This window comes from Pseudoalteromonas sp. OANN1, assembly GCF_024124685.1.
In the GTDB taxonomy this organism is placed as follows: Bacteria; Pseudomonadota; Gammaproteobacteria; order Enterobacterales; family Alteromonadaceae; genus Pseudoalteromonas; species Pseudoalteromonas piscicida.
In genome coordinates this window covers 1-57,671 of the sequence record NZ_JAMXSE010000010.1, presented here as the reverse complement: position 1 = coordinate 57,671, position 57,671 = coordinate 1, and the positions used below count along the sequence as shown (strand labels likewise).

The 57,671-nt window shown below is 42.6% G+C and carries 45 protein-coding genes, 1 tRNA gene and 1 rRNA gene (1 of these 47 running past the window's edge); 32 read left to right on the top strand and 15 right to left on the bottom strand.

What is annotated here, in order from left to right:
- The 16 genes from NH462_RS10615 to NH462_RS10540 all read left to right on the top strand — a co-directional run.
- Positions 1 to 1,102: the 3' portion of an efflux RND transporter periplasmic adaptor subunit gene (locus tag NH462_RS10615; RefSeq protein ID WP_253105654.1), read on the top strand. Its footprint begins 8 nt before the window's first position; only the last 1,102 of its 1,110 coding nucleotides appear in the window; its start codon lies beyond the left edge, outside the window; its stop codon occupies positions 1,100 to 1,102.
- 13 nt (positions 1,103 to 1,115) lie between these two features.
- Positions 1,116 to 4,241: a CusA/CzcA family heavy metal efflux RND transporter gene (locus tag NH462_RS10610; protein WP_253105653.1), complete on the top strand. Its 3,126-nt coding sequence runs from the start codon at positions 1,116 to 1,118 to the stop codon at positions 4,239 to 4,241.
- Positions 4,242 to 4,301: 60 nt separating this feature from the next.
- Positions 4,302 to 5,183: a cation diffusion facilitator family transporter gene (locus tag NH462_RS10605; protein WP_253105652.1), complete on the top strand. Its 882-nt coding sequence runs from the start codon at positions 4,302 to 4,304 to the stop codon at positions 5,181 to 5,183.
- 107 nt (positions 5,184 to 5,290) lie between these two features.
- A complete protein-coding gene (locus tag NH462_RS10600) occupies positions 5,291 to 5,809 on the top strand; it encodes a hypothetical protein (protein ID WP_253105651.1) in 519 nt (172 codons plus the stop codon).
- 14 nt (positions 5,810 to 5,823) lie between these two features.
- Positions 5,824 to 6,435, top strand: a complete 612-nt coding sequence (locus tag NH462_RS10595) for a superoxide dismutase (protein ID WP_253105650.1) — start codon at positions 5,824 to 5,826, stop codon at positions 6,433 to 6,435.
- 142 nt (positions 6,436 to 6,577) lie between these two features.
- Positions 6,578 to 7,936, top strand: a complete 1,359-nt coding sequence (locus NH462_RS10590) for an AlkA N-terminal domain-containing protein (protein ID WP_253105649.1) — start codon at positions 6,578 to 6,580, stop codon at positions 7,934 to 7,936.
- Entirely contained in the window at positions 7,933 to 8,394 is a 462-nt protein-coding gene (locus NH462_RS10585; RefSeq protein ID WP_253105648.1) for a methylated-DNA--[protein]-cysteine S-methyltransferase, read from the top strand. Before NH462_RS10590 ends, NH462_RS10585 begins: the two co-directional genes overlap by 4 nt.
- A 104-nt stretch (positions 8,395 to 8,498) precedes the next feature.
- A complete protein-coding gene (locus tag NH462_RS10580; protein ID WP_253105647.1) occupies positions 8,499 to 9,224 on the top strand; it encodes an amino acid ABC transporter substrate-binding protein in 726 nt (241 codons plus the stop codon).
- 56 nt (positions 9,225 to 9,280) lie between these two features.
- Positions 9,281 to 9,859 (top strand): thymidine kinase, encoded by a 579-nt coding sequence (locus NH462_RS10575; protein ID WP_010374832.1) that lies wholly within the window; start codon positions 9,281 to 9,283, stop codon positions 9,857 to 9,859.
- A gap of 181 nt (positions 9,860 to 10,040) precedes the next feature.
- Positions 10,041 to 11,438, top strand: a complete 1,398-nt coding sequence (locus tag NH462_RS10570; protein ID WP_069023152.1) for an ATP-binding protein — start codon at positions 10,041 to 10,043, stop codon at positions 11,436 to 11,438.
- A 400-nt stretch (positions 11,439 to 11,838) separates the two neighbouring features.
- Complete coding sequence (locus tag NH462_RS10565; protein ID WP_253105646.1) at positions 11,839 to 13,095, top strand: HlyD family efflux transporter periplasmic adaptor subunit; 1,257 nt, start codon at positions 11,839 to 11,841, stop codon at positions 13,093 to 13,095.
- Positions 13,096 to 13,109: 14 nt separating this feature from the next.
- The gene (locus tag NH462_RS10560) at positions 13,110 to 13,832 is read left to right on the top strand and encodes an ABC transporter ATP-binding protein (protein WP_099030642.1); all 723 of its coding nucleotides are present in this window, start codon (positions 13,110 to 13,112) and stop codon (positions 13,830 to 13,832) included.
- Between the two features lie 3 nt (positions 13,833 to 13,835).
- Entirely contained in the window at positions 13,836 to 15,149 is a 1,314-nt protein-coding gene (locus NH462_RS10555; protein ID WP_253105645.1) for an ABC transporter permease, read from the top strand.
- Positions 15,150 to 15,167: 18 nt separating this feature from the next.
- Positions 15,168 to 16,370 (top strand): FtsX-like permease family protein, encoded by a 1,203-nt coding sequence (locus NH462_RS10550; protein ID WP_253105644.1) that lies wholly within the window; start codon positions 15,168 to 15,170, stop codon positions 16,368 to 16,370.
- 106 nt (positions 16,371 to 16,476) lie between these two features.
- Entirely contained in the window at positions 16,477 to 17,817 is a 1,341-nt protein-coding gene (locus tag NH462_RS10545) for a sigma-54 dependent transcriptional regulator (protein ID WP_253105643.1), read from the top strand.
- 8 nt (positions 17,818 to 17,825) lie between these two features.
- Complete coding sequence (locus NH462_RS10540; RefSeq protein WP_253105642.1) at positions 17,826 to 19,115, top strand: ATP-binding protein; 1,290 nt, start codon at positions 17,826 to 17,828, stop codon at positions 19,113 to 19,115.
- A 39-nt stretch (positions 19,116 to 19,154) separates the two neighbouring features.
- Here the strand turns inward: NH462_RS10540 and NH462_RS10535 are convergent, their stop codons facing one another.
- The 5 genes from NH462_RS10535 to NH462_RS10515 form a co-directional block, all read right to left on the bottom strand.
- Complete coding sequence (locus tag NH462_RS10535; RefSeq protein WP_253105641.1) at positions 19,155 to 19,799, bottom strand: 2OG-Fe(II) oxygenase; 645 nt, start codon at positions 19,797 to 19,799, stop codon at positions 19,155 to 19,157.
- A 63-nt stretch (positions 19,800 to 19,862) separates the two neighbouring features.
- Complete coding sequence (locus NH462_RS10530; protein WP_253105640.1) at positions 19,863 to 20,336, bottom strand: low molecular weight protein-tyrosine-phosphatase; 474 nt, start codon at positions 20,334 to 20,336, stop codon at positions 19,863 to 19,865.
- 192 nt (positions 20,337 to 20,528) lie between these two features.
- On the bottom strand, positions 20,529 to 21,698 hold the full coding sequence (hmpA, locus tag NH462_RS10525; protein ID WP_253105639.1) for an NO-inducible flavohemoprotein: 1,170 nt from the start codon (positions 21,696 to 21,698) through the stop codon (positions 20,529 to 20,531).
- A gap of 25 nt (positions 21,699 to 21,723) precedes the next feature.
- A complete protein-coding gene (locus NH462_RS10520) occupies positions 21,724 to 22,941 on the bottom strand; it encodes an NnrS family protein (RefSeq protein ID WP_253105638.1) in 1,218 nt (405 codons plus the stop codon).
- The gene (locus NH462_RS10515) at positions 22,942 to 23,166 is read right to left on the bottom strand and encodes a hypothetical protein (RefSeq protein ID WP_010374807.1); all 225 of its coding nucleotides are present in this window, start codon (positions 23,164 to 23,166) and stop codon (positions 22,942 to 22,944) included.
- 161 nt (positions 23,167 to 23,327) lie between these two features.
- Here NH462_RS10515 and norR point away from each other — a divergent pair, with 161 nt between their 5' ends.
- The 8 genes from norR to NH462_RS10475 all read left to right on the top strand — a co-directional run bounded on the left by norR (position 23,328) and on the right by NH462_RS10475 (position 33,983).
- Positions 23,328 to 24,890, top strand: coding sequence for a nitric oxide reductase transcriptional regulator NorR (gene norR / locus NH462_RS10510; RefSeq protein ID WP_366033689.1), 1,563 nt, complete (start codon positions 23,328 to 23,330; stop codon positions 24,888 to 24,890).
- Positions 24,891 to 25,131: 241 nt separating this feature from the next.
- The gene (bfr, locus tag NH462_RS10505) at positions 25,132 to 25,602 is read left to right on the top strand and encodes a bacterioferritin (protein ID WP_010374801.1); all 471 of its coding nucleotides are present in this window, start codon (positions 25,132 to 25,134) and stop codon (positions 25,600 to 25,602) included.
- 3 nt (positions 25,603 to 25,605) lie between these two features.
- Positions 25,606 to 26,088: a bacterioferritin gene (bfr, locus tag NH462_RS10500; RefSeq protein WP_010374799.1), complete on the top strand. Its 483-nt coding sequence runs from the start codon at positions 25,606 to 25,608 to the stop codon at positions 26,086 to 26,088.
- Between the two features lie 152 nt (positions 26,089 to 26,240).
- The gene (locus NH462_RS10495) at positions 26,241 to 27,470 is read left to right on the top strand and encodes an ABC transporter substrate-binding protein (RefSeq protein ID WP_253105636.1); all 1,230 of its coding nucleotides are present in this window, start codon (positions 26,241 to 26,243) and stop codon (positions 27,468 to 27,470) included.
- On the top strand, positions 27,467 to 30,778 hold the full coding sequence (locus tag NH462_RS10490) for a response regulator (RefSeq protein ID WP_253105635.1): 3,312 nt from the start codon (positions 27,467 to 27,469) through the stop codon (positions 30,776 to 30,778). The genes NH462_RS10495 and NH462_RS10490 overlap by 4 nt, the downstream gene beginning before the upstream one ends.
- 78 nt (positions 30,779 to 30,856) lie before the next feature.
- A complete protein-coding gene (locus NH462_RS10485; protein ID WP_253105634.1) occupies positions 30,857 to 33,010 on the top strand; it encodes an exonuclease domain-containing protein in 2,154 nt (717 codons plus the stop codon).
- Position 33,011: 1 nt separating this feature from the next.
- Positions 33,012 to 33,380, top strand: coding sequence for a DUF1294 domain-containing protein (locus NH462_RS10480; RefSeq protein WP_253105633.1), 369 nt, complete (start codon positions 33,012 to 33,014; stop codon positions 33,378 to 33,380).
- A gap of 90 nt (positions 33,381 to 33,470) precedes the next feature.
- Entirely contained in the window at positions 33,471 to 33,983 is a 513-nt protein-coding gene (locus tag NH462_RS10475; protein WP_017218140.1) for an Mpo1-like protein, read from the top strand.
- A 48-nt stretch (positions 33,984 to 34,031) separates the two neighbouring features.
- Here NH462_RS10475 and NH462_RS10470 read toward each other — a convergent pair whose 3' ends face one another.
- Positions 34,032 to 34,988: an FHA domain-containing protein gene (locus NH462_RS10470; RefSeq protein ID WP_010374789.1), complete on the bottom strand. Its 957-nt coding sequence runs from the start codon at positions 34,986 to 34,988 to the stop codon at positions 34,032 to 34,034.
- A gap of 589 nt (positions 34,989 to 35,577) precedes the next feature.
- Between NH462_RS10470 and NH462_RS10465 the strand changes: the two genes are divergently transcribed.
- A complete protein-coding gene (locus NH462_RS10465) occupies positions 35,578 to 36,165 on the top strand; it encodes a CBS domain-containing protein (RefSeq protein WP_017218139.1) in 588 nt (195 codons plus the stop codon).
- 121 nt (positions 36,166 to 36,286) lie between these two features.
- On the opposite strand, the gene NH462_RS10460 is transcribed toward NH462_RS10465, so the two are convergent.
- Both NH462_RS10460 and NH462_RS10455 read right to left on the bottom strand, forming a co-directional pair.
- Entirely contained in the window at positions 36,287 to 37,204 is a 918-nt protein-coding gene (locus NH462_RS10460; protein WP_010374786.1) for a M14 family metallocarboxypeptidase, read from the bottom strand.
- Between the two features lie 91 nt (positions 37,205 to 37,295).
- Positions 37,296 to 37,703, bottom strand: a complete 408-nt coding sequence (locus NH462_RS10455) for a hypothetical protein (protein ID WP_010374784.1) — start codon at positions 37,701 to 37,703, stop codon at positions 37,296 to 37,298.
- Positions 37,704 to 38,129: 426 nt separating this feature from the next.
- Between NH462_RS10455 and NH462_RS10450 the strand changes: the two genes are divergently transcribed.
- On the top strand, positions 38,130 to 38,522 hold the full coding sequence (locus tag NH462_RS10450; RefSeq protein ID WP_010374783.1) for a hypothetical protein: 393 nt from the start codon (positions 38,130 to 38,132) through the stop codon (positions 38,520 to 38,522).
- A gap of 325 nt (positions 38,523 to 38,847) precedes the next feature.
- Here NH462_RS10450 and NH462_RS10445 read toward each other — a convergent pair whose 3' ends face one another.
- Positions 38,848 to 40,392, bottom strand: coding sequence for a PAS domain-containing methyl-accepting chemotaxis protein (locus NH462_RS10445; protein ID WP_238322973.1), 1,545 nt, complete (start codon positions 40,390 to 40,392; stop codon positions 38,848 to 38,850).
- A 358-nt stretch (positions 40,393 to 40,750) separates the two neighbouring features.
- Here NH462_RS10445 and NH462_RS10440 point away from each other — a divergent pair, with 358 nt between their 5' ends.
- Positions 40,751 to 41,452 carry a MauE/DoxX family redox-associated membrane protein gene (locus NH462_RS10440; RefSeq protein ID WP_253105697.1) on the top strand — a complete coding sequence of 234 codons (702 nt, stop codon included), beginning with the start codon at positions 40,751 to 40,753 and terminating at the stop codon, positions 41,450 to 41,452.
- 91 nt (positions 41,453 to 41,543) lie between these two features.
- Here the strand turns inward: NH462_RS10440 and iadA are convergent, their stop codons facing one another.
- Genes iadA through NH462_RS10425 form a run of 3 tightly spaced genes read right to left on the bottom strand, consistent with a single transcriptional unit; the run spans position 41,544 to position 47,079 of the window.
- A complete protein-coding gene (iadA, locus tag NH462_RS10435; protein ID WP_010374777.1) occupies positions 41,544 to 42,710 on the bottom strand; it encodes a beta-aspartyl-peptidase in 1,167 nt (388 codons plus the stop codon).
- A gap of 4 nt (positions 42,711 to 42,714) precedes the next feature.
- The gene (gene yfcC / locus NH462_RS10430; protein ID WP_253105632.1) at positions 42,715 to 44,100 is read right to left on the bottom strand and encodes a putative basic amino acid antiporter YfcC; all 1,386 of its coding nucleotides are present in this window, start codon (positions 44,098 to 44,100) and stop codon (positions 42,715 to 42,717) included.
- A 54-nt stretch (positions 44,101 to 44,154) separates the two neighbouring features.
- Positions 44,155 to 47,079 (bottom strand): TonB-dependent receptor, encoded by a 2,925-nt coding sequence (locus tag NH462_RS10425; protein WP_253105631.1) that lies wholly within the window; start codon positions 47,077 to 47,079, stop codon positions 44,155 to 44,157.
- A 489-nt stretch (positions 47,080 to 47,568) separates the two neighbouring features.
- Here NH462_RS10425 and NH462_RS10420 point away from each other — a divergent pair, with 489 nt between their 5' ends.
- Positions 47,569 to 49,197: a cyanophycinase gene (locus tag NH462_RS10420; RefSeq protein WP_253105630.1), complete on the top strand. Its 1,629-nt coding sequence runs from the start codon at positions 47,569 to 47,571 to the stop codon at positions 49,195 to 49,197.
- Between the two features lie 98 nt (positions 49,198 to 49,295).
- Here the strand turns inward: NH462_RS10420 and NH462_RS10415 are convergent, their stop codons facing one another.
- Positions 49,296 to 50,063: a DNA/RNA non-specific endonuclease gene (locus NH462_RS10415; protein ID WP_010374770.1), complete on the bottom strand. Its 768-nt coding sequence runs from the start codon at positions 50,061 to 50,063 to the stop codon at positions 49,296 to 49,298.
- A gap of 1,106 nt (positions 50,064 to 51,169) precedes the next feature.
- Between NH462_RS10415 and NH462_RS10410 the strand changes: the two genes are divergently transcribed.
- The 3 genes from NH462_RS10410 (at position 51,170) to NH462_RS10400 (ending at position 54,696) form a co-directional block, all read left to right on the top strand.
- Positions 51,170 to 52,561, top strand: a complete 1,392-nt coding sequence (locus NH462_RS10410; RefSeq protein ID WP_253105629.1) for a PIN domain-containing protein — start codon at positions 51,170 to 51,172, stop codon at positions 52,559 to 52,561.
- Between the two features lie 145 nt (positions 52,562 to 52,706).
- A complete protein-coding gene (locus NH462_RS10405; RefSeq protein ID WP_253105628.1) occupies positions 52,707 to 53,537 on the top strand; it encodes an HNH endonuclease in 831 nt (276 codons plus the stop codon).
- A gap of 100 nt (positions 53,538 to 53,637) precedes the next feature.
- Positions 53,638 to 54,696 carry a 2OG-Fe(II) oxygenase gene (locus tag NH462_RS10400; protein WP_253105627.1) on the top strand — a complete coding sequence of 353 codons (1,059 nt, stop codon included), beginning with the start codon at positions 53,638 to 53,640 and terminating at the stop codon, positions 54,694 to 54,696.
- 612 nt (positions 54,697 to 55,308) lie between these two features.
- Here NH462_RS10400 and NH462_RS10395 read toward each other — a convergent pair.
- Both NH462_RS10395 and NH462_RS10390 read right to left on the bottom strand, forming a co-directional pair.
- Positions 55,309 to 55,385: transfer RNA gene (locus tag NH462_RS10395), tRNA-Pro, on the bottom strand.
- Positions 55,386 to 55,548: 163 nt separating this feature from the next.
- Positions 55,549 to 56,967, bottom strand: coding sequence for a sodium:alanine symporter family protein (locus NH462_RS10390; protein WP_010374768.1), 1,419 nt, complete (start codon positions 56,965 to 56,967; stop codon positions 55,549 to 55,551).
- A 587-nt stretch (positions 56,968 to 57,554) separates the two neighbouring features.
- On the opposite strand from NH462_RS10390, the gene NH462_RS10385 reads away from it, so the two are divergent.
- Positions 57,555 to 57,671, top strand: a 16S ribosomal RNA gene (locus NH462_RS10385); the annotation flags it as partial.

The window sequence follows — 57,671 nt, the reverse complement described above, 5'->3', positions numbered from 1 at the left end:
CTTTAAAATTTTCTCCATCTATTTCGCGGTGAACGCGCTTTTTAGCTCGCTGGCATATGCCGGCGACGGTCATGAAGAACATGAAGAGGAAGAAAATGCCATCGTACTAACGCAACAGCAGATGCGTTTTGCTGGAATTCAGACCAAAGAAATCAAGCTGGAAAGCCATGAGCGTTTTTATTTTGCGCCTGGGGAAGTAAAAGCCAATGGCTATACCAGCTATTTAGTATCGCCAAGAGCCGATTCAATCGTGTTAAAGCGACACACTACACTTGGTTCTATGGTTAATGTTAACGACCCACTTATCACCTTATTCTCAGAAGCAATGGCGCAGGCCCAAGCGCAGTACTTGGTGGCTTCAACAGAGTGGGATAGAGTGAAACGCTTGAGCAAAGAAACCATTAGTGAGCGCGAGCGTGTTCAGGCAAGTGCCGATTTTAGTTCGGCTTATTCAAAGTTGTTGGCACTTGGCGTAACAGAAAAAGAGATTAAAGAAATAGCCACTAAGCCCGCCAGTGAACTTGGCCAATATACGCTCGTTGCTGAGCGCGAGGGGGTGGTAACTCAAGATGCCTTTACTCAGGGCCAGCATGTTGCTTCTGGCACAACTTTAATGGCAATCACTGATGAAAGCGAGCTATGGGTGGAAGCCCGTTTACAACCGAACTCTCAACTTTCGTTAGCGGTTAACTCTAAAGCATTGATTGGCATAGAAGATCAGCAATATGCGGCTCGAGTTATCCAAGAAGCGCATACAATCGACCCCATTACTCGAACCAGACAGATCCGCCTATTGGTTGAAAATAGTGACGACAAGCTACACGCAGGGATGTTTGTTAACGTCAACTTTATCATACCGTCAAAAGAGCCAACCATTGCGTTACCTGCAGACGCGTTAAGTCGTGGGCCTGACGGCGATTGGGTGGTGTACATCGAAGAAGCACCCGGCGAGTTCCATCCCAAAGAAGTGACTTTAGGTGAAGACTTTGGCGCTCAGGTTGAAGTTATCGGTTTGGCTGTGGGTGAGCGCGTGGCCGTAACCGGGGCGTTCTTTATTGCCTCAGAGCAAGCCAAATCAGGCTTCGATCCGCATAACCATTAAGGGGAGCCTCATCATGTTTAATCGAATTATCGATTGGTCTGTAAACAATCGGCTTCTAATTATTCTTTTTTTACTCGTTATCACGGCAACTGCTAGCGTGACTATTCCAAAACTCAACTTAGATGCGTTTCCCGATGTAACGAATGTGCAGGTTGCGGTGAATACTGAGGCGCCGGGACTTGCAGCGGAAGAAGTTGAGCAGTTAATCACCTATCCCATTGAGGCTGTGATGTATGCCTTGCCTGATGTGCAGCAAGTGCGTTCAATTTCTAAAACTGGTCTATCTGGCGTTACGGTAGTATTTAAGGAAGGCACTGATATCTACTTTGCCAGACAGTTGGTATTTGAGCGCCTCCAAGCTGCAAAGGAGTTGATCCCAAGCGGTGTGGGTACGCCAGAAATGGGGCCAAATACATCAGGGCTTGGTCAAGTATTTCAATATATGCTGATGAGCGATCCGAACTCTGAATATGATGCAATGGCCTTACGTAGTCTCAATGACTGGGTGGTCAAGCTGTTAATAATGCCAATTGACGGGGTAACTGATGTATTGGCTTTTGGCGGCGATGTGCGCCAATATCAAGTCAATATTGACCCCAATAAACTCTTGGCTTATGCGCTTACTCAGCAAGATGTGGTGAGTGCCATTGAACGTAATAACCAAAATGTCGGCGGTTGGTATCTCGAGCGCGGTCAAGAGCAGTTGGTGATCCGCGGAACAGGCTGGTTTCAAAGTGGGGAGAAGGGGATCGAGGAGATTGCCAACGTGCCCGTCAAAACCATTGATGGCACGGTCGTGACTGTGGCTCAGGTTGCTACGGTATCGATTGGTGGAGAAATCCGCCAAGGCGCGGTGACGATGTCTAGAAAAAGCGGCTCGGGTGAAGTGGAACAGCTCGGTGAAGTCGTAACAGGCATAGTGCTAAAGCGGATGGGAGCAAACACCAAAGCAACCATTGATAGCATTAACAACCGCGTGGAACTTATTAACAAAGCACTACCTGAAGGGGTAAGGTTTGAGCCTTTTTACGATCAGTCTGATTTGATCAGCAAAGCAGTTCAAACCGTCGTTGAAGCCTTGGCACTGGCATTTATTTTTATTGTTGTTGTGCTTGCGCTGTTTTTAATGAATCTGAGAGCAACTTTTCTGGTGCTCATTTCAATTCCTATTTCAATTGCTATTGCACTTGTGGTCATGGCGTGGCTGGGTGTATCTGCCAACTTGATGTCGCTAGGCGGTATCGCTGTAGCGATAGGGATGTTAGTTGACGGCTCAGTCGTGATGGTAGAAAACATCTTTAAACACCTAACAAAGCAAAAGGAAAGTGATGACTTCTCAGTGGGACTTATTGTTGAGCTTGCAGGAAAGGAAGTGGCAAGACCAATCTTTTTTGCTGCCAGTATTATCTTAGTGGTATTCACTCCGTTATTTAGTTTTGAAGGGGTTGAAGCCAAACTATTTCAACCTATGGCAATCAGTATTATTTTGGCTGTTGTTGCAGCGATATTTGTTGCCCTTATCATCGTCCCAGCACTTGCGACCTACTTATTTAAACATGGCGTTAAAGCGCGAGAGAGCATCATTCTCGTCGCACTGGAAAAAGGCTACCGTTGGACGTTAAGTCGAGTGTTGCATAGGCAAAAGTTGTTGATGGCAATGGTCATTTTATTAATTGCGGCGGCTGGCTTTACGTTCACTAAAATTGGTACCGAGTTTGTCCCAGAACTTGAAGAAGGCACCATCAACCTAAGGGTAACGCTGGCACCTTCCGCCAGTCTTGAAACCGCGCTTAATGTTGCGCCTGAGCTGGAAAAAATGCTGCTCACTTTTCCTGAAGTAAACTACGCGCTGAGCAGAATTGGTCGAGCGGAGATAGGTGGCGATCCTGAACCGGTAAATAACATTGAAATCTATATTGGCCTTGCGCCAGTAGCACAGTGGCAAAGCGCAAACAATCGCTACGAATTACAAGCCTTGATGGAACAAAAGCTATCGACTTATCCTGGCTTACTGTTTAATTTTTCACAGCCTATTGCGACGCGTGTCGATGAATTACTCTCAGGCGTTAAGGCGCAGTTGGCGATTAAGTTATTTGGCCCAGACTTAGCTGTGCTTGCAAAAAAAGGCAAGGAAATTGAAGCGGCCGTAACGCAAGTTGAGGGGACGGAAGGCGTACAACTTGAGCAAATAGCAGGTGAGTCACAGCTGATCATCACCCCAAAACGTCAAGCGTTATCTCGCTACGGTTTGGCAGTTGGAGATGTTATGGCACTAGTACAAGATGGGATTGGTGGCAGTAAAGCAGGGCAGGTTATCAACGGTAACGAACGCTATGATATTTATGTCCGCTTGGCACCTCAATACCGTCAAAGCAAACAGACCATTGAAGAAATACGTTTACAATCGAGTTCAGGAGCGTGGACCCGGTTGGCTGATGTTGCGAATGTTGAATATCAATCTGGTCCACCGCAAGTAAGACGAGATGACGTTCAACGTCGAGTGGTGATCCAAGCTAATGTGCAAGGTCGGGATATGGGCAGTGTAGTAAGTGATATTCGCGCGGCTATTGATAGTAAAGTTGACTTACCAACAGGTTATGGTGTCGAAATAGGTGGTCAATTTGAAAACCAGCAACGAGCACAAAAACGCTTAGCAATCGTGGTGCCGCTATCTTTGGCGCTAATAGCACTCTTGCTTTACTTTGCATTTGGTTCAATGGCTCAGGCTGCGCTTATTTTAGTGAATGTGCCGCTTGCGGTCATTGGTGGGGTATTTTCTTTATATATCTCAGGACAATATCTATCGGTCCCAAGCTCGGTTGGGTTTATCACCTTATTCGGTGTCGCGGTACTCAATGGTGTGGTCATGGTTGAGAGCATAAACCAGCGATTGGCTGAGGGAGAATCGCTTCATTCAGGTGTCTTTGAGGGAGCAATTTCAAGGCTTAGGCCCGTGCTTATGACTGCGATCACCTCTGCACTGGGACTTATTCCCATGCTGTTATCGACAGGAGTGGGCGCTGAAATTCAAAGACCGCTTGCCAGTGTAATTGTTGGTGGATTACTAACGTCAACCTTGCTGACTTTGTTTGTATTGCCAGCACTTTATCCACTATTCTCAAAGCAAATTAAAAATTAGTAATGCCCGTGGGGGCCATTAAGAGTGGTCCCTTCTTCGGATCAATAAATAGGATTGAGTATGTCTCACGCACATCACCATCATGGAAACAAGCTCGGTTGGGCTGTATTTGTTAATATTCTACTGAGTGTCGCGCAGGTCGTTGGTGGCATTCTTTCTGGCAGTCTCTCTTTGGTTGCTGATGCGCTACATAATTTAAGTGACGCCGGTGCGCTTATTATCGCGTTAGTCGCGCAAAAAGTTGCAAGAAAGCCGGCCTCACTTGAACTCACTTATGGCTATCAACGTGCTGAAATAATTGGGGCATTAATTAATAGCGCGACACTCATCGTTGTTGGCGTTTATCTGCTGTTTGAGGCGATTTCTCGATTTCTAAGTCCAGAACCAATTGATGGCTGGATAGTGGTGTGGCTCGCGGCCTTGGCGTTAGTTATTGACGTTATCACAGCGCTTATTACCTATTCTGCAGGTGCAAAAACCAGCCTAAATATTCGTGCGGCATTTATTCATAATGTTTCTGATGCTGCGGCTTCCGTTGCGGTGATCGTGGCTGGAACATTAATCATCTTATATCAATGGTACGTGGTGGATCTTATCGCCACTGTATTGATCTCCGCATACGTAATTTACCATGGCGTTGAACTAAGTAAGAGTAGTATTAGAATCCTCATGCAGGCGACGCCAGATAATATGAAGATTCAAGAGGTTAAGGAATATCTTGAGACTCAAGAGAATGTTAAGACAGTAAGCCATATTCATGTTTGGCAGCTCAATGAGCATGAATATATTTTAGAGGCGCAAGTTGTCATTACATCCTTGAGCGACCAAAGCACGCTAGCACGATTAAAAGGTGGGTTACAGTCGCGGTTTGGATTGTCGCATACCACACTTGAATTAACCGAAGACTCTTTGATAACACATCAGTGTGTAGAAATTAAATAAATACAAATGAAAATAGTTTGCATTAATGTTTATGTGATCGTATAGTGCCCAAATAGCTCATACTGGTTTGCTTGCACAAGTAAGCTAGTTCGGTAATAGGGTAGAATATGAAAAATCGCATGGACCTTAGTGCAAATCGCTTAGCCAGCGGAGCTTGCGCGTTATCTTCAGTGCTGTCACCTTGGCAAGCTAAAATACTCTCAGGTAATCAAGCATATCAAGCGCAAATATTTCTGCGTGCCCGTGACGAATATCAGGTTGCATTGACACTCGCGACAGGTATTTTAGATGAGTTTTTATTATGTCAAAAAGACAATGTCGTGATGAGTGCCATAGCGCATAGTTTGCCAGCTGTCGTCGTATCCGCGCATAATCTAGCTGACACCTTTATTGCGCTTGATCAACCAAATAGAGCGTGCCAGCAACTTATCTCAATCCATCTGAAGATACATGCAACCTACCTTGAATATAACAACGAACTTGCCCCTATTGCCTTGCATCATTTGCATAAAACTCGGCAAGAGTTGATCCATTTTGCAAAACGTTATCCTCATTTACCTGAGCTTATTCATCAAATTAACGAAGCGATGCTGGTAACGCACCTGCATTCTCGCGTTTTACATTAACATTTGGAGGTCGAATGGCTTATACCTTACCTGAGTTACCGTACGCATATGATGCACTGGAACCACACATCGACGCGAAAACGATGGAGATCCATCATACTTTGCATCATCAGACATATATAAATAAAGCAAACGCCGCGTTAGAGGGGACGGAGTTCGCGGGTAAAGACACTGAAACGTTGCTGAGAAATATTAAAACGTTACCTGAAAACTTACAAAAAGCAGTGCAAGAACATGTTGGCGGGCACAATAACCATAGTTTGTTCTGGCAAATTATGACTCCAAATTATGCGCCTCTATGTGACGGGCCGTTAAAACAGGCGATAGAAAGTGAGCTCGGTGGTTTTGATAGCTTTAAAACTGAATTTACAAACGCTGCTGTCAGTCGGTTTGGCAGTGGCTGGGCATGGTTAGTTGTCGATGAAAATGACAAGTTAGCGGTGACGAGTAGTCTCAACCAAGACAGTCCCTACATGGAGCAGCACACCCCAATATTGGGTTTAGATGTGTGGGAACATGCTTATTACCTCAAGTATCAGAATCGTCGACCAGAATACATCGCGGCTTTTTACAACGTCATTAATTGGTCTGAAGTCGAGCGCAGGTATAATCAAGCAATAAGTTAGTACTTTTCTTATTTCCTCAGTTAGTTAAGCCCCTAGCGGGCTTTTTTCATGAATACTCCAAACATGGTTGAGTACCAAAAATGGCTAGTTTGCTATAGTGATAGCTATTAGACTGAGTGAAAACGAAGTACGAGCGAAAGTCATGTATACACCAGAAGTTTGTTCTCAAGCTAGAAATAGTCGCGATGCTAGATTTGATGGGTTGTTTTTTGTTGCGGTCAAGAGCACCGGCATTTATTGTCGGCCAATATGCCCTGCACCTGCTGCAAAAGAAAAAAATGTAGAGTATTTTCAATTTGCCCACAATGCTGCGCAAGCTGGCTTTAGACCTTGTATTCGCTGTCGCCCCGATAGTGCACCGGGTAGTTATGCATGGCTTGGCACGGAAACAACCGCAGTCAGAGCCAAAAAGTTAATCGATGAGGGGGCCTTAATACGCCATTCGACAGAAGACTTAGCCGATAGGTTAGGCATTTCGGTCCGTTATTTAAATAAAGTATTCAATCAATACTTTGGCACCAGCCCCAAACAATATGCACTTTATAAGCAATGTGACTTAGCTAAGCAGCTGTTACAGCAAAGTGACCTTCCTGTTACGCAAGTCGCGTTTGCCGCCGGGTTTAACTCATTGCGACGCTTTAATGATGCATTCCAAAAGCTGTATCAGTTATCACCAAGTCAACTCAGAAAAGACGCAGGTAGTGGCTCTACCATTGCGATTTACTTATCCTATCGACCACCATACAACTGGGACAAAATGCAGCAGTTTTTAGCGATGAGAATTGTGCCAGGTATCGAGTGGTTAACAGAAAACAGTTATGGGCGAACCGTCATGATACAAGGTGAAACAGGGCGTTTCACCGCGACAATCGAGCCTGAAAAACATCGCTTTAAAGTGGCTATCGCGCTCAGCGATTTATCCTTGTTAGTTCAGATGATTGCACAGATCAGGCGTGTGTTAGATTTAGATGCGGACACCTGTTTTATTGAGTCTCACCTTCATGAAGCCGCGCCTGATTTGCCGCTACAAGAGGGACTCAGATTACCCGGGATCTGGAGTGAGTTTGAAGCGGGCATGAGAGCTATTTTGGGTCAACAAATCAGTGTTCAAGCGGCGAGAAACTTACTTGCTTTATTGGTCGAAACGCTCGGTGAGGTGGCTGAAGATGGCATGCGTTATTTCCCTGAGCCTAAGGCTGCATGTGATAGTGATCTTGCCTTTTTCAAAATGCCTGAGCGACGAAAGGCGGCTATTAAAGCTTTTGCTGAGCAATACGTTGGTTCGGAGCATGTTGAACTTGATGACTGGTTAAATATTAAAGGGATAGGCCCTTGGACTGTCGATTATGCAAAAATGCGCGGATTGAGTCACCCAGACATTTATTTGGGTGGTGATTTGGGGGTCAAAAAGGCAATGGAAAAATCCTTAAAAACAATAGATATCGAAAAGTGTGCTCCTTTTCGTTCTTATTTAACTTTTCAACTATGGCAACAATTATGATTGAAACTACATTAACCTCGCCCACTGGAGAGTGGATAATACAAGCGTCTTCTGATGGTTTACGATATGTCGGTTTTTTTCCAAAAACGCGCTATGAGCAAGGGGAAAATCGGCATACAGAAATGGCAAAAAAACAGTTAACAGAATACTTTGCTGGCAAACGCCAACGCTTTGATGTGGTACTTGATGTGGATGGTACGCACTTTCAAAAGCAAGTCTGGCAGGTGTTGGCACAAGTACCATTTGGTGAAACGCATAGCTATGGTTGGATAGCTGAGCGCTTAGGTAACAAAAATGCTGTCCGTGCTGTTGGCGCTGCTAACGGCAAAAATCCAATTAGTATCATCGTGCCTTGTCATCGCATTATTGGTGCAAATGGCAAACTAACAGGATATGCTGGCGGACTTGAAGCGAAAGAGTGGTTGTTACAACATGAGGGAGTGAGCTTCAAAAAATAGAGTATACTAGTGGTTAATCGTTGTTATTTCGATTGACTATATGTTTGGAGTGAATGTTGAGACTGCTATTTATTGTTTTTTGCGTTTTTACTTCGTGGGCCTGTATGGCAACAGAGGTTCGCTTTTGTTATGAAGATAAACATGCTCCACCCTTTATCCATGGTGCAGGACAAACTGTGCCATCGGCAAATCCAGGCGTCACGATCCAGATAGTACAACAGCTTGACGAGCACGTAAAAGAGGTGAGCTTCACTTACACTCGAAAGCCATGGAGCCGTTGCTTGCATGAGCTGGAAAATGGCAAAGTTGATGCTGTAGTGGCGAGCCACCGAGCGTCTAGAGAAGCGCAAATGGCGTATCCAAAGAATCCCGATGGCACGATTGCTCAACAATATGCAATTAATCGGATCAGCACTTGTTTACTCAAAAGCAAAACGAATAAAGCAACATTAAACCTGAGCAAAGAAATAGAACTCGCTGTCCCTCGTGGCTATGCTATTCGAGAAAGTATGCCGAAGCACTTTTCTATATTCGAAACCGACTCGTTGGAGCATGCTATTGCCCTGGTTGAAAATGAATTACTTGATGCGACCATAGGTCTTTGCCAAATCGGTAATATGCCAATCACATTATCACCCCCCTTTAACCACTTAGAAGCGGTTTTTCCACCGTTAGAAACGTCGTTTGGTTTTATGGCATTTTCTGAGCAGTTTTATCAGCAGCACCCTGAGTTAAGCTGGAAAGTGTGGCGTGCAAGTCAGCTTATTAACCTCGACACCTTATATAGTGAGTATTTACGTTCACAAACCACCCAAATGGATAAGCAATAGATCTTTTAATCGTTAGTCAGTAAACTAGCGCGAATTTTTATTTCGAAATATCTATTATGGCTCAGCTTTATTTTTACTATTCGGCAATGAATGCCGGTAAATCTACGACTTTATTGCAGTCGGCATTTAACTACCGAGAGCGAGGCATGCGCCCGTTTATTATCACAGCTGCAATTGATAACCGTGCTGGTGTGGGCAAAGTAGCGTCGCGTATCGGTTTAGAGGCTGAGGCGCAAGTTTTTGAAAGCCAAACAGATGTGAAAGCACTACTGATGTCTGCTCATACCGAGAATAAAATTGACTGTGTATTGGTAGATGAGTGCCAGTTTCTAACAAAAGCTCAAGTCGCAGAGCTGACGGATATCGTCGATGAACTGCGGATCCCGGTATTATGCTATGGTCTTAGGACGGACTTTCGTGGTGAGCTGTTTGAAGGCTCGCAATATTTGCTGGCGTGGGCAGATAAATTGATTGAGCTAAAAACCATCTGTCACTGCGGTCGCAAAGCAAACCGAGTGCTTCGCACCGATGAGCACGGTAAAGCTATTGCGGATGGCGATCAAGTTGTGATTGGTGGTAACGATAGGTATGTTTCTCTTTGTAGAAAACACTATAAGGATGCCCTAAGCGCATAAGTATATTCAAACCTGATGTGCTGTGAAGAGTGGCTTCTTTACAGTACAGATCCCGTTCTATAGTCACTCAGTATTTCTTCCTACCATAGTGCTAAATATATACCATTTTCTGGTTCGAATAATTTGGTAAACCTGCGGATTTGTACCATCCTTAAGAAATAGGAGTAAGGATGTCATTTTAATGAGTCAGCAGCAGCCATTATCTTTCTTAAACGTTTCAGAGCCTGATGAACAAAGCCTAGACGAGTGTGCATCTCCTTGGGTCGTGTTGATCGTCGATGATGAACCTGAAGTGCATGATGTGACTAAACTTGTGTTAACGGCTTACAGGTTTGAATTAAAACCGCTCGAGTTACTTCATGCCTATAGCAAAAAAGAAGCGATTGATATTTTAAGCAATCGAGATGATGTTGCATTGATTTTACTCGATGTCATTATGGAAAGTGAAGAAGCGGGTTTAGAATGTGCGCAATACATACGTGAAGAACTTGGCTATCATAACGTGAGAATAGTACTACGAACCGGTCAGCCCGGCAGTGTGCCGGAACATGAAGTCATGCTGCGTTATGATATCAATGACTATAAAAATAAAACTGACCTCACCAAATCTCGTCTATTCACTATGTTAACCAGCTCGCTGCGCTCTTATCGAGATTTAAATCGACTTGAGTTGTTGACCGATGAACTAACCAAACTTAACGAAGGATTGGAAGAAAAGGTCAAGCAGCGCACCCATGAACTTGAGTCGTCAAATGATGCCTTAAGAGAGGCATATAACCGTATTGCTGAGCAGCAGCAAGCGTTGATCCAATCAGAAAAGCTCGCTTCAGTAGGACAGTTTGCTGCGGGTGTAGCCCATGAAATAAATAATCCGCTTGCGTACTTAAAAAGTAACTTAGAGTTTGTACAAAGTTCGTTGGTTAAGTTGTATCGAGCTTGGCAATTTTTGGCAAATAATTCACAACTCTCGCCTGAATGTGCAAAATCACTGAGTGAATTGGAGAAAGAGTATCAACTAAACTGGGCTTTGAGTGAAAGTGATGATGTGATGGCTGAAATGCACTCGGGACTCGACAGAATTCAACTGATTGTTAAAGAACTGAGTGTGTTTTTTGAGAGTAATCAAACTCAGTTTCAGCAAGTAGAATTCTATTCTCAAATTATGGATTCTGTGATGATTAATTTGGAGTTGGATGGTACAAACTTAAGCCTAATTGAATTTGAAAAAGGAGAGCGGTTTGAGTTGCACTGTGCCCCAGCACTCCTAGAACACAGTATTTACTGCCTCATAAAGAACGCTTTAGAAAGTACGGGTAGAATGCGAAAGGCCATTAAAATAAACACGAAAGTTGAGGATCAAACACTCTCTATCGATATCTTCGATTGTGGTGAGGGGATTGCGGATAAGCTGGTACATCGAGTATTTGATCCGTTTTATACCACTAAAGCCTCAGAAAAGCATGTGGGACTTGGGTTAACTATCGCATCTAATATCATCAAATCTCACGGTGGTGAACTGATCATAAAATCTACTATCGGTAAAGGCACCAGAGCGACTATAAATTTGCCACTAATTTGATTCAACTCTGGTTAATGCACTCTCCAATTATTAAATCTGAACTTAAAGAAATCAGTTAGTTTGCTATCTATCCAATCCTCAAGTTATCTCTTCAGTCGATATATTAAGATGCAGAAATGTGGCGACTGACACCTATAGCGCTATAACTTTAGGTGAAGAAGTGTCCGCTGCGGACACTTTTTCCGTCCGCGGACATATTTTATCCACTTCTTAAATAAAATAAATCAATAAAATCAACGCTTTAAATTTTGGCACAAAGTTCGCCTCTTTTACTGCATACAAACTAATAAAGAAGATACGTTATGTGGTTAAGTACTGCTTTTTTAATTTCACCCTTGATGATGTTGGCTGTAGCAACGGTTGTGGCGGTATTTGACTCGTTAATTCGAGGAGAATCATTATGATTAAAGACACAAGCGGACAAGACGAAGTGCTCCAAACTGGTAAATCTAAAAAGAAGCTTGGTCTTGTAATAGCGGGTGTTGTCATTATTGCAGCGCTTAGCGCACAAGTCGTGTTTGGTGGACCCAAGGCTAGTAGCTCCGTGGCCAAAGATAGAGTACAAATTGCAGCCGTGACTTTCGGTGAGTTTACCCGCGATATTGCCGCCACAGGTTTTGTCGTTGCTGCAAATGCACCACAAATTTACAGTCCGGAGCAGGGTTACGTCTCTTTACGGGTTAAAGCGGGTGATAGCGTGACTCAAGGTGAAGTACTAGCCACGGTCAAAAGCCCAACCTTAACTAACCGGCTCCAACAAGAAGAAGCTGAGCTGCAAAGACTGAGTGGTGAGCTTGAAGGGAAAAAGTTAGATGTTAGACGTCAAAACTTGGCGTTAAATCGCTCCTTAGATCTCGCTCGTGTCGAACTATTAGCGGCAGATAGAGAAGACCGACGTGCTCAGTTGTCTATCCAAAAAAATCTCATCAGCCAAATTGATTTAGAAGAAGCGCAAGACGACCTAGCGCGGGCAAAATTAAACTTCAATCATGCAGAGCAAGAAGTTGCGCTAGGCAAAGATACCTTGGCATTTGAGCTTAAATCTGTTGAGAATCAGCTTGAGCGGCAACGTTTAATTGTTGAAGAATTAAAACGTCAAGTTGCAAGTTTAGATGTGATTGCGCCGGTTTCAGGCATAGTCGGTAATTTATTAGTCGATCAAAATGCGCTAGTTAATGCCAATCAGGGGTTGATGAAACTCGTTGACTTAAGTGCTTATGAAGCAGAGCTGCAGGTTCCTGAAAGTTATGCGGCAGAGCTTGGGCTCGGGATGGCTGTTGAGCTTAGGATTGGCAACCAAAATATTTCTGGCGTGTTATCTGCGATTTCCCCAGAAGTTAATAACCGTGAAGTCACCACTCGAGTGCGCTTTTCGGACGAAAACATTGATGGCATTAGACAAAACCAGCGTTTGTCTGCTCGGATTTTACTAGAGCACAAAGAAAACACCTTAATGGTTAAACGTGGTGCTTTCATGAGTGAAGGTGGGCACATTGCTTACAAGCTAAGTGGTGATATCGCTGAGCGAATTGAGATCACCACTGGTACCTCAAGCATCAGTGAAGTTGAAGTGCTTAACGGCTTAAAGCAAGGCGATCAAATCATCATCAGTAGTTACGACGCATTCGAACGTGCGCCCAGCATCTTATTAAGATAAGAAGGAAAATAATAATGTTAGTTATGAATAATATCGGCAAAGTATACCAAACTGATATGGTGCAAACACACGCACTCAGAGATTTTAACCTGCAAGTAAATGAAGGAGAGTTTATCGCGGTAACGGGCCCTTCTGGCTCAGGTAAAACAACTTTCTTAAATATTGCTGGGATGCTAGAGGGGTACTCTAGTGGCCAATATATGCTAGATGGAATTGATGTTGGTAAGCTGAACGACAATCAAAGAGCTGATCTGCGAAACCAAAAAATCGGTTTTATTTTTCAAGGCTTTAACCTTATCCCTGATTTAAACTTGTACGAAAATGTTGAAGTGCCACTACGCTATCGTGGTATCAAGGCGGCTGAGCGCAAGCGCAGAATTGAAAACTGCCTCGAGCAAGTTGGCCTTGCTGGCCGCGCAAAACATTTGCCACAACAGTTGTCCGGTGGTCAGCAACAGCGTGTAGCTATCGCAAGAGCACTTGCTGGTGAGCCTCGCTTTTTACTCGCCGATGAGCCAACGGGGAATCTAGATAGTTTAATGGCGCGTCAGGTGATGGAATTACTAGAACAAATTAACCGTGACGGCGCAACGATAGTAATGGTTACCCACGACCCGGAACTCGCAAGGCGCACACCAAGAAACATCCAAATTGTAGACGGACAGGTTGCGGATTTTACTTTGTATCAAGGTAAAGGTGCGGCTTCACAAGCGTTGAAATCTCAGGTAGGAGCGTAAGTTATGTTTGTCCATTACCTTGATTTGGCATGGCGTAGCCTCAAAGCCACGCCACTTGCAACTAGCCTAATGGCGCTGGCCATTGCTATTGGTATTGGCGTCACTATGGTGAGTTTGTCTGTGTATCACATGATGTCTGCCGATCCAATTCCAAGTAAAAGCAGCAAACTCTATGCTGTACAACTACAAGTGATGGACGAGGGAGAAACCTATCATTCAGCGGATGATATACCCTTTCAGCTGACATTTTTAGATGCGAAAAACCTCTATCAAACGCTAAATATCGACAAAAAAGTAGCGATGTTTAAATCCGGTTTTGCGGTTCATGTAAACAACCCCGAAGTGAGCCCCATGCTGCAAACGACACGGCTAATAACCCGAGAGTTTTTTGCCATGTTTGAGTTGAATTTTTTGTATGGTGGAGTGTGGAGCCAAAGCCAAGCAAACAATGCTGCACCTGTGGTTGTTATTGACGAAACTATCGCACAAAAGCTATTTGGCCGCAGTGATGTGGTGGGAGAAAGTATTTATTTAGCGCAGCGAAGATATCAAGTCGTAGGGGTAACTAAGGAGTGGCAGCCAAACGTTAAAATGTATGACTTAAACAATGGCGCGTTTGCTGATGCAGAGCGTATCTTCATTCCCTTCAGTCATGCGGCAGCTTATGAGATTGATACTTGGGGAAATACAAATGGTTGGAAGCGCGAAGAGATTAACAACTTCACGGACAAAATGAATTCAGAAATGCTTTGGACTCAGTTTTGGGTTGAATTAGAGAATGAAAAAGAACAACAAGCGTTAGCAACACAACTAGATAACTACATCCAAACCCAACAAGATTTGGGAAGATTTAACCGTAAAACACGAGAATTTTCACTTCGAAATGTCACTGAGTGGCTTGAGTACAATAATGTAGTCAGTGAAGATAACAAAGTCATGATTGGTTTAAGTTTTATGTTCCTTGCTGTTTGCTTAGCCAATATTCTTGGATTGTTACTGGCGAAATTTCTTAAACGTGCCCCTGATGTTGGCGTAAGAAGAGCACTTGGCGCAAGTAAAACGCAGGTGTTTTACCAACACTTGGTTGAAGTGGCGTTGCTTGGTTTTATGGGGGGAGTAATAGGGATAGTTTTTGCTCAGCTTGGCTTATGGGGGATCCGTAAAACTAGCCATGTCTACGAAAGTCTTGCAACGATGGATGTCTCTATGCTGTTAGCAGCGCCGAGCATCGCTATTGTGACTTGTATTCTTGCTGGGCTTTACCCAGCTTGGATAGTGTGTAAAACATCACCTGCTACTTATTTAAAAGTGCAATAAGGCAATAAGGAGAGTCCCATGTTGGAATTAAAACCTATTATCAATGCGTTATTGCGCTCTAAAGTCGGTGCCGTACTTGCGATCCTACAACTTGCCTTGACGTTGGCAATTGTCAGCAATTCACTGTCGATTATTAGTGAGCGCGTCACCTATCTCAATAAGCCAACTGGCTATCCAGAAGAGTCGATAATCACCTTCAGTGTCATGTCGTTTGACGACAAGATAGATGCAAACCAACAGCTTATCGTTGATGAGAGAATACTAAAAAGTATCCCTGGAGTTATAGAAGCCGTGGGAGTGAGCTCGGTTCCGCTTTCAGGAGGAGGTAGCAATTCAGGATTCAGCTTAACCCCTGAAGACGATGGTAAACATACAAACTCGGGGCATTTATACGCCAATGAACAAGTGATCCGTACCTTGGGCGTTAAATTGTTAGAAGGCCGTGATTTCACATCTGGTGATGTCTTGATCTCAAGTGAATACGCTAAGCAACCAGATGTTGTTATTGCCAGTAAGGCTTTTACGGACGAGATATTTGGTGAGGGTAAAGGATTGGGCGAAACGATTTATTATGGTGGTGGCCCGTTAAAAGTCGTGGGGATTGTTGAGCGTATGACTAATGCTTGGCCGCGTTTTAGAAATGCTGATCGCTTAATTATTTTTCCTATGGTGAATGCGAATGGATTTCAAGATTTCTTAGTTCGCACCGATCCGAGTTTGCGTGGCGAAGTAATGAAAAAAATAGAGTCGGCGCTGCTTCAAGAAAATCCTAGTCGTGTGATCACAGGCATTAAAGGGCTTGATGAGGTGAAAGGAAAGTACAATTCTAAAGACTTATTGATGCTAAGAATGTTGCTAGTGCTCATCACCGCATTAGTCGTCGTGACGGCGCTGGGAATATTTGGTCTTACTCAGTTTAATATCAGCAAACGTACTAAACAGATAGGTACTCGCAGAGCTTTGGGGGCGCGCAAGTCTGCAATTGTTCGTTACTTTGTGGTAGAAAACCTCATTGTTTGTGCAATTGGCTTAGTACTTGGCACTGTGGCTACGGTTTTCCTAGGACAAAAGCTAATGTCTTTGTATTCAGTGCCACCGCTAGAAGTAAGCTATATTTTGATAACGGCGCTTGGGCTTATCGTGCTCTGTATCGCGTCAGTTATTTTTCCTGCTAAGAAGGCTGCGAACATTTCACCGAGTATCGCGACAAGAAGTGTATAACCTTTATACCAACTAGGTTGTGTAAGCAGCCTGGTCGGTATTACTTAACTTGCCTTGTATTAGTTGTGCTAGTATAGGTAACACGTAATAACAAGAATAAAATCATATGGATAAAATCTTAATTGTGGATGATAATCCTGCAGTGCTTGATGCACTGTCATTGTTACTAGAGCTGCATGATTATCAAGTGGTTACCGCGTGCTCACCGTTAGAAGCAATTAAAGTGGTGTCGTTTCAGCAAATTGCACTAGTTATCCAAGATATGAACTTTAGTGCAGACACCACCTCAGGAGAGGAGGGGGCTGCGCTATTTCACCAATTGAAAGCATTAAATGCAACACTGCCTATTATCTTATTAACGGCTTGGACTGAGCTCACCACTGCGGTTGAGCTGGTAAAAGCAGGAGCGGCAGACTATTTAGCTAAGCCGTGGGACGATCAAAAGTTACTCACCACAATTGCAAATCTCGTTGCGCTTGGTGAGGCACATAAGCAAGTTGCAAACTTTGAACGTGCTGAACAAGAACGCCAACAGTTTAATCAAGGTGCGGATTTATGCGGGTTTGTGTATAAATCGGTGGCCATGCAGCGAGTCATAGATATGGCGCTGCAAATCGCTAAATCTGATGTGTCAGTGTTAATAACCGGTCCAAATGGTAGCGGTAAAGAAAAAATTGCGGAGATCATTCAAGCGAACTCACCACTAAAAAACCAACCGTTTGTCAAAGTGAATGCAGGCGCGCTCCCAAGTGACTTAATCGAAGCTGAGCTTTTTGGTGCTGAGAGCGGTGCTTATACCGGTGCGAATAAGCAGCGTATTGGTCGCTTTGAAGCTGCTGATAAAGGCACGTTATTTTTGGATGAGATTGGTAATTTACCTCTCCCAGGACAAACAAAATTACTACGTGTTTTGCAAAGTGGCGAGTTTGAGAGGCTAGGATCAGTCGAGACAAAAAAAGTATCGGTTCGTGTCATCTCAGCAACGAACGCGGATCTGCTAGCGGATATTCGAGGGGGGAAATTCCGTGAGGATCTATATTATCGCTTAAATGTCATCGAGCTAAACTTACCCGCGTTGTCACAGCGGGTGGATGATATTTTACCTTTGGTCGCGCATTTTTTACCTGCAAGAGGACTTACTTCGGATGCCCAGCAAGCATTATGTGAACACCCTTGGCCTGGAAACGTACGGGAGCTTGAAAATGCCTGTAAACGTGCGGCGGTATTGAATCCTGATGGCGAGCTCAGTGCCAAAGATTTTGGTCTTGATGTGCAGGCAAATACAGCACAAGTTAGCGTAACGCAAACCATACGAGAACCCAGTAAAGAAGAATTGGAGCAGGCGCTCAAGACTCACCTTGGTGTGATTGCGAAAGTGGCGCGACATTTTAACATGAGTAGACAAGCGCTTTATCGTCGCTTGCAAAAGTTTGGCATTGAATATTAAGGACAATAATGACGACCTCGCAGCAACATGCATTGATCATTGCCATCAGTATTATTATTGGCCTTATTCCTTTATGGTTCTTACTCGATGACCACAGTGGCTTCATTGTAATAGTGCTGGGCTCCGTCAGTGTTGCACTACTGTTGTATAAACTATTAATGCGTGAAAGCAAAGCGGGGTGGGAGGCGTTAGAAGTCGGCTTGATGAACTTTAAGGATGGCGAATTTTCTACGTCCATTACCTATAACGCTAACAATGAGCTCGGTAGACTGTGTCAGTTATTCAATGAAACAGCAAAGCAGCTGAGAGATGAAAAACAATGGATTTATCAGCGTGAGCTGATGCTTGATAAAGTGCTAGAGTCGTCACCTCAGGTACTTGTCCTCGTCGACTCACAGGATGTGGTGGTATTTGCTAACAATAGTGCAAAAACGTTTTTTAACTGTGAGCATCGCCTTGAAGGTGAGCGTTTTAGTAAGTTGTTATCTGAAGTTCCCGATGAACTTCAGCAAGCTGCAAACAAACAACTTGATGGCTTGTTCTCAATACAAAACAGCAGTGGTGAGTCGCAAATGTGGCATCTCGCCAACGGTGAGTTATTACTCAACAACCACTTTCACAAATTATATATTTTTAAGCAATTCACTCGAGAGTTGAGCCGCCAAGAAGTGCAAGTTTGGAAGAAAGTGATCCGCATCATTAGCCATGAGTTAAACAACTCATTAGGGCCAATTTCATCTATGTTGCACAGCGGACAGATCTTGGCTGAACGCGTGGATGAACCTAGACTAAGCCGAGTCTTTGCGACGATAGAAGAGCGCATTGTGCACCTTAGCGAGTTTGTTCAGGGCTATGGTAAGTTCGCCAAACTTCCTTTGCCAAACACTGAATCTGTGGATCTGCAGGTTTTGTGTGAGCGGCTGCAAAGCCATTGGTCATTCCAATATCAGCTTAGTCAAACGCAATTACAGGCAGACACGACACAGTTAGAACAGTTACTTATTAATTTGATAAAGAATGCGACCGAGTCTGGCTCAGAGATAGAGGAAATCTGTGTTCAATCTGAGCAGCGCAGCGACGAGGTTTATATTTGGGTGCTTGATAGAGGTGAAGGCATGAGTGACACCGTGATGGCCAATGCCTTAATTCCATTTTACTCTACCAAAGCGTCGGGAACAGGGCTTGGTTTAGCGCTGTGCAGAGAAATTGTGGAAGCACACAACGGTAAGATCAGCCTCTATAATCGCGATGGTAAAGGCTTGTGCGTCGAAATTCGGTTACCGAACAAATTATCCTGAATTTACTCAGGATAATAAACTTAAGACTGAGCTCATCAATTATTTTGGTGGATCAATCGAATGGTTAATGCTGGTGTTAACCCTAAACCACCCTGCAATTGAATAGCGCTTTTCGTTGGCAACCAGTACTTCATGAGGAAATTCATCACTTAAAAAGGTAACTAGTGTGCCGTAACTTGGCAGCACCGTAGTGAGTATTTCGTCGTGATTATCGGGATTGTAAACCACTAGTTCGCCACCATTGTCTGACGCCCAAGACTGGTTTAAGTACAATACTGTGGTCAAAATTCGGTTGGTCTTTCCCTTAAAGGCGTCCATATGCTTTTTGTAAAACGCCCCAGGAGGATAAATGGCAAAGTGGCTTTCATAACTAAAGAGTCCCATAAACAGCCGTCTGTTCAAATAGGCCTTTAGCTCGCTCATGTAGTTGAGCCAAACAGATTCCAACTCATTGCTGGTGTCTAACCAGTGAATTTTATCTCTGCGAATTTTCTTATTTTGCTCGTGAGAGGCTAAACGACCAATTCCAGCTTGCTTAAAGTCGTCACTGCTGAGCTCTGCTATTCTCAATTCCAACTTGGATAAAATGTCGGGACTGACGAAATTTGGCAAAATACTAATGCCTGTGGTTTGTAAGTCCTGAGCTAATTTCTCGAACGGAAATTCTAAGTCTAAATCTAACAATAGCGGCGCCTCTGAAAAAGGTCTTTTTACCGCTTTGTTTGGTACCGATCCAGCGAGTTAATTTCACCTTGTCGATAAGCGAATTTTGTTAATGATGTTTTCACAGGCTACTTCGATTAAATCAAGCACATGTTCAAAGCCACGTTCACCGCCATAATATGGATCAGGCACTTCATGCTCACTCATGTCACCAAACGCTGAAAACAGCTGAACTTTATGCACTAAGTCGTTAGGACAAATGGAGAGTAGGTCGCGGTAATTAGCGTTGTCTGCACACAAAACTAAGTCGTAATCTTCAAAATCACTGCGTTTTACTTGCTGCGCTGATATGCCTGAAAAGTCATACCCTCTTGCGCTGCCTGCTGCGACACTTCGTGGATCTGGAGGGTTACCTTGATGATAGCCAATGGTGCCAGCGGAATCGATACGGGTTGTTAAGTCTGTTGCTGCGAGTTTATGCTTTAATACCGCCTCCATAGTTGGAGAGCGGCAGATATTACCCATGCAGACGACTAAGATACTAGAAATTGCGCTCATATTGTTGTCCTTCAAGTACGCTTTTATACCAATAGTATTCATTCTCCAAGTCTACCGATTTTTTAATTCAGAGCAAAATATAAGATTCCGGCTAATACCAATAGTATTCATTCACCCAGTCTAGCGATTTTTTTAGGGCAAAATATAAGGCGCCGCTAATACCAATCGTATTAGGACGCCAAATTTAACTCGTTAGTTTGGAAGATTTTCGTGAGGACCAAATACCTCATAGAATATTTGCTCGGCTTGTACACCGGCATTCATCAGTTGGGTTTTGATAAAGCGCATAAAGGCAACCGGACCGCATAGGTAGAACTCTCCGTCTGTGAGCGGCAAAGCATTTTTGATTGCGTTGATATCCATCAGTCCAGAATGCGTACCGTCGGCTTCTGACTCCAACCAAGTAACCACATTAAAATCTCGGATATTGCTACCAAGCTCATTGATTTCTTGATTGAAACCTAAGTCACTGTGAGTTTTATTCGCGTGTAAAAAGTGTGCTTCGACTTCAGGTGAATGTTGGCTATGAACACCAAGCATGCAAAGCATAGGGGTTATTCCAACCCCAGCGCTAATGTATACCTTTGGACTGGCTGTGTGTTGTCTGACAAAGTCTCCAGCTGGTGGAGTGAGCTTGAGGGTGTCGCCCGCCTTAAGTGTATGAAGATATTGCGATACTGCACCGTCGTGTTTAGTAGAGATCCTAAGGTACGAACCATTGGGGGCAACAGACAAAGAGTATTGGCGGATCTGCTGAAACCCTGCCACTTCTTTTGGTACAAAGACAGAAACAAATTGTCCAGCTTGGTAATGAGGTAGGGCCTTACCGTCGACAGGCTTGAGATAAAAGCTTTTAATATTTTCAGTATTACTTATCACCTTTTCAATTGTAAATTCACGAGTTCCTTGCCACCCACCTTGCTGCTCAAGCGCGGTTTGGTACAGGCCATGCTCTGCGGTGATAAATAAATCGGCTAAAAACTGGTAGGCACTAAGCCAAGCTTGCTCTATTTCGTCTGTGAATTGCTCGCTGAACTCGGCTTTGAGTGTTGCAATTAAATGCCGGCCAACAATAGCGTATTGCTCCGGTAAAATCCCAAGGCTAACGTGCTTATGGTTGATACGTAAAATGGCGTCACTGAGTACCTCTGGTTGATCAATGTAATTGGCATAGGCCGCTAATGCGGAAAATAGTGCCAATGGCTGTTTTCCCGAAGCCTGATGGGATTGGTTGAATACCCCTTTTAGCTCTGGGTGTTGATTGAACATCCGATGATAAAACTTGGCGGTGATCTCGGGACCAACCTGGGCCAATAGCGGTGCACTTTGTTTTACCAACTCAATCGTATTGTTTGTAAGCATTAATATCTCCAGTTTGAGAGTAGAGTTAACCTATTCGCCCATCGACGCGTTTTTGTATCAGCATGGGCGCGAAGGTAAAGGAAAAAAGCATAAAACCAAAAACCCAAGCTACGGCACTTAACTGCCATGCATTGTGCGGGTTTATAAAATGAATAAGGAAAGCGCGGATAAGACCTGAGACCGCGATACAGATAAATGCCAGTGTAGTTGTCGTACCTACCTGTAATAGTCGACCTGTGTGGCCCAAGGTAACGCGAGTCATCATGGCTAAAATCATTAATCCCATGCCATTAATTGCCACTAAGTGAAGGTGGCTACGTAAATGCTCTGGCGCAAAGGTATTGTTGTATGCGCTAATTATTAAACCCACTGCGATTGCACAATATGACAGGTACAGTGACCAAAGCAGCGGTACGTTAAATAATTTACCGTTAAACCAATAAATTGCTCTTATCGAGTGCAGTAGCCCAAGGAGCAGTAGTGCAGCACTTAAATAGTGAGTATTTTGTATCGTAAACTGCAGGATATAGGTGAAAACGCAGATGATGGCGAGGTAAAAGATCGCCCTGTCTAACCTTGGAGTATGTGGTTTTTGTGCTTGCTGCAATCCTCGGGCAATAAAAAACGGAATAACGCGGCCACCCACCACACCAATCAACAGCATGTAAGCAATAAGTGTTGCTTGGCTTGCAGCGCTTAGCAATGAGAAGTGCTGGTTGTGAAGTAAAATTAAAAATACGATGTTGCAGCCACACAACATGCTTACAGCAAAAATAAAAACACGATTGTTTTTGGATTTTGCATCAACAATTACGCTCGTTAAGTTGAATAGTATAATGAGCCAAAAACTTAGTTGTAGTAGCAAGGTGATGATGATTGATGGAGTTGCCACAAAAAAGCTCAGCCTAGCGGCACACCAAATAATACAGAGTGACAGCAGTTCGCCACCATGTAATGTCTGTCTTTGCGTCCAATTTTTTGCTGCGGTTAGCAAAAATCCGGCGACGACAGCACCGCCAAAGCCAAACAGCATCTCGTGGGCGTGCCAATAGGTCGCTGGGTAGCCATTACGCCAAACAACATTGCCATTGAGCAATAAAGCCCATACAGAAATGCTCACGACAGCGAATAACCCCGCGAGTAAAAATAGCGCTCTAAAGCCGAGCATTAACACGGGCCAAGTAGATGGTGTATACCAACACACGGCTTTTGGACTGGGCTCTTCTAGCTGGATTAAGCTCATTTATTTAACCTCCAAACCTAGGTGGTATAGACAAACAAGGCGGATGACGTAGGCAAGCTTAATCAAGGCGGCCAATACGATAGTACTAATATGTGCTGCAATTTGTGAGAAGAGGCTGAAGCTTTCAACGCTAAAAAAACTCACTTGCAGTGACAGCATAAACGCTGCGAGTGAAGTGAAAATGGCGATGTTGCTATATCTTAAAAGTTGGTATGCGCGGCTCATCGTTAACTCTGCGAATGTTGATATATAGACTGCACATTGCAGGTGTCACGCCAACTTTAAAATGCTATATAAATCATTGGATTAGTATCATCTTATTGATGTTTGAGTCAAATTGACCTATCTTAAATGGTGTTTATTTGAATAAATTGAGTCTTTTTGACATGAATTCGTTAGCGCTCTCCAAATTGCTTGAGCTTAGTATGTCGTTGTCACGACTTTCGTTGGCGCAAGAGGGTCGTGAGGTTAAGCAATACGCTAAGTCCTTGCTTTCAGCATTGAGTCAATCTGTTACCGCTGATGCCATCGCCATTCTCTATGGCGATCAGCATGCATTAACTATCCTAGCTTGCAATGGGTTGAGTGCGGACGCTGTTGGGCGGCAATTTTTGCTTACAGAGCAACCTAGATTGATGTCCATTTTCGAGTCTGACGAACTAGTTAGTTTTCCTGCCAATAGCGACTTACCGGACCCTTACGATGGTCTGTTGCTCGCCGAAGAAAGTCGCTTACCAGTACATGCCTGCATGGGATTTAAGGTCGCGCTGCAAAGTAGCACCTTATTGATGACGTTCGATTGTCTTAAACCTGATAGCTTTGAGCACTTGTCTGAGGTTTATATGAAAACCCTACAAGCAATTGTCTCAAGTAGTGCATTACGTATGTTTGAAGCTGAACGGCTCTATGAGCAAGCACGTGCATCTACCCTTACTCAATCCCAAAAGTCCGTTAAAAAGCAAATCTTGGTAGGAGAGAGTGCGGTGATGCACTCGCTTAAATCAGAAATTGAACTGGTTGCTGGTTCTGAATTTAATGTGCTTATTCAAGGTGATACAGGAACGGGTAAAGAGTTAGTAGCAAAACACGTACACTTTAACTCCCAACGAAATGACAAACCGTTCGTACAAATTAACTGTGCGGCACTTCCTGACTCGATAGCAGAAAGCGAACTCTTTGGTCACAAAAAAGGCGCGTTTACCGGGGCCGATAAAGACCGATTAGGCAAATTTGCAGCCGCGGACGGCGGCACGCTGTTTTTGGATGAAGTTGGCGAACTGAGTCTGACTTTACAGAGCAAACTATTACGTGTGTTGCAAAGCGGTGAGGTGCAAGCGGTAGGTGCTGACCACATTCATATTGTCGATGTTAGAGTGGTTGCTGCGACTAATCGTGATTTAAAAGAAGAGGTGAGGCGCGGAAAATTTAGGGCTGATCTTTATCATCGCTTGAGTGTGTATCCTTTATTTGTTCCTCCACTGATCGAAAGGCTAGATGACATCCCGCTGCTGGTTGGGTTCTTTTTAGAGCAGCTAAGAGGCACGCTCAACGCAAAACAAGTGGTGATGGATAGGCAAGCACTCAGCCTATTAATGCATTACGACTGGCCGGGCAATGTCAGAGAGCTTGAACATTGTGTCAGTCGTGCAGCGTTAAAAGCTAAGCATCAACAGTGGCAGGCTAATATCATTGAGATCCATGACATAGATATCGCGCCAAAACACAATCAACAAATTCAGCAGGCTGAGTGCCTTACCACGCAAGAGAAAACACCTCCTGTCGCTATGAAATTCGCCGTCGAGCTACTACAAAAAGACATGATCGTTAACGCGATGGAACGTCATGGGTTAAATTGGTCGGCAGCTGCGAGAGAGCTGGAAATGGATAGAGCAAATTTAGTTCGACTGGCAAAGCGTTTAGGGTTGGATGTTAAAAAGCAGATGAGTTAAGCAGCCGGAGCTGCTTTTATGAGTTTCAATAACTTAGCAAATTTTTTATTTTGAGTTTTGATTGAATACAAGCGGTTCAAAAAATGAAATCCTAAATGTAATGAAAATTGTTATTAATACTCTTATAAGTTGTTTATTTTAAAAGGGTATATTAAGAAAACTGTTATTTTTATTTAATCTTGCGAAGAATAAATATTGAACTAGGGTTATAGGGCGTCACTCGACATTATTAGGGGGCCCTATGCAGGGTAATAAGCAAGTCATAACAGCGCTAAACCAAGTGCTTACGCTAGAGTTAACATCGATAAACCAGTTTTTTCTACACGCAAGAATGTACAAAAATTGGGGGCTTGAAGAGCTAAACGAGAAAGCATATAAAAAATCTATCAAGGACATGAAGCAAGCTGATGACCTTATCGAGCGCATATTATTCCTTGAAGGGTTACCAAACCTCCAGCATTTAGAAAAGTTACGAATAGGTGAGCATACCGAAGAGATGATGGCGTGCGACTTGGCGTTTCAACTCGATCAGCTTCCGACTTTGCGCGATGCAATTGCGCTGTGTGAACACGAACAGGATTATGTTAGTCGAGAGCTACTAGAAGACATTCTTGAATATGAAGAGGGCTATGTGGATTGGCTCGAAACGCAGCACTTCTTAATCAAAAATACCGGCATTGAAAACTATCTGCAATCGCAGATTGAGGGGTAAGTTATGCAAGGCAATTCTACCGTTATCGACTTACTCAACAAGCAACTTACGCTTGAGCTTTCTTCTATGGATCAATATTTGGCTCATGCCAAAATGTATGAAGATTGGGGACTGGAAAAGCTACACCATAAGTTATCTCACGAATACGAAGAAGAGCTTGATCACGCTAAGCGGATCACGGAGCGCATTTTGTTTTTGGAAGGCACGCCAGATACTGCTTCTCGTGCGCCAATTCACGTCGGTGCTGACGTGAAAGAAATGCTAGAAAATGACTTGGCTGCGGAAATTCTGGTAAAAGATCATTTGAAAAAGGTGATAGCTGTGTGTGAGCAAGCGCAAGATTATGTTACCCGTGAAATGCTCGAAACCCTGTTAGATGACACCGAAATGGATCACATTTATTGGCTTGAACAGCATATCAATTTAATCAAACTAATTGGTTTACCAAACTACATTCAGAGCCAACTTGCTAATAGCCCTGAATGATCCCAACCACCGCGCCTACCTTTGGGTGCGGTTTCTTTGTGTGCCATGCGTTGTCTTGGTGATTTAAAACGAGCAAGGTATTCGCTATAAAATTAAGCAATCACAATGATTTGAACTAAAGTTTAGTTATGTGTTGAGTGATTAGTAGTACGATGAAAATATTATTACTGTTTTTCTGCCTCCTGAGCTCGGTTTGTCTCGCAGCAAACTCCAAGCAAGCGTTTCGTATTTATCATGACGCTGATTATTCCAATTTAAATGAGTCAGCCGAAGCGATAAAAATGGGGTTTTTAACCGCATTAGATGAAGTAGATAATCAAATCCAAGGTTATAAGATTGAATTGGTGGCCAAAGATCATCGTGGTAATAGTAATCGTAGCTTGCTTCACTTTAAGCAATTTTTAAAAGATCCCAATGCTTTGTTAGTACTTGGAGGCGTGCATTCTCCCCCCTATATCAAATTTCGTCAGTTTATCAACGAGAATAAGGCGCTGCTATTGGTTCCTTGGGCCGCTGGTGGACCAATTACAAGATACCCGAGTAAGGATAATTGGATTTATAGGCTTTCTGTGGATGACACCAAAGCGGGTAAAGTACTCATCAATTATGCAAAGCAACAAGGTTGTGTTGCACCTCATTTACTCCTTGAGGATACCGCATGGGGGCGATCCAATTACGACACACTGTTAGAAGAATATAAAAAATCCAAGCCTAACAACGCACTGCCAGTATCTTGGTTTAACTGGGCAACTAAGAAAAATGAGGCGCGGATCATTATCCATAATATTATTGAAAGTGAGCCACAATGTATCATTTTTGTTGGCAATGCGATTGAGGGAGCTGAGTTTGTAAAAGCCATGGCAAGTATTGACAAGGGGCAGCGCCTGCCCATTTTGAGTCATTGGGGAGTAACTGCGGGTAACTTTTTTGAAGTGGTTGGGGATAAGTTATCAGCAGACGTTTCATTGGCGGTCCTACAAAGCTGTTTTTCTTTTGAGAATAAACCATTAAGTGCGTTTTCGGCACGGGTATTTAATCGTGCAAAACAGCTTTTCCCGACCGAGTTTGCCAAGCATGGATTTGTTCAAGCAGCTCCCGGATTTATCCATGGCTATGACATTGCCAAGCTTCTTATTGCGGCAGCGGAGCAGATAAAACTGGCAGATTCAGTCGCGACCAACAGAGCCTTGTTAAAAAGCGCATTTGAGGATTTGCAATCGCCGGTCAACGGTCTAGTAAAGACGTATCAACGGCCTTTTAGTGTCTGGAGTGATAAAAATGATTCAGCCCATGAAGCGCTAACCGTGCAAGACTTGTGTATGGGACAGTACCAGTCTAATGGCAGTATTAAACTAGTTTATAGTTACCCGGGGTCGCATTGAAAACTAAATTCACCTTAACGAGTAATCGCGCTTTTTACACCTTTTTAGGGCTAACGGCTATCGTTTCACTTCTGCTCAGCGCACTTTTTGTTGGGCTGAGAGCAAACGTCATTGTCGAAGACTTAGTGAAAGAAACGAATGAAACCCAAGCTCAACTCGCAGTTAACAATTTAACTCAGTATCTTGAGAGCCGTAAGCAGATACTCTCTGATCTTTCTCTACACCCTATTATCGTAAATGGTGCGATGGGTACGGGGCTCTCCGTTGCTAAGTTACGAGACTTTATGCGCAGTTTTCAGATCATAGGTAGAGAAGAAAAGTTAATGGTGATTAATGTATTGGGCGATGTTATTTACGCAAACTTTGATTCTCATGAAGTGTTAGGCCAAAAACCAAAATGGCTCGATAAAGTGATCAATGCAGAGTTGGGCAGTGCGATAGATCTCACTCAGGTTGGCAACCTGCACTATTTCACAATCGCAGTACCGATTTACTATAACGGCTTTGCTGAGGGAGCACTTATTGGCGAGTTTTCTACGAGTTTAGAGAGTATGTTGAGCTCCTCATCATCCACATCTTTTCATAGCATTGGTTTAAAAGGCAGGTGGATTAACTTTTCTAACACCCAAAAAGTTGAAACTTACTTTAGTGTAAGCAGTCTCGATGTTGGCTCCACCGATTTAGTATTGGACTATCGTGTAGAGAAGAGTCAAGTCACTGATGAAGTGAAAATATTTGTGTGGGATCTTATTGGTGCTATTGCCTTTGGACTGTTCCTATCATTTGGCTTTCTCTATTTATTTGGTAAGCAACTTTTGTTAAACCCGTTCAAAAAACTAGAAGAATCAAGGACAACACTCAAACGTAGTGAAGAGCGATTTAAACTTGCAATATTTGGTAGCGATGATGGTCTTTGGGACTGGGATCTTGAACGGAATGCTGTGTTTTATTCAGACAGATTCAAATCTTTACTAGGCTTTTCGCAAGAGACACAAGCCTTATTCTCTGCGCATATTTCTAGTTTATTTGACCGAGTCCACCCTGCAGATCTCCCCAATTTAGAAAACTCAATTAAGTTTCATATGACAGAAGAAGAGCCTTTTGGTGTCGAGTGCCGAATAAAAACGAGGCAAAACAGCTATCGCTATTTTTGGCTAAAAGGCGCGGCAGCACTTAAAGATGGACAAGCGAAGCGGATAGTTGGCTCACTGTCGGATATTACCGATCAAAAGCTTCACCAAGACGCGCTGAAAAAGGCAAAGGAACAAAATGATTTACTCGCTCAAGCAATAGAGTGCGCAAATGTCGGCATAACGATTGTTGACGCGACTAAGCCTGAATTACCAATCGTATTCGCGAATAAAACATTTCAACAAATCACCGAATATGATGATGAAGTACTGGGTAAAAACTGTCGCTTTTTGCAAGGTGAACATACCCAACAGCAAGCGTTAGACGAAATCAGGGAAGCAATAATAGCTCACGAATTCGTCAAAGTTGAATTGATCAATTACACCAAATCTGGAAAGGCATTTTGGAATAGTTTACAGATCTCTCCGGTGTTCAACGAACAAAATCAATTAACGGCATTCGTTGGTATCCAACAGGATATTACCGCTGCTGTTGAGGCGAAAAAGGAACTAGAACAAGCGAAGCAAGCTGCGGAGCAGGGCGCGCAAGCTAAAAGCGAGTTTTTAGCGTCAATGAGTCATGAGATCCGCACACCAATGAATGGTGTGATAGGCATGTTAAGTCTGCTAGAAGATGAGCACCTTACACAAGCTCAATTACATAAAGTGAGTCTTGCAATGGGCAGTGCCAAGTCACTATTAAATCTCATCAACGATATTTTAGATTTTTCTAAAATTGAAGCGGGTAAGCTTGAGCTTGAGTCACTAGATTTCGATATTAGGGCATTGCTTGGCGAATTGATTCAGTCCGTTGCGTTGCAAGCGCAGAAAAAGGGACTTGAACTTATTTTAGATGTTACCCAACTTGAAAAGCCATTGGTGCAGGGGGATCCGAGTCGCATTCGACAAATAATCACCAACCTAATTAGTAATGCAATCAAGTTTACCGAGCAAGGCGAGATCATCATCCGAGCTTGGTTTAGTGAAGTGGATAATAAACTGAGATTTCATTGCTCAGTTGAAGATACCGGCATAGGGATACCTGAGGACAAAGCAGATAGGCTTTTTGCTAAATTCTCTCAAGTTGATGCCTCTACTACTAGAAAGTATGGAGGGACTGGACTGGGGCTTGCCATTGTCAGGCAACTCTGTGAATTAATGGATGGCGATATCGCCGTGAGTAGTCGGTTTGGGCATGGTAGTCAATTTGAATTTTTCGTGACTTTGATCCATGGTGACAATACTCAATTCGAAGCTGCAAAAGTTGATTTGCAAGGGATCAAAATACTCCTAGTTGACGATAATCTCTCCGCCTTGACGAGTTTGGAATCTCAATTGAGGCATTGGGGGGCGGATGTGTATAAAGCCAGCTCTGGAATACAAGCACTATCTCTGTGTGAAGCTGAATACCAACGTGATAAAAATGTGTTTGATATCGCCTTATTGGATATGACGCTTAGAGGCATGTCGGGTGAGCAACTCGGTGCTGCACTAAAAAATGATAAGCGATTCAAAGCAATAAAGCTTATCATGATGACGCAAATGGGTACCAAGGGGGATGGCCAGTTTTACGCGGAGCGTGGCTATTCAGGCTATTTTCCAAAGCCCGTGACAACCAAAGACCTTTTTGATGCGTTAACCATTTTAGCTGAAGATGGCAAGGCGTTGGCGAATGCGAAACCACTGGTTACGAGTCACTATCTGAAACTGGTAAGAAAGGCGAACGAAACCGAATTTACGTGGCCAAAACCTTGTCGTATTCTACTGGTTGAGGATAACAAGGTGAACCAAGTTGTCGCATTAAGTATGCTCAAAAAATTGGGGATAACCCATATTGAAGTTGCCGAAAACGGACTGCTTGCTATTGAGCTGCTCAAGTCACATCAAGATGAATGTCAATTTGAGCTAATTTTAATGGATTGTCAGATGCCAGAAATGGATGGCTATCGGACTACCGAGTTAATCCGAGAGGGAGCCGCAGGTGAGAGTTATCAAGGAGTAAAAATACTAGCCATGACAGCCAATGCAATGTCCGGTGATAGGGAAAAGTGTCTAAATGCAGGCATGAATGACTATCTCACAAAACCCATTTCGGAAGAGCCTCTGAGCGAGAAACTACAATATTGGCTATACAAAAGCGAATACGCTTCCTCAGACGATACAGAAGAAACGACTTAAGGGGGTAACTGAAGCAAATTGGCAATATTTCCTATCTATGATAATCTTTACTGTATATAAAAACAGTTGTCTAGATTTGTGTTGAGAAAAGAATTACCCGCCAAATATTACTTAAGCCACTTTAGTGAGCTTAGCGATTATTTACTTAAAGTATGTCAACCGCTATTAAGTAGTGCTCAGCGTGAGCTGCTGGCTGAGCTACACCGCTTGCCTGAAGATGAATTATGTTTGTTAGTGCGGTTTATTTCCCGCAAAACTCCTTTTCTGGATATCAATTCACTGCGCTACGAAGAGATCAATAATATTTGTGAAGTCGCGTTTTCATTAAAAGCAAAGGGATTACTTCGTCAGGTACAACAAGACGACTTTCAAGCTCTGCTGCATTGCTTAACTAAACCATGTTTAATTGAACTTGCCGAGCGAGAGAATTTAACTACACTGCCAAATAAATCGGCAAAAAAATCGCTCTGGGTAGCGCATATCAATCAATCTGTCTGCGTTGAACATCTAAATGCACAAGAATACCTATCCCAGTATCTCACGCTCTCATTTCAAGCCGATATCGACTACTTTCTATTTTTGTACTTTGGCAAGGTAGGCTTTAGCTTAGCGCAATTTTCGATGCGAGATCTTGGTGTAATGAATACCAGGAGCGCTGACGCCGCTTACCATGCACATTTTGAACAAAAAGCAGAAGCCGTGAGCGCGTTTTATTATGCAAATGCACTCAGTGAGCTCAAAAACGCCCCTGAAGATGAGTTAGTACAGCGTGCTAGACAGGCCGCAGCGCAACAATTGCCTGAGGTCGATGGGCAATATGCAGTGATTGCACATGCAAAGTACCTGTTAACGCTTGCCAGAAAGTTAGGTCCTGAATTTTCCCATTTTAAAACCTTACTGGGTATGAGTGAGCACCCTCAAGCTTGTGAGATGTTGATACGACATAATTATAAGCAAGGTGAAGTTGAGCTGGTGCGAGAGCAATTAGAGCGCATATTACAGGGGGAAAGTGATGAAACATTGATGATCTTCGCGGAAGACTTTTATCAGCGTAAATTTAACCAAAAACGCACTTCTATACTTACGGATATGCTAAGAAAAAGTCAACCTGCAATCCAAATTGATGAGGCTTTTAAGGGACAAACAGAGGCTGGCGTCATTGCTTATTATAAACGTCATGGTATTGAGGCCTATCATGTTGAGAATGAAATTTGGCTGACCTTATTTGGATTGACCTTTTGGCAAGAACTGTTTTATCACCCAAAAAGTATCGTAGCGAATGGGTTTTCTAGGACTCCGCTGGCGTTAAAAGAAAATCGCTTTTACAGCGAATTTGAGGAGGAAATTGAATGTCGCTTAGCGAGTTTTACAGATACTTCTGCTTGGATGAACTGGCTTCTACGCCAGATGAGCGAACATTACGGAGAGCCCAATCGGTTGTTTATTTGGCACGATAAGATGCTCGACTCAATAAAAATATTACTGTCTAACTTGTCAATTGAGGATGTTAAATCTGTTTTAAGGCTAATGTGTAGTGATTTTCATCTGATGAAATCTGGTTTTCCCGATCTGATGATAGTCGACAAAAAAGCGGGTTTAAGGTTTGAAGAAATCAAGGCTCCTGGAGATAGTCTTAGCCGAAGTCAGCTGGTTAACATTTCTAAACTCTTGCAATGCAATATTCCCACGCGACTGCAAACCGTTGAATGGCATATTTGCAAAGAGCAACCTTATGTCGTTGTTGATATTGAAACCACCGGTGGCAATAAAGAGTTTGATCGAATTACCGAGGTAGCCATGGTAAAAGTCGTTAACGGCGAGGTCGTTGCTAAATGGCAATCACTTGTTAATCCGATGCGTCGTATCCCACAAAAAATCACGGAACTGACAGGGATCACTCAGGCAATGGTGAGTGATGCTCCCGTTTTTTTTGAAATTTTGGAGCAAGTTGAGCTGTTTAGCCAAGGTGCTATTTTTGTCGCGCACAATGTGAACTTTGATTATGGCTTCATTCGGCAGGAGTTTGCTCGAGTCGGCCGAGAGTTTACTCGTGCGAAGTTATGTACTGTGCAGTTAGGCCGAAAGTTTGTACCAGGCTTGCGCTCTTATGCGCTCGGGGCGTTTTGCCAAGCGATGAATGTACCTTTGATTAATCATCACCGAGCGATGGATGATGCTTATGCTACCGCTAAAATTTTCATTCAAATCAATACAATAAGACAGGAAAAGTAGCATGTCAGCGGTTCGTTTAATGCATCAGCAGATGGGCCTATTTTGGGGAGCAGGCGTGTGGTTAGGGGCGCTTTGCGTATCTAAACTACCTTGGCAAGCGATTGTTTCTGCAGTGGTGTTGTTGGTTATCAATGTATTTATATTTGCACTTTTTTGGTGGGATAAGCGCGCTTCAACGCTTGCTCAATCGCGTATTCCTGAGCGTAATTTACTACTGTGTGGGTTACTTGGGCTCAATATTATCACACCAGTGGCAATGTATATGCTCAGGCATAAAACCATCAAACCGAGCTTTAATTTTAAGCTGTTGATGGTGCTCATAATGCAGACTATTGTATTTGGTATGCTGTTTATTTGGTTATTTATATAGGCCCTAATACGCTAATAGAATTTTTTATTGATAAATTTTCTTTGTTGACTAATTATCAGTAGGATAATTGGTATCAATGAGAGAACAATAATGAACAAACTAGAGACGTTATTAAGTCAGTATGCCATGTATCATCGCAGCAAAAGAAACATTCTGACTCACTTTTTTGGGATCCCGTTAATTGTCATTGCTGTTGTGGGTATGACTTTTATCCCGTTATTCGATGTATCAGGAGTGACCATCACGCTTGCCGCGCTGATAGGGGTAGTTTTATGTGGCTATTACCTGATGCTATCCCCCATTCTCGGGCTCATGATGAGCGCCATCATACTGGCTTTTTATTTCCTTGTTCAAACGCTGAACCCACTCATTGTTAATGCTGGAATATTGACCGTATTGTTTTGGGCTGGTGTTTTTTTTGTAGGTTGGGTGTTGCAGTTTATAGGGCATTATTTCGAAGGAAAAAAGCCTGCGTTTGTCGATGACTTGATTGGTTTAGCAATTGGACCACTGTTTGTGCTTGTGGAGCTTTTATTCGTATTAGGACTATGTAAAAAGCTCGAAAACAAAATAGTGAATAATGCTGGAGAGTATAAAGCATAGGCAAATAGTTGGGCTGAAATGTGATTTCTGCCCAACTAACAATATCGCTTAAGTTGTCATGCGTGTTTCTAATTTAGAGCCTTTTATTATCGTGATATCTTGGCAATTTAATCTTACTCGGCCACAGCGGGTTTCCAATAAAAAGGTTGCTTCCGGGTAATCTTCGCCACCGGAATCGACAAATTGCTTGCGTGCGCGGTGAACCATAATGTTCATATGGTTTGTTTGTACGCCGAGTGCTTTTGCTAAGTCATCGCGGTAAACCCAACCTTGAACATCCGATTCAAGGCCTGCATCTTTATCTTGGATCCGAGTTCTGGCAAGCAGCAACAGTAAGTAGTGATGACTTCTGACGCCTAAATCTAGGTGTTTATCGTCAACACTTAGTGTTAGCTGAGTATCTTCTTCGTCTTGACTTACATTGAACTCTAATGCCATTGGCTTGGCAGCTTTTTGGCATTCAAGGTGTTTAGTTACCGCGATTGTCGTGGCAGAAAAAAACATCCATTGGTCGTTCATCAGCGATACAATACTGCCATCTATTAAGGCTTGTCGATCTGAGGTATTTAGATCTTCTAAAAACCAATAGTTGAGCAATTTATCATAGTAAATGATGTGTTTAGGGTCATCTTCACTAGGAAGTAGAAGTTGATTCGTTACTTCTACTACTTTTTGGTTGTTTGACTGAGAAACTAAATATTGACACTCGGTTTGCAAGTTCGCCGCGACAAACGAGTTTTGACCAGGTGCTGCAAAATCAATCTTATCATTTTCGAATAGCTGATACGGCAGGTTCTTGTCGAGCTTTTTATCGTTTATCCAGATGCCGTTTGTACTTACATCTCTAATAAACCATTTGTTTTCATTGAGTTCGATAATGGCGTGATGTCGCGACACTCCCGGCTTGTCTATCAAGGTATCTACACTATATTTATAGCGGCCTACCGTATGATAGCTTTTAAGATAGACTCGTTCGAGTTTCTGTTCGTCGATTAAATAAGCCATAGTTAGTTCCGTATAACTTTGATGAAAATTACATGCTTATACAAAATAGATATCACAATTCAGCAAGGCGTAAATTTCATCTATATCAATGTATAAGTGCCGTGAAGCATACAATTTTATTTCCTTCTACTCAATGATAAAGACCCACGAGGTGGGTCTCGTTGAGGGAAGAATTCACCGGTACTTACGTACCGGCTTGGTCTAATTTGGAATTACAGTTTTTCTAGTTTGACGCGAAATTCCAATGCCTAAACCAATTGTTTGATATTAGGGTGATAAATCCTAGCAAACATCTTCAGTCTAAATCGTTTACTTAAATTTAGCTATTACACGGCATTACACTGAGATTACAGGAGTTTTAGGCTTCATTGACTTGAATATATTCACGGTATAAACCATATTTTAACTAGAGAGGTGTGAGATTAGCTCTCATGTGCTCGAGCTTCGTAACCTCTCTTACTTTTCCAGTTACCAAAAATAATTTTTTACTGCCTTTACACTGGTTGTTCTTTTTATCTTTAGATGTGGATTGTTAACCACAACATAAAAACCAGACTTTCGAAGGGCTTTATAAAAGCAGGAGTATAAAATGGGCCAATACAAAGCGTTAAAAACCGTTAAGTTGGAAGGGGTATTTCAGCTTTGTGATCACTTCGATTCAGAACCTTTAAATATGGACAGTAGTGCGGTTAAGGTAGTGACTGACTTTACTCGCAGGCAGCCTCAAGTGATAGCAAAAGACGTCGATATTGATCATGCTTTATACATGATGAAAAATGGCCATGTGCGCTCAAAGCTCGTTGTTGACGAAGATGATAATTTCTTGGGAGTGGTAAATTGTCGTGACCTCACCGGCAGAAAGGTCTTAAGTGTTGCACAAAGAAAACAGGTGTCGAGAGAAGATGTGTGCGTTGAAGATGTGATGGTGAGTAAAGAAGAGCTATATGCTGTTCCCTATGAAATGGTTGCCAAAAGTACGATAGGAGATGTGCTTGAAACATTACAGAGTTTAGGATTGCAGCACGTTTTATTGGTTGGTCCGGAAGGGCTCCGGGGTATGATCTCTGCTAGTGATATCGCAAGAGCATTGCATATTCCAGTGAGTATTTTGCAAAAGCCGACTTCATTTAAAGAAATCTTTGGGGTGGTTAGTGGTAAGGAAGACTTAGCGAATTAGGTTTTATTATAACGGGACGAGTTGTTTTCATCGGAAAAGTTTAATGCTGCACAATATGACAATTTGGTAGGCTCTTTTCATTCTCCTAGGTGTGGTTTAACAAACCACACCTTCTTAAATCTTATTGGCTCTCGCTTTGTAAGTACTTAATGGCCCCTCTAATTGCTGCCACTTGACCCGCGATACAGTTTTCTGGTGTTGCGTTTTGACCATCAGGATAAACTTCAGTTGTTGTTACAAAAGCGGCATTTGTCATACCCATACATAAACCGAGCGCAGTGCCATCATAATTAATTACACCGTGCTGCTCTAAATCAACACCGATTAACTGCTCATGGTCATCGGCGTCGGCAATTTGCGTTACCGCAGCCACTTCTTCGATAATGCGTTTTTGAAATTTAGCTTCCGGTTTTTGAGTATGTCCAACTAAATAGAAACCGTCAGGAATGTTCCAATTGTGATTCTCTTTACCATCTCTTGCTGCCAATGCAGGGCGGAATTCAGAATTATCAGAATCTGTGGTTTCGTGTAAATCAACATGACACAGAATATCTGCTGCTTTCTTGTCGACAAAGTTAATTGCCAATCGAGACTCAGGCGCTGGGCTATCTGCATAAAAAGAGCGGTTAGGATCAATGGCTTGTGGATTCCAGCGGTTTATCGTTTCATAGCCCCAAGGGCTCAAGCAAGGCAAGATAATGAAATTATAAGCCTGTTCATATTGTTGCGCTTCTGATTTTGCAAAAGCGAGCGCTCCATGTACACCGCTTGTTTCATAACCATGCACGCCACCGGTAACGAGTATGGTTGGTTTGTTTTGCTGCCAGTTTTTTGTTGTTAATGCATATAGAGAATAAGTTTGATTTGGGTAGTCAAGCTGACCATACTCGGTGACGTCAAAAACGTGTTTGAGCGTTTCTATTTGAGTTATGACCTCTTCAGAGTATGAGCGTTTGATCGATTGGCTTTCTAACCACACTGTTTTTTCTTTGGAAGTCCAAGGTACGCCGGGCGTACCTATCGCATATTGTCTTTGCATAATAACCTCGTTATGAATTTAGGTTATCTTACTCAATGCCTCGTTTTGAAAGCAAATTTATAAGGTCTACTACACACCAATAAACTTGGGATTAAATATATCCCAGTAGTTTAAGGCTTTGCTGTTGCGCAAGGTTGGGTTTGAAAGACCAAATTCTTAGTACACCGCTTGTCAGATAAAGCTTGGTATAACTAAACCAAAGTAATCGTTCCACCGAGATTTTTTCCACTTCTTCTGCTGGAATATAATGCTTTTGGCCTAACAGGCTGTGATAAACCACGCCTTGATTGCAGATGATTACTCGGCTTTGACCACTGAATATTGCCCATAACCCTGTAACAATATAAAACATGATTGCTGCAGATAGCGTTAATTGGACAAAAGAAACCATGCTGATTCTTTCTGACACGATTAAGGCATCTAGAACAAGTAAGGTAAACGCTATAATAGAAAGGGAAATGAAAAATGATAAGTTCATTCCTAGTTTTAACTCTTTCATTGTTGTTCCTATTTTTCTTCGATTGATTCTGAGAGTGTGCAAATTATTTCAACAAAATGAATCAATTGTGGAGGTAATGATCTTTTCTTACTAAATCAAACTTTATAATTGATATTTTCTCTTAGGGCTGCTTCTTTAGTCGTATGTATTAGAGGTGTTGCTTTGCAGGGATAACGCTTTTTAGCGGTAGAGGTAATAAAGTTGGCAGTATTTGGGAATTTTTTAATTGTGAAAAGTGAAATGTAATAAGTGGAGCCTTCTTATTTTTTCGACTTTTTTACGGCCTACGGGATGTGGCGTAATTGAACTTGCACTTTTTTAATATGACAAATGGAAAAAGTTAGCATATGTTTAAATCTTAGCGTTTTTTGTTCCGTCTTGAAATATCTGTGATCTTGTCTTGCAGAAAAGGGTTAAGGAAGAATTATGAAATTTGAACAGCTACTCAATCACTTTGACACAGGTATTTGTGTCGATCAGATGCAAAAAGAAGCCCTAATTGATATCGCATTACTATTTATTGGTGTTGATGGGGTCATCAGTGAAAGTGAAAAACATGTTGTGAGAAAGTGGGCAAAAAGTCTGCAGTGGAACTCTGCAATCGCATTAGACGATTACATCGAAGATAGCCTTTCAAAATCTGTTATTGCGATAAAAAATAATGACATTGAAGCTTATGTGCAACACCGCATGAATAACATTATCGATGAGCCGATGCGTAAACTTGCGAAAGACTTAGCCGTGCGTGTTATTGAAGCCGATGGCAATGTGAAACAGGCAGAAAAGGACGCACTCGCCATTCTTGAGGCCGAACTATAATACTGTCTTTAGCTGCAAGGTCAGTGGACCCAAGGTATCCAATTAAATATTGAGGTCCACTGATATCTAAGCGTCTTTTTGACTTTGAACTACGTAAATAACCTGAGCTGCGGATAATTAATGCCTTTCTAGCAGCCAGTTTTAGCGCTAACTGCGTTGAATTCACTTCCAATAGCCAGCTATTGGTGCGTAAATTTGCCTTGTTTTCCCTAAAACTTGCTGGCTAGACAAGGAAAAAACTAAGTTGTGCTTTAGCAACAATGAGTTGGAACATTCCTTATCCAAACCTCAGGTTAAATAATAAGTTGTGGTCTATTTGGTTTTCTCATGTTTGAGAAAATTGCTGTATTAGGCGTGTTTGCTGCTCAATTTGACTTAGTAATTCTTGACTTAAAGTAAAAGATTTCTCGCCATGTTCTGTGCCTCTCTCTGCGAGCGTAGTCACGCTGTCAACGTTTATGCTTATTTGTTTTACCACACAACTTTGTTGTTCAATGGCGGCGGCAACACTGCGATTTAAATCGGCTAAATGCATGACATGACTTTGAATGGTATCAAGGCTTGAACCGTTATTCTTTGCAAGGTCAACACTTTGATTTGATAGACTATTACTTTTTTGCACTGAATCAACAGCAGAGCTGGAAATATCATTTAGTTCTTTAAGTAATTGCGTGATTTCTTCTGTGGAAGTTTGTGTGCGCTGTGCAAGCGTGCGAACTTCATCTGCTACAACTGAGAATCCCCGGCCATGATCGCCCGCTCGGGCGGCTTCAATTGCCGCATTTAGCGCAAGCAAGTTGGTTTGATCGGCAATAGAGTTGATAACACTAAGAATATTTTGAATGCGGTCATTTCCCGATACTAAGCGATTTACGGCATTGTTCACTTCCATTAAATGCTCATCAAGATAGTGAATAGAATCGATAACGTCTTTTACTGCGGCTTTACCAAGCCCAGCTTGGTGCTCTGAATTATTGGCTGCATCTGCAGCATGGTTTACGTTTTCTGAGAGCTCATCAATCGTTTGCGAAAACTCGTCCATGCAAACAACCATTTCTTTTGCCTCGCTTGTTTGCTGTTTTAGTAACTCGGCAACGAATTGACCGCTTTGTGTGGTAAGTTTTGCATTTTCACTTACTCGAACAGATACATCGTTCACTCTGCCTACTACCGCAGAAATTTTCGCCTTTTGCATTTCTAATGCCAGTGTAATATCGGCAACTCTGTCTCGAGATTGACCGTATATCACAGACATTAAATCATTATCAAAAATCGTTTTGGCTTGTGTGAGCAAAGCTTTATATTTAGAGCGAAAACGTGCGGTTAACGCAATCGTGATGCATAACAGAGTCAATGGTAGCAGGGTAAACCAATGATTGTTTAATAGAGGGGCTAGAGGCAAAGTTATCGCGACGAAAAGCAATAACATAAATGAGAGGCGAGTGCTGTCATAGCGACTCGTTTTTTGTTGGCTATCAAGAGTGCGATAAGCATTTTCTGCGCGTTTGATTACCTCGGAAGAAGGGCAAGTTCTTACAGATTGGTATTCAACTATGTTGCCTCGCTCGTCTTTAATTGGAGTGACGAAAGCGTTTACCCAATAGTAATCCCCATTTTTTGTTAAGTTTTTAACAGGTCCCATCCAAGATTGGCCGTTTTGAATGGTAGACCACATATTTCTAAATGCCGCTTTTGGCATATCCTGATTGCGCACTAAGTTGTGCGGCTGACCAAGCATTTCTTCAATGCTAAAACCCGCGATGTCACAAAATGACTGATTTGCGTATGTAATTCGACTGTCCAGATCCGTTGTTGAAAGCAATACACTGTGCTTGCCTAACTTTATTTCCCTACCCATTATTTTTGACATTTGTTTTTTATCTCGGTAGCTAAAGACAAGGCGAAATATAAATCTAAGACTTTATAGTCAGAAGGTTTTTTTAACCAAACCGTAGTTTAATAAAAGGTTTGCTGACCAAGATCAGGTTTATCCATGGTTACCTTAACCGAGATTAATTTGATTGTGATACATCAATAAATTCAACCCGTTTTCATGTTATTGAGTGTAATTAAAGGTGGTATGGAATTCGCTTTAGTTACAATCATTAAGCTGAAATTGCACTAATGTCGGCAGATTTTTCTTAGCTGATTTACTCAGTCGGTAATTTCTACTTATGTTTGTAATAAAATAGGGGGAGCCACCAGTGAAAAATGCGACACTTTTCCGAATGCATACCTCATCGCACATTTGCCCTTTTGGTCTCAGAGCTAGGGATTTGCTTTCACGAGAGGGTTTTTGTGTAGACGACAATGTGCTCAAATCAAGGGAACAGACGGATGAATTTAAAGCCACTCATAACGTTGACACTACGCCACAAATATTTATCAACGATCGACACATTGGTGGTTATGAAGCGCTACGCCGATATCTAGGCAAGCCGTCACATAAGGAAAAGAAAAACGTATACTGGCCAGTACTTTCGATATTTTTAGTCGCGCTGCTGCTCACATTCGCGACACAATTTCCTGTTGATAATCTTGTAGAATGGATAAAGCCTTTTATTGGGTTTTCTATGCTGTTACTCGCGGTACAAAAGATACGGGATGTTCATAGCTTTACAAACTCCTTTATCACTTACGACTTGTTAGCGATGCGTCATCTAAAATACGCGTATGCTTACCCTTACTTAGAGTTATATGCCGGCGTTTGTATGCTAACAACTTTGCCTGCCATTTATTATGCACCAGTGGCAATATTCATAGGGCTTATAGGTGCAATCTCGGTGTTCAAGGCCGTATACATTGATAAAAAAGCGCTCAAATGTGCATGCGTTGGTGGTGACACTGATGTGCCTTTAGGTTTTATATCACTAACTGAAAATGTGGTTATGTTTAGCGCTGGGGCACTTATGTTGTACAGCTATTTTTGATTTATCCTGAGGCTCGGATTAGATATGAGCTGGTTGATTACTTTTAAAACTTCCGTAAATTAGCAGGCAGCATAGTGCTACCTGCCAAACTTTAAGAGAAGAAACCAGTGACTAGTGGCTTATGGCTTTCAACCATTTTTTGACCGTTACACCAAACGCTATGTGGCGTTAGCGTGTTTGCGTCGAGCAAAACAAGGTCGGCATCACTACCGACAGAGATCTCACCTTTATTTAATCCTAAAATCCTCGCTGGATTGGACGTAATAGATTGCAGAGCTAAGTCAAGCGGCACATTAAATTGCTGCACCGCTTGCTGGAACGCCCCAAGCAGCGAAGACTCTGAACCCACTTCAAATCCAACTAAATGATTTTGTTCATTATAAATTGGCAAGCTCGCATGTCCGTCGGAGCTCATGGTTAGTTGCTGTGCGTTCACGCCTTTGTCTAAGCAATATGCCAACGCCTCGGCTGCTGCTAGCTCACCATTGGCTAAGTCGTACTCGGTGGTGCTAGTGGTAAAGTCGATGGTTCCGCCAGCTTTGCAAAATGCAATCCCCGCAGTTAGCAATTCGGCATTTCGATTCATATGAGTTGGGTAAAACTGACTGAGCGGTATTTCACTAGACAGTGCTACTTCATGGAGGAGCTGTAAGTGTTCAACACCTGTTCCAACGTGAATGGAAACGGTACCACGTTTGCCACTCAATAGACCAGCAGTTCTCGCTTCTGCTGCAATGGTCGTAAGCTCTTTTACCGAAGGCTGCGTACCTCGATGATCGGCGATTGCAACTTCCCCAACACCGATGATTTCGTCGATATACATAATGTCGTGACGGATACTGTGACCAAGCGTTTTTATTGGCAAGTGGTAAGAGCCTGTATGGCAAAAGGCGTTCAACCCCTCTTGTTTTAACCCTTTCGCTTTAGCAACTAGATCGGTATGTGTTCGGCTGACATCATCGGTGCCAAGTGCGCCAATGACAGTCGTGATCCCATATAGCGTTGCATCAGTGAGGTTCATTTGCGGGGTACGGCTCGCAAAACCCGCTTCGCCACCACCGCCACTAAAGTGCACTAAAGAGTCGACAAATCCGGGGGCTAATATAAATCCTTGTCCGTCAACGATAGCGAACTCCAAGTTGCTGTTTATTTCGATATCCTCCTCAATGGCGAGGATTGTTTTCCCAGCAAAAAGGACATCACGCTTTCCGAGCTTTTTAGGCGTAAAAAGCTCAACATTTTTAATAAGTGTTAGCATAAATTTATTGGTAATTTGTTAAGTGAGCAAATATGGTGACCACACTTGCTAATGTGAAAAGAAGTAACATAAAGCGCCAAATAAACTGCACCCAATCGTTCCAAGAAAGTTTAACAACCCCTAAGCAGCCAATTAAGCTTGCTGAGGTTGGGATAATGATGTTGCTCAGTCCATCTCCAAGCTGAAAAGCCAGTACAGAAGTTTGCCGAGAAACACCAATTAGGTCTGAAAGAGGTGCCATAATGGGCATAGTAATAGCTGCTTGTCCAGAGCCCGAAGATACAAAGAAGTTGAATAAAGATTGGAATACATACATAAACCAAGCTGCCAACGCATCAGGGACTTGGGTTATTAAGGTAGCCGCATAATAAAGCACAGTATTTAAGATTGAAGGTGTTTGGAGATCGCTCCCGCCTAGTAATAGTACAAGCCCCTTGGCGAGACCAACTAGCAAAGCTGCTGGCAGCAGATCTGCGCTTCCTGTTTTAAATGCTGCCACTGATTGGCTAATAGACTGGCGTCCTCCCAATTTAGCTATTAGGGCGATGACCAGCCCCAGCACAAAAAACTGAGTGGCAAGTTCAGGGATGTAGTACCCTTTTGCAGTCACACCGTAAATGACCCAAATAATTACCATGAAAAACGCAAGCAATAACGCCTTATCAACAAGTTGTAGCTCCATGGGCGAAGTACTTGCAATGATATCCTCATGATTTTTTCGTACTTTCGCAGCGTAGCGCACCGTAAAAACCAGTCCGACGAATGTGAATAGGGTGGTGAGAGCAACCCTAAACTCTGCGCCTGAGAATACCGGTAACTGAGCGATACTTTGTGCAATGGCAATGCTAAAAGGGTTCATGGGGGAAGTAGCAAACCCGATTTGTGTTGCAACATAAGTCACAAGCACGGTAACTTGGGCGTTATAGCCAAGCCTCATCATGATAGGGTAAAGCACAATACAAAATGCGATAGCCTCTTCACCCATGCCGAATATGGCACCACCCAAAGCAAAGGTGATGAACAGACTAGGGATAAATAGCCAATCAATCCTTTGTGTAGAATTGATCAGCGCCATAATGCCATTGTCTATTGCTTTGGTCTGCATTAACACGCCAAATGCACCACCTGTTATTAGGATAAAAGCAATAACCCCAATAGCGGCTCCATTTCTGTCGCCACTCACGAGCCCCTCAAATAGCACGTTGAACAATCCTGCTTCACCTTGAGTGGCAAACAAAGGTAAGGGAGCGGGTGTTTGTGCTTGTGAAAACTGTGAAAGTGCAACGGTATCATTAGTTCCTGCTAGCTCGAACGAGCCGGGCAAAATAAAGTGTGACACCGCATAGCACAGCCCTGCAATCACCAGCAAAATAACGAATGCGTCAGGCATTTTTATAGTTTTTCGCATATAAAGAACGAAAATGGGGTTACCCCCATTTCTCCATTAGAACTGGTAAGTTAATCCGAGAGTATAGTTGGTGCCTAACGCATTGTGATTGATTGAGTCGAAGCCTCGCGATGAACCATAAACCACAGGAGGCTTTTTATCGAAAAGATTATCAATACTGAGCCTCACCTTTAGGTGCTCTGAGAATTCATAACCCGCACTAACATCAACCACTGTCCAGCTATCAACATCTCGTTTCCCTTCGCTATCGAGTTGCCCAAGTTCAGTTAACTCGTCGATTTCTCGACCACGTAGCCCTTCGATGTCGTCCTCATAACTGTCAGTATAGTTTGCACCCAGCGAGATATAAAAATTATCAGCGTTATAAGTCAATGAAACTCTGCCTATATTTTCAGGGTATCTAAAGGTACCAACAAGTTCTTCACTCAGATCAGAACCCGGTTTATTGCGTTCGTATTCGAGGTAATGAGTTGCATCCAGTTTCACGGTTAAGTCAGCGTTATCAAATCTAAATCTATGATTAAATTTAATGTCCAACCCAGCAATATCTTGGCTACCTGTGTTCTCTAATTGAATAACATGATCGCGATATAGTTGTAGGCTTTGAGCGCGAGGGTCAAATTCATTGATATAAGCCGCCAAAATTTCGCTTAGATCAGCGCCGCTTTGAGCTATGCTTAAACCTTGTGTATCGGTTACGCTACACACATCTTCATCATACGAAATACCCATCTGACCATCAGGCACAAGGCCACAATGACGCAACGACGGATCTGTAATTGCACGACTGAGTACAGCGGTCATATTTGTATCAATAACGTCGGTATATTCAAATTGCCAGTAATCAATCGCGATAGTGGTATCTCGAGTTGGGCTCCAAGCTAAACCTAGAGAAATAGATTCAGACTCTTCGGCATTAAGTTGGCTGTTACCAAGCTCTAAGGAGTTAACCGTAACTTGCGTGCCATCACCCTCACAATACAGATCGGCGACAGCTTGATTCGCGCCGCAATCGAAGGTTGAAGTCGTTGTTCTCAGCTTTACCCCAGCCTGCGTTAAAGACGGTGCTCTAAAAGAAGTAGACCAACCGGCTCGTAACATTAGGGCATCAGTAGGGCGATAGCTTATGCCGATTTTTGGATTAAAAGTTGAGCCAAAGTCGTCAAAGTGGTCATATCGTCCAGCCACCTGCATTTCTACTGTTTCTGTTACTGGAATGTATAGCTCTACAAATGCACCTAGCTGCGTTCTTTTTGCGTCCGCGATGCTAGAGCCATAACCAAATACATCAACTAAGTAATCGTTGGCAGCGTCTGCAACCGCATCATTTGAAGGGGTGTCCGACAGCTCTTCTTTTCGTGCTTCGACACCAAACGAGGACTGTACCGCGATATCTTGCCAAGAAAAGAGCTCACCCGATACAGTAAAATCCCAGCTGTAAATACGGCTTGTACCTTCTCGGGTTGGGCGTGCTTTGGTAAGTGCAAGTGTTGCATCGTTAGTGGCATTGCCTGCTAAGAATGGGTTATAAAAGTCGAGAAGGTTACTATTAGCACAGCTTAACTGGCCGTCGTTAATGCTGGCAATGTTCCCATCACCACATAGCTCCCCGGCCAAAGCGGCATGAAACTTATAACGATTGTATACCCCATCGGTGGCCACCTGATCTGATTTAGATTCAGAGAACATAATCCCAGATACCCAATCCCATTCGCCTAGCAGCCCTTCTAGGCTCGAAACCAATCGCATATTTTGGCTTTCGACTTCAATGGTGCGGGGTGAGGTAAAGCGAGCATCAAACTGAAACCCCCATTGCTCCTGTCCAAGTTGTGTGTTGAATGGGTCGATGTAAAGTGAATCAAGTAGCGAGTTGTTACCGCTTGCGTCGTTATAAATGAAGAGGGAATCCTCTCTCACCCACGGACCTTCACTGTCATCAATCAGATTGATTGCGGCTGGGGTTGAATAAGCGGTTGATTTTGTTTTACTGATAAAAAATTCAGTTTTCCAAGTTAACTCGCCAACCTGCTGATTGAACATTGCACCACCAGACATACTCTCAAATGGTGTGCTTAGGACATCATCTTGATTACCATAGTAAGCACAGATCTGCTCCCCATACTCAGTGGTGACCAGCTGGCTCATACAGCCAGGTGCTGGAAGTTCATTACCGTCGCGACTGCTGTAATAATAAATATTAGGCGTATTGTTGAGTTTAGGAAGATAAGAATATCCGTTAACTAAGTTGGGTGTTGCCAAGAAGTCTCTATCTGTTGCGTTAAATTGGTTTTGGTCGTAAAAATCTACAAACAACATCAGGCTGCCATTACCAACTTCAGTTCCCCAAATTAGATTGACTTGTGTTTTGCCCTCATCAGAGCTTTCAAGACTGTTACCATAGCTAACCTCAAGTTCTACACCATCGTAATTGTCTTTAAGAATATAGTTAATCACACCCGCAACGGCGTCGGCTCCATAGATTGCGGATGCCCCAGTCGCTAGGATCTCAACTCGTTCGATAGCCGCCAAAGGGATGGCGTTTACATCTACAAAGTTTTGTGTGCCCGCCGCAAAAGAGCTTGGGGCGACACGACGGCCATTGATCAAGGTTAACGTCGCTGAAGGACCCATGCCTCGTAAACTGGCTGCTGCTTGCCCCGCGGGTGTTGAGGTTGATGTACTGCCACTCTCGCTTGTGGAGAACGTGCCAGAGCCACCTTTTAATTGAGGAAGGTCTTGAAGTAACTCGAAAATTGAGGAAGCACCTGAGCGGTCTATGTCTTCTGAGCTCAAGATAGTAATGGGCTGTGTGCCTTCTAAATCAACGCCTTTTATGCGAGAGCCCGTGACCTCAATTCTTTCAACGGCTTTTACGTTTTGATCTGTTTGTTCTTCTGCATGAGTATTAAAACTTGAAGCAGCCAAGGCTGCTGAAATTGCTACGAATAGTTTGTTGTACATTACTTCACCTACTTTCTGTTGATGAGCGGCTTAGTACAGGCGAATGGCGTTGCTGTAGAATTTATTTGTTGTGTTTATTGCTCTACTGAATTGAAACTTCGCAATCGTCTGTGCTTAAAAAGCGTTAAAAACAATAGGTCAGTTTCAATTGGACAGATAAAAGCCACGCCACTACGAAAAATAATCGCGATAGTACGCCTTAAGTCAGCCGTTTAATTTTTATAGAAATCAAGAGGTGGGGTTGCAATTAATAGACAACGCCACGGCTTTACACCGTGTGTCTACTCGTCGAACCACTCAGAAAGGTAGTGAGGTGAGTAGAAGTAGCAAACAAATTTGAACGCATTCTTCAACATATTTTCATCTCGTGTTTTTTGACAATGCAAACCAGCGTGTGCTAGCTTGCGCTTCGCAATGTTCATTAAAATTTATAGCACAAGCGTTTTTGTGCTGACAAGTCGTTTTTAACAAATTTGTTTGGAATTTATCATGAATGTTGTGTTTTTTATAACCACAGTGTTAACTGTGGGTACGCTTTTCTTCAGCTTAACCTCTTCTGCACAAACACTTTATTTGATTGGCGGGGCACTCAAAACCTGTTCTAGTATGGCCACAAAAAACTGTGCAGAAAATGTCGAATTTTCAGCGGCTGTGAAAACACATTTGTTGTTTTCTGTTGATGAAATTGCAATAAATACGTTCGCTAAAGGTTGGCCAACTAACAATCGCGCGCACCTAAGGCGCACCCTTAAACTGCTTAAGAAATTACCATCGAACAAAGTCTTATCTAAACTACAGCTTGCGCAGCATGCGAAACAACTTGATGAAGGCTTATATCGCAGTTGGAGTGATAAAGAATATAACTTCTTCTTCGATATGCTTGAACTGCCCTTGCTGTATCAGCATAAACGTATACCTGAAATAGTTAATACTAACGGAAACAATGAGCCAGCGAGCACTGAAATCATAGAAGATATTGCTAAACGCATTGGCAAGACAAAAACCAAAAGACTGCTGCTTGTCACTGCATCATCTCGTGATCCTTATGAGTCTGCTGATTTCTATGAAGGATTATTTCAAAGCTATGATGTTAATGCCCTGTGGTTCCCCCTTACTCCGGCATTAGCTGGGGCGCTTAGTAGCGGTGACTGTGAAAACCTAGATAGCTATCGTAACCAGCTCAATGGGGTTTATAATCGTGAAGTCATTTATCCAGATAGAACATTAACCGAATATAATCTTTGCCAGCAAGGGATTGAGAAGGTGAAACAGCAGTTGGTAAATGCGGATGCGATCATGTTTAACGGCGGTGATCAATCACTCACTAAGCTAGTAATGTATGCTACCGATAAGCAAACGCCTTATCCTTGGACTGAAGTGCTAAAGGAGATACCAATAATTATCGGTACAAGTGCCGGAACAGCGGTGCAGGCCGGTGGTAAAAATGCCTTCGGTTATGTTCCCATGATCACCAATGGTAGCAGCATCGAAGCTATATTAAATGGCGCGATAAATGCTTCTGCTCCAGTACAACACTGCGAAAAGCATGGTGGATGCGGCAAGCTAAATGCCGATGCATTAACTTATGATGCTACAGGTGGCTTAGGAGTCTTTTCCTTTGGCGTTTTAGATACGCATTTTAGTGAAAGAGGCAGAAGTTTTAGGCTTGCGGTGTTAGCACTTAAAAGCGGCCAAAAATTTGGTTTTGGTGTGGATGAAACCACAGCACTAAAATTTGAAAGTACTGAAGAGGAGTTCTCGGTACTTGGTAAGCAGGGCGTAGTTGTGATTGAAACTCATAAGCCACAGCATTTCTACTATTCGTTTTATCCAGCAGGCAGTACGTTTTCAATGCCAAAGTTACATTCAAAGAATAAAAGCAACAGTAATGTGGTGAACAAGGCTAAAGGCAAACGTCTAGTTGAAAATCTAGTCGAAGATAATGTGCTCCGTGAAGTGACGCAACTTATGTGTTTAGAGCAACTTAGTGAAGTGGAAGCCTCGCAGGTAGACCTGCCAAACATTCATATTGAACGTACCAATCAGAGCCGCTGTGACAGGCAGGCCAATGGGAAATTCCGAGTCAAAAACATAGCCGTAAAATGGCATGAAAAGTAATGTAATCAAACCTTAAATGAGGCGGGTATTCATCGAGTAAATGCCTTGGTGAAAATTACAAAGTAAATTAAAGGGCTACCAACTGATAGCCCTCATAACTAGCAACCTAGTTGTGAGCTAAGACCACCGACTCGACCCTCAATGTCGGTGGCTTTATAGCTTGGCAGGCTAGGTAGGATATTCAGGCCTGCTCTTTGCTCTACTTCGTCAATGGTTACTTCTGTTTTGCAGTAATCAAGATATCTACCTGAAGTTTGCTCCATGATAAAAGCAGAAGCCTTCACATTTGAGCCTGCTATTGTGACAACGACCTTAAAATAGCCTGACGGAATAGTGTGAGATTCATCAGCACCAGGCAAGGTAGCAAAGTAATATTCATACAAGGGACCCGTGAACACATATGCATTTTCGCCCGTTCGCACTAAACTTCTCACTGCATTTTCTAATTTAACCCATGGGCCTTGATTAAGGTTTGATGATTGCGGGGTAATGTTCGAGAGGTAGTTAGTATCGCTCCAATTGGATGTATTGGAAAACGATGCCAAAGGCACTTGATGACCTCTATCTGTATGAATAGTTGCCCATGCATCGCTGTAGTCACTTGGCTCTAGCGTGTATCTACTTGCAATTTTAGGGTCAGATTTCCAAGTCCTTGAACGGCTTGGGCCATCAATTGTGCTTGGTGTGACTTTGTATGCTACCCAGTCCGCAAACTTTGTTGCGCGATTATTGCTAAGCACATATATAGGTCGTTCAACGATATCATTACTTGATGGTGTGCCAGTTGGGCAGCCGTAGTTGCTACATATGTTGGTGTTTGCATTTGCAGTCGCACTGACTGCAAGCATAAGTATTGCGAATTTCATTTTAATCTCCGTGCTTAATTGAAAGTCTCGCAATACTAGGTAGGTTATTTGTCAGTATTATTACTTTAATGTAAATAAATTGTGTTTTGTGATTGCTGCTGTTAGTTGAGAACTAAGGTGAAATAGCCGATTTATAAGGTGTTATAGCTGTAAAGTATGTTAAGAATCCCTCATGTTCATTTTACTAATTAACTGGAAAATAGAGGCTAGGGGCAGAGCCGACATATTTGAACTGGCACAAATAATACAAAACTGAGTAATGCATGCGTTTTGGCCTGGTCACGTAGAGTACTGGAAATAGAAATTACACTGTTTGAAGTGTAAAGTGAGAGGTTGTGTCGGGAGAAAGCATTTAGCAGCTCATATCAGCAATCTATTTTTAGTGTTCTTATTTCGGCAAATCTATTCAAGCTGAATTAGCCATCAGAGTTATTCGTTTTTGAAGCCTTTGCCTCTGACGAGGAATGGTTCTTACATTGTTTTAAGGCGCTGACATTGAAAGGAGTCGCTAGCGATGCTCATTGAGGTGAGCTTCTAATACATCAAAGAAAACAAAGTTCATAAGTCTGAACAGGAATAGCGAACGAAAATTGGAAAAGTTATATTACTAAGATACTAATACAGCGTATTTTACGAACGGAAATGAATGAAGTTAACTTATTGAATAGAGTGTAGAAAAGCTGGTCGGCATAGCAGGATTTGAACCTGCGACCCCTGACACCCCATGATAAACGGCACTTTTAACTTAACTCTATGTTTTTAAATGTAAAAATGGATTTTAACCCCTGTTTTCCACCCTTCAAAATCACTAATTTTGGCGTTTTCACCATTAATAAAATCAATAAGTTAGGTGCCATAATACAACTGAGTTTTGAGCTTCCTCCTAAACTAAATACAAAATAGCACCATTAGTTTCATTTATACAAATAAGCAAAGTCATTTATCCAAACTTTTTTCGTTGCTTGTGTAGCCTTGGCTATAAAAGGGAATTGGGAAACGCTTTATTTACAAATGGTTGCCAATGCGTCTATATTGAACCTGCCAAAACGTTAAGGTTGGTGTTTTATTTTTCAGATTAGATGTTAAGTAAGTCAAAGGATTACGCAATGAAAGATGAATTTAAGGGGTTTTATAGCCTGCAACAAGAACAGTTAAAAACCCTGTGGAATAATGCTGTCATTATATTTGACGCTAATGTTTTACTTAACCTTTATCGTTACCAACAAAGTACCACAGAGCAAATGCTTCAACTGATTGAGCGCTTAAAGGACAGAGTTTGGATCCCGTACCATGTTGGTTTGGAATATCAGAGAAATCGACCAAAAGTGATAGCCAGCCAAAACACAAAGTTTTCTGAAGTTGAGGATATTATATCCAAAGGTACATCCGCAATAAGAAGCAACCTAGAGAAGCTGCAACTTCAAAAGAGACATTCAACAATCGACCCTGAGCCATTTCTCGAAGCAATGAATAGCGCAACAGAGGCATTTGTAAGCGAACTAAATAAGCTCAAAGCAGATCATTTAAGTGTTGTTGGTGAAGACGTAATAAGAAATCGGTTAGATGAATTACTGCGTGATCGCGTGGGTGCAAAGCCTGATTCTCAAAAAGCAATAGATGAGCTCGAAAATAAAGCCGAAGTTCGGTTCAAAAACAAAGTTCCGCCCGGCTATATGGATGATGAAAAGGAGCAATCTGATGAGCCTGTATTTTCGTATGCCAACCTAACATACCGCAGGAAATACAGCGACTATATTGTCTGGTCTCAGATTGTTGAGTACGCACAGAGTAGTAAAGTGTCTGATTTGGTGTTTATTACCGACGATAATAAAGAAGATTGGTGGCTTAAAGTAAAACAAAACGGCGTGAAAACAATATCTCCTCGACCTGAGCTGATTGGTGAAATAACTGAGATAGCAAAAGTTCAGCGGTTTCACATGTACAGTTCTGAAGGGTTTATTAAGTATACTAATGAACTACTGCAAGCGGGGGTTTCAGACGAAGCTATTGAAGAAGTGCGTGAAGTTGCCAGTGTTACCCGTAAAACTGCTTTTGATTCGAATTATATACGCACCACAAAAATGGCTATGCGAAGGTGGTTGAGTGCATACTGTGGAGATAACTACGAGCTAGTTTATGATAAAGGCCCAACGTTTGCCATATGGGAACATGAGGGGAGAATTACGGCATTTTACCTTAATATAGTACACAACTTTCGAGTAGAACAATTTTCCCACTTGAAGCGGTTCATGCTTTTGGGGCATCATCACGCCGCGCACTATGGAGCAGATGAAATCGTCTGCGTATTTGTAATGCCGGATGCCCCAGTGGCTAGCATAGTTAGAGCCCTATTAATTTCAAACAAAGATGAATTTCCATTAACGACAGTGATGACTGGAATCGCTGAGCGGCTCGAAGGTTCTAGTGAAGTTTCAGGATTTAATTTGATAGGTACTTTTGAAATAGGTCAGGGGCAAGAAGAAGTACCAGCTGAGTAATTATGTGTACTAGCTCATATCTGATCATACAGTTTAAGTGAATAAGTTTAGACTTCACCATACAAACTGCTATGAGTTTCTCCTATATTCAGGAAAACGACCCATTGGGTCGATATTAAATTGTTACAAGGCATAAGGAAGTACCGTGTTTGAAATTGGCAAAGAGTATAAAAGAAAAGAAGAAATCCATGGTTTATATGGTGGCCAGGCTCAAGGCGGAATATCTACGCCAAAAAACCATCCAGTAGTTTTTATCTTCACCTCCGATGCCGGCGAACAGCATGGTTATCGAGATGAATATCACGAAGATGGTTTATTCTGGTATACCGGCGAAGGACAAGTCGGTGACATGAAAATGGCGTCCGGTAATAAAGCCATTTTTGAGCACGCTAAAAGTGGTAAAACTATTCACGTATTTGAATACACTCGAAAAGCCTACGTGCGTTACATTGGTTCAGCAGAATGTTTGGGCTATCACGAGGAAGATCGCCCTGACCGAGAAGGAAACAATAGAACAGCATTCGTCTTTCACCTAGATATAGATTCAGCTAGCAATGAAAATATCATCGCGGAGCCGAAAGCCACCTGCTCTCCAAAGGATCCGAAACAACTTAAAAACAAAAGCATTAAAGATTTACGTAAAGCTGCCTTAAGCCAAAGCCCAAGAACAAGTACACCCAAAGAAAAACAAGAAACCGCTTATTACCGCTCACAAGCACTAAAGTTTTATGTTATCGCTAGATCAAAGGGAATATGCGAAGGGTGCGGGGAAAACGCACCTTTTCAGACAAAAAGCGGGCCATATCTTGAGTGCCATCATGTTCATAGGCTTGCAGATGGTGGGCCGGATCACCCTGAGAACGTGGTAGCTCTTTGCCCCAATTGTCATAGGCGTGCACATTTTTCCAATGATGCAAAAGCCTATAACGAAACACTTAAAAAAGTAGCCTGCAAGGCCGAACAATATGCCTTGTAACAAGTCAATCAACTTCGCGCCTTTCTGGCGCCGGACGCAGCAAAGCTGCGCCGGTTTTTGAGGCGTTGGTCTAGTCTTGTTTAATTAAAAAGGAAGTCTTATGAGTAAAGATAAATCGCTAGAAGAAGGCATAAGCCCTCATCCATTTTTTCCCCCTTTACCTCCAGTTCCGATTCCTACTCCAGATCTACCCCCTTTGCCGCCATTACCACCTTCTCCTCCTACACCGTTTCCATCAGGTCCGATTCCTGTTCCTGAACCGCCTGGTCCAATTCCTATACCAGATCCTCCTGGCCCCATTCCAGTACCAGAACCGCCCGGTCCAATTCCAGTACCAGATCCCCCGGGTCCAATACCGGTACCACAACCACCAGCTCCAGAACCAACGGATCCTCCATCACCTCCTCCATCACCAGAGCCGGTTGATCCGCCTGTGCCACCAGCTCCTAAGCCAGTAGATCCTCCACCTGCGCCCGAGCCGGTAGATCCTCCTGAGCCACCAGATTGGTGGGATAGCTCTAACAATAATGATTTTGGTGATGATCGCTTTGCCCGAGAAGCTAGGTATGAATGGGTGTTTAGAGCTAATAGCTTGCAGAAATCATCTAGTGTTCAACCTGATTATTTTGTTCAAGAGGGCTTTTTGTCGAAACAAGAATGTGAACAAATAGTTGCTGAATCTAAAAATTTATCTAAAGAGCATAGTCAACTTAGTTGGGGGAATAATGGAAGCTTAGCAAGAGATACTGATTTGTTTTGGCTTCCTCCAAACGATAGAACTTATATAGTTTTTTCAAAGATAGCCGAGTATGTTGCAGCAGTGAATGATCGCATCTTCAATTACGAGCTATTTGGCTACCTGAAACCAATGCAACTTGGAAGGTACGGTGTAGATCAAGGTTATGATTGGCATCAAGACCTCGGGCGTCTAGCTGCATCTAAAAGGAAGTTAAGTGTCTGTATTCAACTCTCCGATGAAACTGATTACTCGGGAGGTGAGCTGGAATTTTTTAGAAATGAACATCATTCTGCACAGTGTCCTAAAACACAAGGAACGATAGCAGTTTTTCCTTCGTGGATGCTTCATAGAGTCAAGAAAGTAAGTGAAGGGGAACGATGGAGTTTGGTCTCGTGGATAGAAGGTCCCCCTTTTAAATAACAATGCATAACAAATCAATTCAGCTGACCGCTATCGCGGCGGCTGATTGAGGCGTTACCAACGGCCGAGTTTGGCACATATGCGATTATCAGCTTTGATTGAGTTCTATTATTCGAACTTGACAGATCAAGTTAAGACTTATTCAATTTTATTGCTCAGAACATGTGATTTACTTAACTTCTGCCTAAAGAACATTACTTTATCGTGTACTAAATTATGGTTAAATGAACTTTGTACTCAAGGTTATCTAAATATCTCGTACAATAGTATCAAAGCTCCGGATCCAATCCCTAGAGTGAACAAGTATGCTTCTTGTCTTTCTCTCCACTCAGAACTACCTAAATTAAAGCACAAAATGCCTACAACAATAGTTGGCAGACCAAGTAACCAGCTCACATTGGAGCCAAGTGAAAACCCACCTAAAATGAGCGCAATCATTAAAATTATGTGCATATATCTGCCTCTTTTCATTAGTTAGATCTATTTGAAAAGCTCAAAAGCAAATTGGCGGAGCCAAAAAATAATACAACTAAAATACAACAATAATACAACTGCTGTTTTTGAGAAGAGTATAAGAAGAAAGATAAGTGATTGAATAGGGTAAGGAAAAGCTGGTCGGCATAGCAGGATTTGAACCTGCGACCCCTGACACCCCATGACAGTGCGCTACCAAGCTGCGCTATATGCCGACTTGTGCTTTACTATACGGATTTTTTTTTGAAAGGCAATAAGTGGTTGGTTTGTTTGGACATTAAATGAACTCAAGGGCGTGTTTTTGTGTTCTTCTTCATTTAAATTGGGTTTTATAAGAAGAAAGCGCACTAAATATAAGCATTAGTGCGCTGTATTGGTCTATTTAGTCCAAATGCCTTTTGGTAGTGTTTTTTCTACTTCAGGGTTAGTACTAGGATCAAACTCTGGGGTTACGCCAGCTTTAAGCTGCTTTTTATAATCGTTGGCAAGCCATAGCACGACTTTGCGAAGCATAAAGAGTGCAATCACGTTAACTACAGCCATTAAACCCATTGAAATATCAGCGAGTGTCCAAACCAGTCCAAGTTCGCTTACCGCACCAAACATTACCATACCTAATACACAAACTCTGAATACCATCATGCCTTTCTTTGAATGGTGATCTAAGAACAGTAGGTTGGTTTCTGCATAACTATAGTTGGCAACAATGGAGGTAAAAGCGAAAAATAGAATAGCGACCGCAACGAAAATTGCGCCCCATTCACCTACATGATGAACCAATGCAGATTGTGTTAATTCAATGCCAGTTAAACCAGAGTTTGGTTCAAGCTGACCAGATAAAAGAATAAGCGAAGCGGTCGCGGTACAGATCACTATGGTATCTACAAATACACCTAGCATTTGTACATAACCTTGTGATGCTGGGTGGTTTGGATTTGGTGTTGCACTTGCAGCAGCGTTTGCTGCGCTACCCATACCGGCTTCATTTGAGAATAAGCCGCGCTTGATCCCCTGAAGCATCGCTTGCATTACGGCGTAGCCAATCGCACCAGCACCCGCTTGCTCAATACCCATTGCACTTTTTACTATTAGCATGAATATATCTGGTAGCTGCGCAAAGTTCACAGCACAGACGTAAAGTGCAAGTATAAGATAAGCAACGGCCATAAAAGGCACGACAAGTTCGGCAAAGCGTGCAATAGTTTTTAAACCACCGAAGATGATAATCCCAGAAGCTGCTACTAACGCAATACCCATCACATATTTAGGCACATCAAAGGCAACGTTAAATGCTGCAGCAATGGAGTTGGCTTGTACTGCATTAAAGACGAAACCAAATGCAAGGATAAGGCAAAGTGAGAATAACACCCCCATCCACTTACGTTTTAAACCTAGCTCCATATAATAAGCAGGGCCACCACGGAAGTTTCCGTCATCATCTTTTGTTTTATATAGCTGCGCTAAGCAACTTTCAGCAAAACTGGTCGCCATACCAATCAAGGCAATGAGCCACATCCATAATATCGCACCAGGACCGCCTAAATAGAGCGCAACGCCAACACCTGCCATATTACCGGTACCAACCCGTGCGGCGAGTGAAGTACAGAATGCTTGAAAAGAGGAGATACCATCTTCAGCACCTTCGCGACTTTGCATCATTACCTTCACCATATATGGGAATTGGGTGAATTGAATAAAGCCAAGCCTAATTGTGAAGAATACACCTGCAGCTATTAAGAGGTAGATAAGTAGATGGCCCCATAAAAGACCACTTATCGAGTTTAAGATATCAGCCATGTATTTAGCCTTTTTCTAAGAACGAGTAAATAATGGGGCGGTAATCTACCACAAAGAAAAGCAAAAGCCGAAATTCCTGTGGGTTATCCACAGAAAATGTGGATAAGTTGTTAGGATTCGGTGGGCTAAAAAGCATTTGAAAAATAAATAGAAAAAACCGAAAAAAAGGGTTGCACTAAAATCGGATCGCCCTATAATGCGACCCCACTGACACGGGGCGCCACGCTGAAAAGCAAAGCAGCAACGAGTTAGCGTCAACAAGTAAAACTTAAGTTCGAAACTTCTGCTAAAGAAATTCAAAATTAAGTATTGACAAAAAATCGGGAGTGCTTAGAATGCACATCCCTCGAAACAACGAAATGTTTCGAAATGTTCTTTAAAAATATGAAGCAATCATCTGTGTGGGCACTCGTACAGATTGAGTTCTAACAGCAGATTCTAGTTCGCTAGATGACGCAAACAAATTTAGAGTCTCAATTGTAACTGAGTGACTATATAGTCAATTCGTTTTGATTTTACTTTTTTGAAAAGTAGAAACAAACAATCAGAATTCATTGAGCATGAAACTTAGGTTTCAAAAAAACTTTTAATTGAAGAGTTTGATCATGGCTCAGATTGAACGCTGGCGGCAGGCCTAACACATGCAAGTCGAGCGGTAACATTTCTAGCTTGCTAGAAGATGACGAGCGGCGGACGGGTGAGTA

Bases quoted from the DNA above. Each gene is read 5' to 3' on its own strand.
- NH462_RS10415 (WP_010374770.1), bottom strand. From the start codon at position 50,063: ATGAAATTCGCAATACTTATGCTTGCAGTCAGTGCGACTGCAAATGCA.
- NH462_RS10450 (WP_010374783.1), top strand. From the start codon at position 38,130: ATGAAATTTGAACAGCTACTCAATCACTTTGACACAGGTATTTGTGTC.
- NH462_RS10540 (WP_253105642.1), top strand. From the start codon at position 17,826: ATGACGACCTCGCAGCAACATGCATTGATCATTGCCATCAGTATTATT.
- NH462_RS10590 (WP_253105649.1), top strand. From the start codon at position 6,578: ATGTATACACCAGAAGTTTGTTCTCAAGCTAGAAATAGTCGCGATGCT.
- NH462_RS10595 (WP_253105650.1), top strand. From the start codon at position 5,824: ATGGCTTATACCTTACCTGAGTTACCGTACGCATATGATGCACTGGAA.
- NH462_RS10550 (WP_253105644.1), top strand. From the start codon at position 15,168: ATGTTGGAATTAAAACCTATTATCAATGCGTTATTGCGCTCTAAAGTC.
- bfr (WP_010374801.1), top strand. From the start codon at position 25,132: ATGCAGGGTAATAAGCAAGTCATAACAGCGCTAAACCAAGTGCTTACG.
- NH462_RS10425 (WP_253105631.1), bottom strand. From the start codon at position 47,079: ATGTACAACAAACTATTCGTAGCAATTTCAGCAGCCTTGGCTGCTTCA.
- NH462_RS10410 (WP_253105629.1), top strand. From the start codon at position 51,170: ATGAAAGATGAATTTAAGGGGTTTTATAGCCTGCAACAAGAACAGTTA.
- NH462_RS10530 (WP_253105640.1), bottom strand. From the start codon at position 20,336: ATGAGCGCAATTTCTAGTATCTTAGTCGTCTGCATGGGTAATATCTGC.
- NH462_RS10565 (WP_253105646.1), top strand. From the start codon at position 11,839: ATGATTAAAGACACAAGCGGACAAGACGAAGTGCTCCAAACTGGTAAA.
- NH462_RS10445 (WP_238322973.1), bottom strand. From the start codon at position 40,392: ATGTCAAAAATAATGGGTAGGGAAATAAAGTTAGGCAAGCACAGTGTA.
- NH462_RS10470 (WP_010374789.1), bottom strand. From the start codon at position 34,988: ATGGCTTATTTAATCGACGAACAGAAACTCGAACGAGTCTATCTTAAA.
- NH462_RS10560 (WP_099030642.1), top strand. From the start codon at position 13,110: ATGTTAGTTATGAATAATATCGGCAAAGTATACCAAACTGATATGGTG.
- NH462_RS10610 (WP_253105653.1), top strand. From the start codon at position 1,116: ATGTTTAATCGAATTATCGATTGGTCTGTAAACAATCGGCTTCTAATT.
- NH462_RS10575 (WP_010374832.1), top strand. From the start codon at position 9,281: ATGGCTCAGCTTTATTTTTACTATTCGGCAATGAATGCCGGTAAATCT.
- yfcC (WP_253105632.1), bottom strand. From the start codon at position 44,100: ATGCCTGACGCATTCGTTATTTTGCTGGTGATTGCAGGGCTGTGCTAT.
- norR (WP_366033689.1), top strand. From the start codon at position 23,328: ATGAATTCGTTAGCGCTCTCCAAATTGCTTGAGCTTAGTATGTCGTTG.
- NH462_RS10585 (WP_253105648.1), top strand. From the start codon at position 7,933: ATGATTGAAACTACATTAACCTCGCCCACTGGAGAGTGGATAATACAA.
- NH462_RS10580 (WP_253105647.1), top strand. From the start codon at position 8,499: ATGGCAACAGAGGTTCGCTTTTGTTATGAAGATAAACATGCTCCACCC.
- iadA (WP_010374777.1), bottom strand. From the start codon at position 42,710: ATGCTAACACTTATTAAAAATGTTGAGCTTTTTACGCCTAAAAAGCTC.
- NH462_RS10570 (WP_069023152.1), top strand. From the start codon at position 10,041: ATGAGTCAGCAGCAGCCATTATCTTTCTTAAACGTTTCAGAGCCTGAT.
- NH462_RS10475 (WP_017218140.1), top strand. From the start codon at position 33,471: ATGAACAAACTAGAGACGTTATTAAGTCAGTATGCCATGTATCATCGC.
- NH462_RS10460 (WP_010374786.1), bottom strand. From the start codon at position 37,204: ATGCAAAGACAATATGCGATAGGTACGCCCGGCGTACCTTGGACTTCC.
- NH462_RS10420 (WP_253105630.1), top strand. From the start codon at position 47,569: ATGAATGTTGTGTTTTTTATAACCACAGTGTTAACTGTGGGTACGCTT.
- NH462_RS10400 (WP_253105627.1), top strand. From the start codon at position 53,638: ATGAGTAAAGATAAATCGCTAGAAGAAGGCATAAGCCCTCATCCATTT.
- NH462_RS10465 (WP_017218139.1), top strand. From the start codon at position 35,578: ATGGGCCAATACAAAGCGTTAAAAACCGTTAAGTTGGAAGGGGTATTT.
- NH462_RS10390 (WP_010374768.1), bottom strand. From the start codon at position 56,967: ATGGCTGATATCTTAAACTCGATAAGTGGTCTTTTATGGGGCCATCTA.
- NH462_RS10545 (WP_253105643.1), top strand. From the start codon at position 16,477: ATGGATAAAATCTTAATTGTGGATGATAATCCTGCAGTGCTTGATGCA.
- NH462_RS10495 (WP_253105636.1), top strand. From the start codon at position 26,241: ATGAAAATATTATTACTGTTTTTCTGCCTCCTGAGCTCGGTTTGTCTC.
- NH462_RS10600 (WP_253105651.1), top strand. From the start codon at position 5,291: ATGAAAAATCGCATGGACCTTAGTGCAAATCGCTTAGCCAGCGGAGCT.
- NH462_RS10520 (WP_253105638.1), bottom strand. From the start codon at position 22,941: ATGAGCTTAATCCAGCTAGAAGAGCCCAGTCCAAAAGCCGTGTGTTGG.
- hmpA (WP_253105639.1), bottom strand. From the start codon at position 21,698: ATGCTTACAAACAATACGATTGAGTTGGTAAAACAAAGTGCACCGCTA.
- NH462_RS10455 (WP_010374784.1), bottom strand. From the start codon at position 37,703: ATGAAAGAGTTAAAACTAGGAATGAACTTATCATTTTTCATTTCCCTT.
- NH462_RS10440 (WP_253105697.1), top strand. From the start codon at position 40,751: ATGCATACCTCATCGCACATTTGCCCTTTTGGTCTCAGAGCTAGGGAT.
- NH462_RS10480 (WP_253105633.1), top strand. From the start codon at position 33,012: ATGTCAGCGGTTCGTTTAATGCATCAGCAGATGGGCCTATTTTGGGGA.
- NH462_RS10555 (WP_253105645.1), top strand. From the start codon at position 13,836: ATGTTTGTCCATTACCTTGATTTGGCATGGCGTAGCCTCAAAGCCACG.
- bfr (WP_010374799.1), top strand. From the start codon at position 25,606: ATGCAAGGCAATTCTACCGTTATCGACTTACTCAACAAGCAACTTACG.
- NH462_RS10515 (WP_010374807.1), bottom strand. From the start codon at position 23,166: ATGAGCCGCGCATACCAACTTTTAAGATATAGCAACATCGCCATTTTC.
- NH462_RS10605 (WP_253105652.1), top strand. From the start codon at position 4,302: ATGTCTCACGCACATCACCATCATGGAAACAAGCTCGGTTGGGCTGTA.